The organism is Prochlorococcus marinus str. MIT 9211 (assembly GCF_000018585.1).
Classification (GTDB): Bacteria; Cyanobacteriota; Cyanobacteriia; order PCC-6307; family Cyanobiaceae; genus Prochlorococcus_D; species Prochlorococcus_D marinus_B.
Genome location: NC_009976.1, coordinates 513,211 through 565,635, shown reverse-complemented (window position 1 = coordinate 565,635; position 52,425 = coordinate 513,211). Strand labels below are relative to the sequence as shown.

The window sequence follows — 52,425 nt, the reverse complement described above, 5'->3', positions numbered from 1 at the left end:
TTTGGTGTTTTTAATGAATTGGGCTAACCAATATCACATCTGCCGAGACTTATATCTCTAGCTTGATCTCATTAGAGATAACAAAAAGGTAACACATCACCAATATTACGAGTCTGTATTGACAGCTACCAATTTACTTGATTAGTATAGATGTACTACTGCGATGAACATGGCTCCAGCTTCCTCACCCTACGCTGTATTCAAGGCGTCTGACTGGAGTCCTGCAGTAGTTTCCCCTGTCGACTATAGACAATGCCTAAAATTAGATGTCAAGAGAGCCTATGCAAGGAAACAAATCCAGAAAAAGAAAGTTGGGAATATCTCGCCGAAGATACGCTTAAAAGATCACGTTCAACTTGCATTTGCATGACGTGTATCCACTTCAAGTATTCATGCAATAAACATTGTCACACACTACTTGCATGTAACGCACACCAACGTCTTATTCCTCAAGGCTCACATCTAACTTGTAGATGCTCTTTATGGAATAGAAATAATTCAGACCAATACGACTTATGCACAGAGGCTTCTTAACACTATGACTAAGAACGATTTTGCCTTAAAAATTTCTCTCGCGATGCACAAGGACCCTTCAACCCCTTGCGAGTCTTTTCACGCATATCTCAATACCTACAAGTGTTTATCTCATTACTTCAAGGAGCTCTCGATTGAAGACATAGAAGGCATAGCTAGTCGCTATGGAGTGATGTCTTAACTTCTATTATGTCGTAGATTCAGTCTTCATTTGAATTGGGTACTCTATTTGTGGTAGAGATGGAATATAGGAATTAACTACCTAAATGTCTCAACTCACCATCAAAGTTTCAGCTAAAGCTGAGGCTATGATCGCCACTCTTCAGAAGGAGATCTTTAACCGTCGTCGCAAAAAAGTAACTGCACAAGGTGTAGTTGAAACTCTTGTTGAAAGCGGTGCCAAGTCTCAATCTGACAAGCGCTATGCAGCTTCTTGGAAGAACCTTATCAAGGACATCGAGAAAGCTGCCAAGTCTGCTGAAGTTCATGGCAACAAGCCCGCCAATGTATCTGCTGAAGAATGGGCTTTAATCGTCGCCCATCGCACACGTAAGGGGTCAGCTACTAAGAAAGCCACACCTAAGAAGCGTGCAGTAAAGAAAGCTGTGGTTAAAAAGTCTGCAGCAAAAAAAACAAGTCCAAGGAAAACTGTTTCTAAAAAGACAGTTGCCAAGAAAGTTGCGCCTTCAACAACCGCTAAGCCAAGAAAAGCTAAGCGTGCAAGAAGAGCAGCTAAGCCAGCAGCAGTATCTAAGTAGTCTCATTGTAATAATTGATGATCTGCTGAGCATTCTCTTCGGTTAGGCAACTAATTCTTGAAGTTGCCGGAATATCAAGAAAAGCACAGGTGGCAATTATGTCATCTGTGCTTTTCTCAATCTTCTCTGATAGTTCTAATACCCTTAACGATTTTGTCATTACGTAGCATTTACAATTGGGAATTTACGATCAGTTCCATTCTTTATTAGCCGAATTTGTTCTCAGCAAGAAATTTCGTTATGAGCTAGAAAGAATCACCGCTTTAAAATTTTGGAGTCCATGACAGAAAAAAAAGCACAAAAAGGCTTTCTTAAAAGATTTGGCAAATGGGCACCAATAATTGGAGGGGGCTGGATCTTGCTAAACATTGTTGCACCTTTGGCTTTATTGCGTATCCCAGCTGTCCAGGGATATCTCGTAGCATTAGAAAACAAACTTCCCTTTGATATCCCAGGTATTGGATAAATGCAAAGTGAAATCACTTGTTTTTTCTTACTTGGTATCGCAGCATTGCTTCTAAATGCTGGACTCTCCTCTCAAGTTCTTCCAATCTTTTGTCTAATTCTTCCATTGGCAATAAAACTCTTTATAAACTTTAAAAGAAGAGAAGAGCAGAAAGAAATTACTTGAGTCGACAACGAGGCTTCGACTAAGCAGTAGATTATAGTTAAAGTCTTGACAGTGATTAAAGAGCTTGTGGATAGAATTAGTACACGTGGAGTAGTTAAAGATATAAATCGTTTTATACTTACCTTTTTTTTCGCGACAACATTTTTTCTAGCTCCCGTTGTGATACTTGCCTCCACAGCAGAGTTATCTCCTACTGTCTCAGATATAAGCAAACAGTTTTCAGAAAAGTTCTGTGCATCTATTGGGAATGGAATTACTCCTGAAAAAGCTGGAGAGGTCGCCGCAACACAACTATCAAAAAACTTATTGTTCACACCAGCTATGAAAGAAATAATCTCTGCGCCAAAAGAAGAGTTAGCTGCATCTCTTTCCAAAAATATTTTTGATGGGTGCGGCAATGCTCTTGGGCCTACAAAAGAAAAAGTCAATGACTATATAGCTCAATTAACAAAAAAGATTCCAAAAGAAACTTCTGGCGGTCTGCAGATTCCACCAACCCGACAGAAGCCTACCAATAAAGCGCTTGCTAATTACTAATCCCCCCTACTCGCAGCTCTAATGTCGATATTTCCAAATTCACTAACCACTTTCCATTCTCTTCTAAGTTTGAGCTGATCAGCTGAATAATGATGGATAATTTTGCGGAGGGCATAAAGCCCTCCTAAAGCCATAAGGCTCCAAGCCCAACACCCACAGCCCTTGGCTTCTGCATAGGTATCTACTTCAAACACAACTGAATTAAAACCGTAAAAACCCCCAAGCATTTAAACCCTGGTGACTACCTAAACAATCAAAAAAAAGAAAATTTAATAGTAAATAGAAACCTGAAAAAGAATCTAAGTAAGTGCTTCTAACCACTAAGATTTTTGATTAGCATGTCTTACTAATCGACTAATTCGCAAGCAGCCCTAATTAGAAAGAAAAAAGCTTTTGAAGATAAGTTTGAGGAATCTTGGATAAACTTTCTTAAAGGAGAATGCTCAGGCATCCCAAAACCATAGTGTGAAGTGACAATTTGCCCCATGCCAACCAACCCGAGCGCTTTCTTATCACCGGCTACACAAACTTTTGCTCAATTCTCAAAACTAGCTAATTATTCGTTTATTAACTCACTCCAAGCAGATCCTCAGGCGACAACCGATGGCATCGATCACCACCCACGACAAGTGTTCTCCGGCCATTACGTGCCTGTAAACCCTACTGCAATTCCAGATCCTGAATACATCGCCCATAGCAAATCCTTATTTAACGAACTTGGGTTGAACCATGAGCTTGCTTTCGACAAACAATTTCGCAGTCTGTTCTCAGGCGACATAACTGTGGCGCAAGAGCCAATGCGACAGGTTGGATGGGCAACCGGTTATGCCCTGTCGATCTATGGAACAGAATATGTACAGCAATGCCCATTTGGAACCGGCAACGGCTATGGCGATGGACGAGCTATCTCCGTGTTTGAAGGTCTTTTCAAGGGCAGACGATGGGAAATGCAACTCAAAGGCGGAGGTCCCACCCCTTACTGCCGCGGCGCTGATGGACGTGCTGTCCTTCGTTCAAGCGTGCGTGAGTTTCTAGGGCAGGAATTCATGCAAGCCCTTGGAGTCCCGACCTCACGTTCTCTCACGCTTTATGTGTCCAAAACCGAGAAAGTGCGTAGGCCATGGTATTCCCAGGACTCTAGCTCCATCGATCCCGACATCGTTGTGGATAACCCTGTGGCTATTACAACACGAGTTGCTCCGTCTTTTCTTCGTGTCGGCCAGCTTGAATTATTTGCACGTCGTGCACGCAACGATGAGCACCAAGGAGCACTGAGTGAGCTCAAGATGATAGTTAAGCACCTAATCGATCGAAACTACCAACAGGAAATTGACCCGAACCTTTGTTTTGCTGAGCAAATTGTCGAACTGGCCCATTTGTTTAAAGGAAGGCTCATATCACTGGTAGCCAACTGGATTCGTGTCGGCTACTGCCAAGGCAATTTCAACAGTGACAACTGCGCAGCGGGTGGCTTTACCCTCGACTATGGCCCCTTCGGATTCTGTGAACTCTTCGATCCCAGATTTCAACCCTGGACCGGCGGTGGTGAACATTTCTCATTCTTCAACCAACCTGTTGCTGCCGAGGCAAATTATCATATGTTCTGGGCAGCCATCCGACCCTTGCTATCGACCAACACGGAAGCATTGAGAAGGTTAGATCAAGTCCGCGAAGGCTTTAGCGAGGCGATGAATCAAGAGATCGAGAAAATGTGGCTAAAAAAGCTGGGCCTAGCCAGCTATGACTCAACTCTAGTGGACGAACTATTGGAGCTTATGGTTCTCTCAAAAGTTGACTACACGATTTTTTTCAGAAAGTTGTCTCACATTCCAGAGCACCTCACACCCTTAAAAGAGAGTTTCTACTCGCCTAGCTCAGAGCAAATAGATGCACAGTGGCGTGGCTGGCTACAACGTTGGCGGGGGGGCATTAAGAGCTGTGGAGACCTAACCTTGACATCCACAGCTATGAAACTCATCAACCCAAAATACACTTGGCGTGAATGGCTTGTCGAACCCGCTTACACGAGGGCTGAAAGAGGAGACTACAGCCTTATCAAAGAACTACAGACTGTTTTTAGCAATCCCTACGACGATCAATGCTCGATTGTAGCGTCGAAGTACGATCGCCTAAAGCCTACGAAATTCTTTAACACTGGTGGGGTATCCCACTACAGTTGCTCATCCTGAGAAGGCAGCAAAAGCAACATTGAAAACTAGTCGAACATTTTTTTCACGAAAGAATAGATTCTCAGAACTATTTGATAAGGAACGACAAATTAGAAAGTTCGGCCTAAGAATTTCATAGTACTTAGCTAAAACTAATAATAATTCCCTTATCTTCTTGCACCCCAAGCAACCATATGACACCATCATGAACAGTTTATTAAATGCCAAGTGCTTGTTCTGACAGATCAGAGTCTCTCAGTAAATACTTTTGCCCAAATGCAAGGAACAATTTCAAATGCTATAGAGCTAATAAACAGCCCTATAAATGGCTTTGCTTGGGGTTGGCCAACAGTGAGCCTTATTGCGATTACTGGGATCGTACTTATGTTGGGGCTCGGATTTATGCCTCTACTGCGGCTTCCTTATGGATTTAAGATTTTGCTTAATAGCTCTACTAAAGACACACAAGAAGGAGAAATAAGTCCATTCCAAGCCTTAATGACATCACTTTCCGCGACAATCGGAACTGGAAATATTGCTGGTGTAGCTGCAGCAATTGCAATAGGCGGACCAGGCGCAATTTTTTGGATGTGGTTAATAGCAATTTTTGGAATTGCCACCAAATATGCTGAAGGGGTTTTAGCTGTTCACTATCGCGAAGTTGACTCTCTTGGGAACCACGTAGGTGGTCCGATGTATTACATAAAAAATGGCCTAGGTAGTAGATGGACTTGGTTAGGAGGATTATTTGCTCTTTTTGGCATGTTGGCAGGGTTTGGTATTGGGAATGGGGTTCAGTGCTTTGAAGTCTCAAGTGCTCTTGCATTAGCCGGTATTCCAAAGCTACTCACCGGAGTTGTCCTGGGAATTCTTGTTTTCTCTGTCATCGTTGGAGGTGTTAAACGTATAGCAAAAGCTGCTTCTGCCATAGTTCCATCTATGGCACTTTTATATGTATTGGCTTGTTTAATAATTATACTTAGCAATTTTTCAGAAGTCCCATCAGCCTTTTCAACAATATTTTCAAATGCCTTTACAGGCAAAGCTGCTGCTAGCGGAGCATTTACTCAAGTAATTCTAATGGGATTTAAAAGAGGTATTTTTTCAAATGAAGCCGGTCTAGGAAGCGCCCCAATTGCGCATGCCTCTGCTCAGACCAATGATCCTGTCAGACAAGGAACCATAGCAATGCTTGGAACTTTTATTGACACCATAATTATTTGTACAATGACTGCGCTAGTAATCATCACCACTGGTGCATATCAAACAGGAGAATCTGGAGCTGATCTTTCAATTACTGCATTTAATAGTGGGATTGCTGGTAGTGGATGGATTGTTCTCGTGGGTCTAGTTTTATTTGCATTCACAACTATTCTTGGGTGGAGCCTATATGGAGAACGTTGCACTGAATATCTTTTTGGGACTAAAGCAATACTTCCTTTTAGGTTAGTTTGGGTCTCTGTTGTAGTTATTGGCGCTGTTGCAGGAGATAGAGGGATCGTTTGGGCTGTTGCAGATACTTTAAATGGATTAATGGCTATCCCTAATTTAATAGCTCTTTTACTTCTTTCAAAAACCGTATTCAAACTTTCCCGTAACTACCATTTTAAAAGTCAATAAACTTCATTTCCCTTAAGCGAGTCAATATTATCAATGTCAAGCTTTTCGTAAGATGGTGGCTTACGAACTCAAATTATCTCAAATAGGACTAATGAAAAACATCGCCAAAACCAAGGAAAGTTTTAGGAAGTAATGCTGATGGCATTTATGCATTAATTAAATACACTGTAATTAGTAAGCAAAGAAAATTATGGAAAATACTGTTGATAAGATCACTTCTGCACAAGAGAGAGAAGCTATAGATGATTACTTTGAATGCACGTCTTTTTGTTCGGTTGATGAAAGCCTTAGTGATTGTCAAACCATATGTATGGAAAGGTTTCTCAAAGGAGAGTACTTTTAAAGTCTGAATCTAAGACCTAGTTCTCCAAAAGCATTATTTGGTACTTACCACTTCCTTCATTTGTTCTTTAGTAATGAGCTGAAGTTAATTTTTCATTCCCACAAATGATTATGTACGATCTTTCTATACCCCATGCTCTTCTATGGAGTCTAAATTAGTGATTTAATTAAATGAACTAAAACAAACCAACAATAGATCCAAGTAATTAGAGGCCTATTCCAACAACAATTCACAAAGGTACCCATTCAAAATGACCTTTGATTAATCCGAAAACCATCTATCAATAAAAACTATTATAGGTAAATGACTCCATTACTTGCCACATCACCACAAGCAAATCTTCTATGGGGTTTAGGTGGTGGGTTCATCTTGCTAGGAAGTTATTATTCTGGCCGTTTAGTCACTTACTTTTTTCCAAAGAACCCATTAATTAGAAAGGGTAAGACCGATGACTCGGGGAATAGATGAGATGGCCTCCTAACAAAACTTGGACTTCAACAAGAAAGCGTAAAGGCTATCGCCACTTTGAAGCGAAGCAATTTGGCGGAAAGGGATCTGAACGATGGATAGAGCTATGCCCTGTCCTACAAAAAGAGCTTCGGATCAAAGTTCCTATAGCTGAATTGAAAAATCAAGACGAATGGGTCAGCGGTTGGCAACAACTCCCTGAAGATGCATTCTCTAATAGCAACACAACTGAGACTTAGTAGAAAAGATCAACATCCCAAAAGCAAATCAATAGTGAGGGGGTGTGGATTCTTCTATAGGGAAATAAGCACGATCTTCTTGGCCTGCATTCTCTTCTCCTAATCTTTCTTCCACCTCGTCATAGGATTCATCATCAAAGTTCCTTGCGCCTCTATCCATTAGAATCAGAATTTAAAAAATATTTAAAATTTTAATGACTTATCTACTTTTTTAAGTGGTTTAAAGCCATCTCATTTTGGTCTAAAAATAAAGGCAAATACAACAGCCGCCCATCCAAAACGACCGTTCATTGATTCAAAAATTGTCTGTTCCCCAAAAGTATTATGAGCAAATGAAGCGCTTATTACTTCCCCTGATCCTTGGACTTTTATTACCGATGGTTGCTCAAGCCAGTGATAAGGACTTTAAGGTTAGAGATACTTGTGCTCGCCTTTCCATAAAGGAAATTAGTGGGAAAGAAGCAATGAAGCTATTGAACTTAAGCTTCCAGGGTATAGGCCAAGAACAATATCATTTTCGAGCAAAGTCATATTGCTTGAAGTACAAGCGAAATCTTTGACTTCATTATTTCAAGCACCTAATCCAAAAGATGCTAAAAATTCGTTAAAGGCAAATGAGAAATAAGAAATTCTTCCTTTTAATTCCTACCTGGCTTGCTGGCATCGCCCTCGCTAGTGCTATAGACGCTTCAGAGGCGATTTCTCATGGTGGTGGCCTCAACACTCAGGGTTGTCATGACAATCGTGAGACAGGTAACGGCCACTGTCATCGGAGCAGTTCTTCTCAGGGAGAAAGTAGTAATTCGATAATGAAGATTGAAGTAACTCCTTCGCAAAGCCAATCGAAGAAAGGAGTGGTGACTATTGCCAGTTGCTATGACGGTGATACTTGCACAACTACTGAAGGGGAGAAGATCAGACTTGCTTGTATAGATACACCAGAGCTTCGAGGCAGCAGGGCAAATCCAGAGGCTGCGAAGATTGCAAGAGATTTTTTAAATGACCTAGTCGCTGGAAATGAAGTGGAAATTCGCAGAATTACCAAGGACCGTTACAACCGAACTGTTGCTGAGTTATCAATAACTGGAATCAATGTCCAGCAATTGATGATTACCAAAGGCCATGCCACCATTTATAAAAGGTATGCTGATCCTTGTCCTTGGACAAATTAAGGAAGAAAGTAAGGCCAGCAGCAGGCTTCCTTTTGAGGGAAGAAAGACCTTTGTTGTCGACAATCAGAAGATAGATGCCTTCTTAAAGTCATAGAGAGATCATGAAGGCTTGGAATATATTTATAGGAGGTAGATATGTTTTACAGAGAAAGCTCTAGGAAGAACTCTTGCGTTTATAAAAGAAATAAGAAATTTCTCCTGTTAAAAGAAGAGCATCAAGAGCGATATGCCAAGGAGGATAAAGCTGATGTAGGAGTTTGAACATTTCTTAAAAACAGCCTTAGCCTGATCTTCGAAATCTCGCCTTGAGATCTTTAAAGAACTTCTTCCAGAAACTAATAACAGAATCAGGGATAGGTTTGTTTAGGGGCATTAGGAGGACCGGAACAAGTTAAAGAGAACCGAAACAAGCAAACTAATAGCAATGCAACTTACTATTGGGAAGTAAAAAGTTGAGTTTTCTCCCTTCAGAATTATGTCGCCTGGCAGTTGTCCTAAACCTAATTTCCTTAAATAAGGGTAGAGAACACCTATAGCGGCAATTCCAAGCCCGAGAGTGATTAGCAGTTTTTGCATTATTTATTTCCAAAAAATCTTTTGAACTGCCAAGCCAAATAGGCAGAGGTTCCAATGAACAAAAACAGTCCAATAGTTCCAACTGCTCTATTTGCTGCTTCTACTGTTGGCATCTCACCCATCATTGTCGCCTTTACTTTTAGTGAGTTACTGAGCCATTCATAATCGTGATATTGGTTTCACTAGAGTTAGCCCAGCGTAATTTACTTAACTCTTGATAGTCAGCTCTATTGTAAGCCTCTGAAGCTACTTCTTTAGATGGAAATTCAATAATCACAGCAAGGTGACCGCCTTTACCTTCAACTGTTTTTGCATCTAGATCTTTAGCAGCAACCTTCCCACCAATTGATTGAATCCAGGTAGTAAAGCCTTGTACATATTCCCCAAACCCTTCTGGATTAGTGACTGTTGTTGTAACGATCCAATACCCCTTAGACATGAAAATTTTCTATAAGAGTATTGACTATCTCATACTTGACCTGTCAAAGGGAAACACTTAAGTCAGTTTTAAAAGCTATGAATCTTTCTTCTTGAAAAACTTTTGGAATATCCAAACCAAGTAAATGGTTGAACCAACTAGCAACAACATTGGGAAAAGGGTATCCATAAGGCATATTAAGTCCTTTTAAGGATCGACAAGAATTTCAAGTCCACCTCACATTCCGATCAAAAGATAATTGAAGTTGCCGTAAAGGATTGCAGATAAGTTTGAACCTGACCCTTTGTTTAAGTTGCTAGGGATGTTGTTAGTAACTTCAAAACGTCTTGAAAGGATTTGCACAAATCTATCAAGGTTATACAGAGCAATGCCGGTGGTCTAGATAACTGGCACTTCTACTTTCGGCAAACCCAACATTATAGTAGTAGCAACCGATCTAAGTAGTAGAGACCGAATAGGAATCTTCGGTTTACATCCTTCTTGATTCGAACAAATCGGTGCAAAGTAGTTATGTACTTCGCAAAGGCCACCATGTATACGTCACTCTTTGACAGCTTCTTTTCTGATTCTTTCCTTGCTCCTCATCGAACTGTTTATGTCGTCTCTGATAGTCAACTAGAGGAACTTAAGAAAAGACAGCATCAAGAGGAGCTGGACAACCTCACTGAATCACGCAAGCGTCTTGAGGCCAACTATCAATCACGTATCAAAATCCTTGATGAACGTGAAACTGAAATAAAAGAAGAACTCAAAACACTGACTCCAGCGGAGAAAGAAGCAGTTAAAGCATAAATCTTACTAATTCTGGGTGATAGGGATCACTGAGGACAAGATGACAAGGGGCTGTGGTAGCCCCTTGTCTTTACCCCACGTTCAACTCTTTAAAGGGCCCGTAAGCAATAATGATGTTGGTTGATAGCCGATCCTCGATCGCATAAATAAGCCGCTCTTGAATGGGCGGTTTTTTATTTGCTGTTACCTCTTGAATCAAGAAAAGAATGAGCCTTGGACATTCTCCCCTTGCTTACTGTCAGCTTGATGAACTGCTTTTGCATACTGTTCAGAATAAGCACAGTTTTTACAACACTCATTCGGTTCAGGGATTTGATGCTGATTCATAAGAGCAACCATCTCATCAACTTTTTCTTCGATCCAATCACTATTCCAGTTATAAGGAACGAGATATTCGTCAAAGTTCATCGTCTTATGGAAGCCATCGTCATCTCTTTTGGCATTGCAGACCAAGAAGTAAGACGTTGGATGGACATCAAACCCCATACCTGAAAGCAGATAGGAATAGAAGTCCATTTGAATCTTATATCCATCGTGATATGGATCATCTAAATAGTCTTGCTTATCAACAACACCATTCTTTGCTTGAGATTTGTAGTCCACCACGATTAACTGCTTGGTTCTGGTGTCCTGCCATATATCGTCGACTCCTCCCGTCAAAATAATGCTGGTGCCTTTGTGTCTAAGCATCAATCCACGATGAAGAGAGTTCCTCCAGTTTTCAATTTCTGGATGATCAAAAGGAACAACATGTCCTAACCCATTAGCAGCAAATAAACGATGTGGTGTCTGAGTTTCTCGGCACTCATCAAATTCTTTTTTAAGTAGTAGGTCAGTGGTTTCATTAAGTGTCCAGCCAGGTGTTCCGGGAGGATCTAGACCCTTCACTCGATCGAGATAAAAACATCTTTTACACGTAAGGAAGTTAGAGAAGCGGCCTCTACTAATTTTAAAATCTGCGGTTTGATTAGGGGTATAAGAAGACGATTCTCTACTACGCACTCCAGTTGCTTTTACAGGTTCTTTCTTGCCGTTGCGTTTGAGGTCAATCATTTATTAATCGGTTCTTGTTGTCCCCATGTTTCCCATTTCTCTATCTTTTTTCATCTCTTCTTTGATCTTTTCGTAATAAGCAACTTCTTCAGGGTCTTCTGAGCCAAGACCATATCCCATAGTCGCTGCTATATAAATCTTGTGTTGCCTATGCGAACTCAAAGTCATTTAATTACCAATCCAAAACTTATAAATTGATAGAAAGGAACTTACAACCTAAGCACTTCCAAAGCATTCCTAACCGCTTCCCAAGAAGTCAAAAACTTTCTGGACACCTGTGACTTTGCCTTTATAAAACTCGGTGTAAGTGCATTGCTTACAACTGCAGTACTCAAAGCGTCTATTACCTACATCAAAAAATGAAGACCAAAAACCACCTGCTGTCCTGACTTGTCCAATTTCAAAATCCTTAGAACCACATTTTGGACACTCCAAATCAGTAGGAATTGACATTCTCTGTTCCCAAATTTAATTAAATATAAATCACTCAAACTTTACTTTGAGGGAGTTTCCTAATAGGCATAATGTGTTTTTTTGAGGAAGTGGTAAGCAGCGTATTCTTTACTTCTCCTTTTTAGCCACTCAATCAAGGTCTCTAGTTGAAGTAATTGAATTGTGATCCTCTAAGTATTCTGCTAACTGCATGAAATCAGTTCTTGGAGCACTTCTATTCGCAACGGATTTGAAAGCCAATTGAGGCGATGAAATTAATCCCTAGATTGATTAGAGAGACACTCTTTAAAACTTATTTCCTCAATGAAATCATTTGTGCCGAATGCAGCCTTTTGGCCTGAGCCCTTTTAACAGCCAAACGACTATTCAATTCAGCGGATGAGCATCTTTCTGGTTTAGAAGCTAAAAATAATTCAACCTGATGTAATTTTTTCTTTTTGGCATTTTGGGCTATTAAACGACTATTCAATTCAGCGGATGAGCATCTTTCTGGTTTAGAAGCTAAAACCAATTCTGCTTGGTGAAGCAATTCCCTTTTGCTGAGAGCCTTTCTAATTAAAGCAAGGTGATAATTCATGGCCGTTCTCAATAGAGGCAACCCCGTTCCCTGTTGCCCTAATATGCATTTCCCTAAGGAAAACGAACGTATACAAAGTGTAGCGGTTGATACAGATTGAAGAAATTCAAAAGAAATGAGATGAAACAAAAATGTATCTGTTGATACCATTTTGCGCCTGTCGAGGTAAGTCCTAATTAGGCCAAAAGTCAACCATCAGAAACCTTTTAAGCGAAAGAACAGCAAATAACGCTAGGCGGAATTGTTCTCTTTTTGTCCTCCTTAGTTTTTCAGCATTGCTGAGATCCCAGTCGGGGCGACAGGATTCGAACCTGCGACCTAGTGCTCCCAAAGGACGTGGTCGTAGAAGACGAGAATCGCTAAAAAGCATTGCTGGCAAAGGAATATCAGAAGTTATGCAAATCGATGTGAGACTCAATATTGCAAGAAATTAGAACATATTTAAAGAGATTAGAACTTTCTAGCGCCCCCTACAGCGCCCCATTAGCCACCTAGTCCTTTGGGAGAACAGGTCTGCTTTTAAGCATTCGGACGAACCACATTCAGGACTCTAAAAAGGACCCGTTAGCCTATTGGCCATAACAAATACATTTGCCACCTTTCCAGTTTGAGCATTTCTTCTTTTTGCATTTCTTTTTCTTCTTCTTGTCAGGCATAGATCTAGACTATTTCATAAAGAAGAATGGGAACACTGAGAGAGCTATCCCCGAAATAACTAAAAGGATTACGAAGGTATATCTAGGCTTGGGGTTTGACTCTTGATCACTCATGTTATTTATTTCCCTACAACACAGTGAAATCTTCTTTGTTCTCTTCTAAGGCCTTGAGTAGAACTGTTCTCCCATCGCCTTCCTTCCTTCTCGCATGCTTCCGCACTTTCCATTTTTATCTTTTAAAGCGCATTGTAAACTCCACCATTAGTTGCTTGAATAATCAACCAATGACTTTCAGCATTAGCGGCTGTAGGTAGTGCAAGCGCAGCGATTAGTGGAAGTAGTAAGCGTTTCATATTCATGGACAATTCATTGTATGGTTAGGGATTGCAATCATGCTCAAAACAATTATTAATGACCACCAAATAATTGCATTCAAAAGAAGGGATCGATGCTTTTGATATGGGATTATATCTTTTACTAAAAATATAGCTGTCCTATGAAGAGAATAAAAAAACAATGGGATTAAATATCTGAGATAGGAATAGATTTCTGGTTCTGTTGCATAAGCCTTTTGCGTTTCACACCAATCAAGGTCACCATAATTAAACAATCCATAAAAGTACAAGGGGATGAAGAGTCCAGCTAGATAAAAGAAAAACTTTTTAACGCGTTTTATCATCACCATTCTCCATTCCTTCTAGCACTGCAACCATATAATTTTTTTATAGGTCCATCATGGAAACAGGTTTTTACATTAGTTATAACGTCGTAAGAGAAACTTGGATATTTAGATAAATCATCAGAATTAGCTCTTATTAAGTTGTATTCATCGCCATCACAATTCCCATTTATTGGTGTGAACTTATAATTAGCTAATATTGGCAACAAAAATTTTGGATTTGGTTCTTTAATAACCTTCTTATACAGACATTCCTTGACTAGATTATCCAGAGTTTTCACAGCAGCTCCCCTTGCAGTTCTTGTGTCCATTGGTTTTGCAATCGAAAGCAGAATCCAGAGAAGAAAAGAGCCAGCTCCGCCAAAAATTAGAAATCTTTTCATAAACCTTCTTTATTTCATCTTTTCTAGCCGATCTAGCTCAGGCCTTCATGCAGCCTTAACCTGATTTTTCAAATCTCGCCTTAAGGTCTTTAAAGAACTTTTTCCAAAAGCTAATAACAGAGTCAGGAATAGGTTTATTGAGAGGCATGGCATAAAAAGCTTTTATAAGACTCTATTCTTGCTTGTATCCCTAGTTTAGAAAGTCTGCGCTAGCGAATTGCTGAGCCTCTCGATAACCCACATCCCCTGCACTCGAAAGGACCCAAGGTTTGAAGAGTTGCGATTGAATCTGTATTTGTAATACTAAATCAGCTACTTTCTCATTAATTAATGATGTCGAGAAGGAATTTTTTTAGGAACAAATCAATTTTTTCTTACCTTTCCTTTTTTATCTATTTTCCAGGAAGACTTTTCAGAGGTCTCATGGAATCGAGTTTCGGTTTCAGATCAAGGGAAGATTGGTTTTTTGCTGCTACTTTATACATAATCTCAATAATTCTCTTTGTTCCAACTATTTATTGGCTAGGCTTTATTCTTACAGTTCTTTGTTGGGTTTGGTGTTTATTTATTTGGTTCTTTTATAGATTACCTTTTGATAAAATGACAAAATCAATTGCTAGTTTTTTAGAGAAAAGAAACATTGAGTTAACCTATTCGGGTGAAAACGATCCATCCTCTATCTTAACACTTCCTACTATTTATAAAGTAATCATATTCTTTTGGTATTTTCTTGCTTTAGGTATAACTTTTATTATTGGAATGAGTCCACTTCTTCTAAAGTTTTTTTAGATATTTTATATGTGGAGCCTAGAAAAGTGGACCCACAATAATTAAGAAGATGCATAGCCGAACTACTTAACGCAAAAGTTTTTCACCAAGTATTTCCTTCTTCGCAATGTGGTTTAGATGAATCTCCGCATTTTTTTATCATATCTCCTGTAATTGAGAACCATGTTAATTCATCCCTCATTGGCTTTGCAGCTAATGAATAACAACTATGATTTTTAGCGATTGGTTCAGAGAAAGAAGAATCTTTAAAAAAAGAATATATGTCTTTTGGCCACTCTGAGTGATCTGGCATTTCAGGTAAACCAATATCAGCAAATGTAGGATTATTCTTACCCTCTGCTGCTAATAAAGCGCAATCTCTCATCGATACTGAAAGTACATTTTCACTCTTGCTGAATTAGCACTAATAGAGCAAAGCCCCTCGCCGATAAATGAAGGAATAGCAATCCCAACTGCAACTAGGCCTACTCCAGTAAGTCCAAGGCACCCACAACCTTTCAAACAACCGTTATATTCCCTTTTAGCTTTTGGCTCTTGGTTCATATCCCCTTTCTAGCTGATCTAGCTGAACTCTTCATGCAGTTAGCAAGCAGTAAGCGTTTCATTTATTTACCAGTAATACAAGCAAAACTTGTATAGCTTATTGATTTCTTTAAAACGGCGCCTTGCTCTTGGCACTGACTATTGACCATACAAGGCCAGCTTCTAATTATGACCCGACATGGAAATACTTAACTGAAATTGGCTTGAAGCAAATTAATCCTTAAATCACCAAGTTCAAAAGAACTAAGACATAAAGGCCTATTGCAATAATCTGGCGCCCCCTACAGCGCCCCTTTCTCACTTGAGATTCTTCTAAACCCAGTCGGGGCGACAGGATTCGAACCTGCGACCTAGTGCTCCCAAAGCACCCGCGCTACCAAACTGCGCCACGCCCCGTTTAAGAAAATTTTAATCGCCAAAACCTTATCTTAGAAACTAATCTAATAAGAAGTTCCCAAAACAAAATAGTACGCAAACCCAGTTTTTTCTATTAAAAGCATGGATGATAAGCCCAGACTTCTAAAAAAATGGCTAGATAAATTCTTGGTCATCAATCTGTTCGTGATAATTGGCGGTTCCTTTTTATTTCTAATTGGTGCTTTATCAAGCATTTACGGCATTCTTCTTCCTTATAAGATTTTTCAAGAGTTATGGTTTCCACTGTTCATTCCAGCCATAAGCTTATTCTTTACTGCAGTATTAGTTGAAGCTCTATTCAATCAAATCAACGCTCGTAAAGGATAACCTCAATTATAAAGCAGATCATTTTCAACACCGAACTCCTCAAATTGAAATGAACATCTCAAAAGGTTTGACTAGCGCTGGCTACAAAAATCTTTTCATCTTTTTTAAGGCAATTAGGCTTGATGGAACCTCCAAGCAAATATGAATGTGTATTGCACATGTAATAAATCACCCTAAAAGCTTAAAAAACTTCTGGAATGAGTTAAAAGATTCTTCTCATGAGATTAGTGGCTGCCAACAGATACCTTAAAGGCACCTGATTTAAAGGGGAAAACCATCTCATTGTCTGAATAAAATAAAAAGGCACTACAGATGGTCGTATAAAAGAACTTATGACGCTATTTATGGGGGCTTGTTTTTCTGGCTTACTTCCTTTAGAAAGAAGATTCCCCATCACCCAGGCCCCCGTCGATGAACGAGGGTCTTTTTTTTGCTTAATTTAGTCAAAGCTTTTACAGCTAAAATTCATCCAGTATCTACTAGCCGATCTAGAGATAGTCTTTATAAAAAATTCAAGACCTTTAAAATGAACTGAAAATTGTGTTGAAGAACTAAGAATTATTCTCTTGATTGCTTCAATAAAGAAACCAATTCCTCCGTAGAAAGACCAGGCTTATAGTCCCAAACCATCCCAAATTTCTCTCTCCAAGGCCCGAAAACCTTGTAAAGGGTCGAAGCACTGGACGCCTTACAAATAACTACTCCTGAGCCATCCTGAGGGGTATGTATCCAAGCCAAGCGCTCGTAGCCTTCAGGCAGCTCTTCCGCTTTACCGCTTTCTACATAATCAATCAGCGAATCCTCTGCAAAGGTCTGATCTTCAGAAGACTCAAACTGCCAAGTAACGACGTAAAGCTGCATTCAAAGCTTGGGTAACTTTTATTAATTAAAGATAAATGAAAAGTCTTTCAAAAGGAATTTCATTGCAATGACAAAAGTAAAATCAACTATTAACTAATCAAAAGGGAAAGCCTGTTAATCATCTAGCTGTTAGATATCCATGAGCGCACTTTTTTACCTACAGCGTTAAACCTAAGCGCCATTTCGCGTCCTGAGCTAACAAAGGTAAATCTCACAGCCTTCCCAGACTTAAACATTGCCTCTCCAATTGCTTTGACCCTAAGCAGTTCCGACTGATAAGCCCGATTTATAGCCCTCTCAGCATCGATATTGGCCAACTTAGCCTGCTTGGCTAACCGTTGAGTCTTGGACTTAGGGATGACAGTCAAGACGCTTTCAGGCTCTGTCCATCTCCATAGCCATGGAGTATCAGATTTATTACCTTGAGAAATTGCTGAGGACTTCTTATCCATTGAGATTTATCAACTTTTCTAAAGCCTAAAAGTTACTCTATAAATTTTCTTTTGACACTTAAAATACAAACACTTGAAATATGACAGCTATATTAATTTTTAATTAACATAGGGTTCTATGTTTAAGAAATCAAGAGATTTACCCCTGATAGCTTCCTGTGGGGTTATCGATTTAGGTTAGAAAACTGAATTTCCAGCCAAAGCCCAAAAAAATAGAGAGACATTGGCACTAATAGCAATACCAACTGAAACAGATTTCATGATGCAACTTGTTATCTCTATTCCAATCCAGCAGATGAATATATAATTAGGCGAGCTTTTGTCAGCTCACACACACAAAAAAAGTCATCGATATTAGTTCTTCAGGGTATATATCAAGCCCGCGCGGCAGTTCTCTAAAGCAACCTTAAGCTTTTCTCTCAGTCGAGGACTTAGCTCGTAACTAACCCCTAAATCATTAGGCATTAAAAGCTCATTATCTTCAGTGGCAAGTCTTACCCGAGCATCAAACCAAGAACCATATTTTGGCATTGATGCTCTACAAAAAATCTGATTTGATTTGGGATCAAACTTTCTTTCAATCAACCAATCATCGAATTTATCTAGAGTTGTAAACCTATTAAGACCTGCTTTAGAGAAAGGGACTCCAAAGAAAGGAAGAGATAAAAAAAACATTAACAGCTGTATGGATTCCTTCTTAAAAGGCATAGAACAGTTAGGTTTTGATATGGGTCGCCTGAGATTCGAACTCAGGACCAGCCGGTTAAAAGCCGGATGCTCTACCACTGAGCTAGCGACCCTTATGAATGAATGCCCTTAGGGGCCTGCATGAAATTATCACGTTACCTATTTGATAGGAAGGGTGCTCATTTTTTAGGCACCAAGTTTGAGTGACCACATAAAAAACCTTTCACGATGCTTTTTAGGAAATTTTTAAAAAGCGTAATTTAATTAAAAGGTTCAATTTTTTACATCTCTTATGTAAAATCCACTCGAAATCAATCCAACTCATGCTCAATCTAATAGTTGTAGTTCTTCCAATCCTTGCCGCAGTTACCTGGGTAGTATTCAATATCCAAAAACCTGCTAGAGAGCAACTGGCAAGACAATTTGATGAGAACAACAAAGCTTTCTAGGCAAGTAATTTTTAAGCTTCTAAAAACTTTTTCCCTTGAATCAGTCAGATTCAATAACTATTGTTGGCGCAGGCTTAGCAGGGTCTGAAGCTGCCTGGCAAGTAGCAAGGGCGGGTATTCATGTGGAGCTTTATGAGATGAGGCCCCTTAAAGCCTCACCTGCCCATCACACAGCAGATTTTGCTGAGCTTGTTTGCAGTAATAGTTTCGGGGCATTAAGTGCTGACCGTGCAGCAGGCTTGCTGCAAGAAGAACTCAGATACTTAAATTCCTTCGTAATCAATTCAGCAGACAAGCATTCCGTTCCTGCTGGTGGAGCATTGGCCGTTGATAGAAGTCGTTTTAGCGCAGATATCACTGAAAAGATTACCTCTCACCCTCTTATAACCGTCAAAAGAGTAGAGCTACAGAAGTTACCTTCAGAAGAACAGATAACGGTTATTGCTTCTGGGCCACTGACCAGTAAAAACCTTGCTGAAGATTTAAAAAACTTTACTGGAATTCAAGAATGCCATTTTTTTGATGCAGCTAGCCCAATCATTGCAGGAGAGAGTATCGATTTAAGGTTTGCTTTTAGAGGTAGTAGGTATGACAAAGGGGATGCTGACTACATCAATTGTCCAATGAATAAAAAGCAATACCTTTCATTTCGAGATGAGCTAATAAAAGCTGAACAGGCTGAACTAAAAGATTTTGAGAAAAGTTCTTCAAATTTCTTCGAAGGTTGTCTTCCCATAGAGGAGCTAGCCCGAAGAGGGGAGGACACAATGCGATATGGACCTCTGAAGCCAATAGGATTATGGGATCCTAGATGGGGTGACCTAAATAATCGAGAAATCCGTAGAGAGAAAAGAGCTTACGCTGTTGTACAGCTACGGCAAGAAGACAGAGAAGGCAAACTCTGGAATCTCGTTGGCTTTCAAACCAATCTCAAATGGGGTGAACAGAAACGAGTCCTAAGAATGATCCCTGGCCTTCAAAATGCAGACTTTGTTCGTTTTGGAGTAATGCATCGCAATACTTTTCTTGAATCACCAAAGCTATTAAACGCATCTCTTCAATTTAGAAAGCGTGCGAAATTGTTAGCCGCTGGGCAAATAACAGGTACCGAAGGATATGTAGCTGCTGTGGCAGGTGGATGGCTCGCTGGAACCAATGCCGCATTATTAGCAATGGGGCACAAGCCTATAATTTTCCCTAGAAATACGATGATTGGGGCTCTAACACATTTCATAAGTGACTGGGAGTTAAGAAGTGATTCAAATAGAAAGAACTCCTTTCAGCCAATGCCCCCCAATTTTGGGGTGCTTCCAAAACTAACTACGCAAATAAAAGAGAAGCGTGCACGATATGCTGCATATCGGGATAGAGCCTTGGATGAACTTAAAGCCTCAATTAGAAATCATACTTGCCTTGCTCAAGAACTTGGTATATCTAAACTACCGATCTATAGATCTTAGTAAAAGCCTACGTTCAATCAACTCAACAAAAAATATTGATTTGTCATGACCACCTATAACCAAAACAATCACTGGGATGTAATAGTAATTGGCTCTGGGATAGGAGGACTCGTTACTGCAACCCAACTAGCCGCAAAAGGTGTAAGAGTATTAGTTTTAGAGAGTTACACAATTCCTGGCGGCAGTAGTGGCGCGTTCTCTAGAAATGGCTACACATTTGATGTAGGGGCTTCAATGATTTTTGGTTTTGGGAAGGAGGGATATACAAATCTTTTAACTCGCGCGCTAGCAGATGTATCGGAGACATGCGATACGATCCCTGATCCAGCTCAACTTGCTTACCATCTTCCTGAAGGGCTCAATGTAGTAGTTGATAGAGATTATGAAAAATTTTTAACTGATTTAACTAGCCTTTTCCCTCATGAAGCCAAGGGGATAAGAAGGTTTTACAACGTCTGCTGGCAAGTATTCAATTGTCTTGATGCCATGCCACTACTGTCTATAGAGGACCCTGCCTATTTAACAAAGGTCTTTTTTAAGGCCCCTCTGGCATGCTTAGGCTTGGCACGATGGCTACCATTTAATGTAGGTGATGTTGCCAAACGTTATATTAAAGATAAAAGGCTCCTTAATTTTATTGACATCGAATGCTTCTGCTGGTCAGTTATGCCAGCCGAGCGTACACCCATGATTAACGCAGGAATGGTGTTTTCTGATCGACATGCTGGTGGAATTAACTATCCCAAAGGAGGCGTTGGAATTATTGCACAAAAGCTGGTAAAAGGCCTGGAAAAAAATGGTGGCAAGATTCTCTACAAATCTCGTGTCACCAAGATTCTGATAGAGAACAAAAAAGCTGTGGGAGTAGAAATCGCTTCAGGAGAGAAACTCTTTGCCAAGACAATTGTCTCGAATGCAACTCGATGGGATACCTTTGGAGGAGAAGGCGTTAAAGAGCCTTTAATAGACAAAGTTCATGAACCAAGTTCAGAGAAAAGATGGCGGAGTCGTTATAAGCCTTCACCTTCTTTCCTCTCGCTTCACCTTGGGGTCAGCAAATATTCCATCCCTAATAATTCCCATTGCCACCACTTGATCTTAAATGAATGGAATAAGATGGAGTCCGAACAAGGCGTTGTTTTTGTTTCAATCCCAACATTATTAGACCCCTCTCTTGCACCTGATGATCATCACATCATTCACGCATTCTCACCTTCTTCAATTGACGAGTGGAAACGACTAACTCCCTCGAACTATAGAAAAAAGAAAGAAGAAGATTCTAATCATCTAATTTCAAAGCTCGAAAACATCTTCCCTGAAATTTCCGGTAAAATTTCTCACAAGGAAGTTGGTACGCCCAGAAGTCATCGAAGGTTTCTAGGTAGACATAATGGAAGCTATGGGCCAATACCCTCAATGCGACTACCTGGACTATTGCCAATGCCTTTCAACACAACTGGGATAAAAGGTCTCTATTGCGTTGGCGACTCATGCTTTCCAGGGCAAGGACTAAATGCTGTTGCCTTCAGTGGGTTTGCTTGCGCTCATAAGATAGGTGCAAGGCTAGGAATTAACCCTTGGTCTCTTCCAGATTAATGATTCGGAAAGTCGCTAGAAATTAGCACTCAGGTAATAGAACCTAACTTAAGAAACAACGCAGATAACTTTCTTCATGATCAAAAGTGCTTACACGAGGAAAATTCTAAGAAATAGAAAATTTATTTTTTGTTCTCCAAAGTAATAGTCTTTTTGCTTGAATCATCTAAAAAGTTTCTTCCTAACACTTAGGCAGGCTTAATTTAATCAAACCTAAACCATTCTGGAATTGCGTCAAAAAAACCTGAATTAGAATGATTTTCGATTGCTTGTGCTCGTGAGCAGCAAGTCCTGCCTCCATCTTTATCCAACAAAATTGAATTGGCCCATTCCCAAATTAACTTTGAGGTATATTCCATGCCAACATTTTCCATAACGCGTAAATCTAAAGCCTCCTGAGAGGAAAGATCCTCCCAAACAGAAAGCAAAGGGTCATCAGTATTAACTAGAAATGTATGATCAAATTGTTGTTTTAATTTTTTTTCTAGTAATTGCAAACTAGAAAAATCAACTACAAACCCATGTGCGTCCAACGACTTTGCGCTAAACCAAAAAGTAAAGCTTCGGCTGTATCCATGAACAAATCGACAATGACCTGGATGCTTCCACTGTCTATGGCAACAAGGGAACCCTTCGAAATGCTTGCTGCAACTGAAGTTCGAAACCTGATTAGACATCTAATCCATATTTAAGGAGACTAAGAGAGGATTCAAGCTAAAAAAATCCTGCACAAGAATATGATGCAAATGAACCAAGATTTCATAAAAAAACTTCGTTTTAATGAAAACGGATTGATCCCAGCAATTGCTCAAGATTGGCTTGATGGTGCAATCTTAATGCTGGCTTGGATGAATAAAGACTCTTTAGAGAAAACGATTCAAACGGGCCAAGTACATTACTGGAGTCGCTCGAGGGAAAAACTTTGGCTAAAAGGTGAAACTAGTGGAAATATTCAATGGCTTAAAGCTATTCGATACGATTGTGATGCAGACGCAATACTCTTAACTATTGAGCAAGTTGGCTCAGGGGCATGTCATACAGGCGTAAGAAGCTGTTTTTTCCAAAACGAAAACACAAAGTCTGAACAAAGTCCGATCTCTTTACCACCACCCTCTGATGCTTGTACTGAGGTTTTTAAGGTAATTACCAAAAGAACCTCAAATCCAGAGGAAGGAAGCTATACCAATAGTCTGTTGAAAGCAGGTGACAATGGAATACTTAAAAAGATCGGAGAAGAAAGCGCTGAATTTGTAATGGCCTGCAAAGATAATGCACCTAACACAATCGCCAATGAAGCCGCAGATCTGATCTTTCATTTACAAGTTGCTCTTGCATACCACGAAGTTGATTGGAGAGATGTACTAGAGGTTCTGGCTCTTAGAAGAAGTAACAAGCAAAGAAAGTAATCACTGCTCTAGATTTCAAAGGAGAATCTTAGCCCCACTGTTACAACTCAATAGGTTCCAGGGTAGGAAGATACTTAAAACGAAGTTCCTAAATAAAGGAACTAAAACAGTAATATGCCCGAAAAATTAACTGGCCAAATGCAGGAAATTAGTTAAAACCAAAATATGAATTTGGAACTATTCATTACAACCTAGAAAAGTTAACATTTTCGACCTACATTTTAAGAATCAAGGAGGTACAAATCGTGAGTTCTTTAAGTGACTTTCTTGGAGAGATCGGTCGCCATCATCTATTAACCCCAGAAGAAGAACTCACGATGGGTAGGAAAGTCCAAGCAATGGTAGCTCTACTCGAAAAGAGCAAGCTTTCAGAAGGCAAAGGGGAAGCATGTGAATATACAGATTTAGAAAGAAGAACAATCAGGCAGGGAGAAAGGGCAAAGAATCAAATGATCACATCAAACCTCAGACTTGTAGTAAATCTTGCAAAAAGATATCAAGGGAAGGGGCTTGATCTACTTGATCTAATTCAAGAAGGTACCCTTGGTCTAACTAGGGCAGTAGAAAAATATGATCCTAAGCGAGGCCATAGATTTTCTACATATGCTTATTGGTGGATTAGACAGGGTCTAAACAGAGCACTTTCTACTCAAAGCAGAACTATAAGGATTCCTGTAAACATCAATGAAAAACTTACTAAGCTTCGTGCTGCAAAATCACAATTAATGCAAGCCAATGGCTTGACTCCCTCGTCAGAGATGCTTGCAAAAAAAATGCATCTTTCTAAAGAGGAAGTGGAAGAACTTCTGGAATGTGAGCTTCGAAGTATTACAGTCAGTTTGCAAGGAGTAGTTCAATCGAAATCTGATCCCTCAGAGTTAGGAGATGTGCTGCCTAGCGAGGAAATACCTCCTATGGAAGTAGCAGAGTTGGCAGAGCGAAATGATTCGGCATGGTCATTACTTAACAAAGCCAATCTGACCCCTAAAGAGAGAACAATTGTCAGCCTACGTTTTGGCCTTGATGGATCAAATGAATGGAGAACACTTGCAGAAGTCGCCAAGCACATGAACTGCAGCAGGGAATATTGCAGACAAGTTGTTCAAAGAGCACTAAGGAAACTTCGAAAAACAGGTATCCAAAGTGGCCTTGTTGAAGTAAACCAAGTGAACCAAGTGAACTAATAGTTTATGAAAACTCCAAATAAGCTTTTACTTAATGACCTTACTAATCTTGTGAAGCTTTTAGGAATCAATCTACTAAAGCCTTACCAGAAATAACTCAACAAAATATGCAACCAGACAACGAACAACCCCAAGAAATTTTTGAAGCAGAAGTAATTGATAGCTCAGTTATTGATGAAGGTGTCTTTAGGAAAGTTCTAGTGAGGGCTGGACGCGTTATCGCAAAACCAGCTTTAGAAGCTTTTGAGATGGTTTTGGATACATCTACACCTGCCCAAGCAAGAGTTTCCTTACTCGCAGCCCTCACTTATTTAATAATGCCAATCGATTTGATGCCAGATTTCATCCCTATCGCAGGGTTTAGTGATGATCTGGTTGCACTAACTGCTGTAATAAGTCTATGGAGTAAGCACATGACACCTCAAATAAAGAGTAGAGCCCGTCGAAAACTTGACACTTGGTTCCCACTTTAAAGATGTCTAAATGGACAAAAAAAATTGAAGACGATCTAACACTTTTAATCAAAGATTGGCTTAAGCAGCAAAATAAAACACAAAAAGATCTTCGTAAGAGTCTGAACGCAAGTTCAGAAAGGATGCCTGCTTTAATAGCAATTCTACAAAAAGAATACTCACAAGGCGGATTACCAAAACTTGTCTCTAGGCTTTGTACTATTGAAAATGATTGGGCAAGCAATAACGATATATCGGGTAAAGAACCAACAACTTCTGATCCTTTTGGGCAGCTAGACCTTCTATTAGAAGAGCTCAAAGAAGATTGTAGTAATTAAGATGAAATTCTTAATTTTGCTTAAACAAATTATTCTTAATTCCCTCCAAACCTTTGAAATCGTGGTTCTTATTTTACTGTTTTCATTGTCAATACTATTTCTTCCTAGTGGGAGTTTTGCTCTTAGTGAAATGGATGGAGAAAATCTCTTCATAAAACATTGTTCAGGCTGTCATATAAATGGTGGAAATATAATTCGTAGGAATAAAACCTTAAAGCTAAAAGACTTACAACGTAATGGGATAGATACTCCCGAGGCAATTTCTAAGATTGCACGTGAGGGTATTGGAATTATGAGCGGTTATGAAGAAGTTCTAGGAGAAGGAAGAGATGAGGTTTTGGCACATTGGATATGGAAACAATCTCAGAAAGCTTGGGTCCAGGGATAAACATCTATAGAAGTCCATATTCCCTCCTTCCAGTAAATATCACTTTCTAAAAGTTTCTTTACCTCTTCAAGTGTCTTAGCTTGAAAGATTCCAAATACATAACGAGTACATTTAGTGGGACCTAAGGTTATGAGTATCCCTTGATCCTTGAGTTTAGAAAGCCTATCTAGATGCTGATCACGAAAAGGTGCACGCTTTGCAATAGCATTTTCACAGTATGTTCCAAAAAGTACAAATTGCTCCATCAATTCAAAGATTAAAAATCCAATGAAACTTACTATTAATGATTGCACAATTGGCAGGCTAATTGCTATGTTATTTAGGTAGATCAATTTATTACTTAATTATGCTCACTGGTAGCGACCTACTCACTAAAGTCAAAGAACTTGGTGATGTCAGTAAATCAGATCTTGTTCGTGCATGTGGATATGTATCCAACAAGAAGGATGGTGGCGAGCGACTAAACTTCACTGCTTTTTACGAAGCTCTACTAGAAGCTAAAGGTGTAAGCCTAGGAGCAACTGGTGTGGCCGGTATTGGCAAAGGTGGTAGAAAGCTTAGTTATGTTGCAACTGTTCAAGGCAACGGCAATCTTTTAATTGGTAAAGCATATACAGCTTTACTAGATCTAAAGGCTGGAGATGAATTTGAAATCAAACTTGGCCGTAAGCAGATCAGACTTGTTCCAGCTGGTTCAGAAGATTCCGACGATTAATCAAATTCGTGTGACTTGTAATTTACGCAAGACCACATAATTTTAGAACTTTAAAGCTTAAGGCCCTGGAATGTATCTAGGGCTTTTTTATTGCCAAGTAAAAACCTGCTCTTCTTTTTTAAGTTTTAACATTAACCTGCTGCTTTACGCAGCTCACTACAAAAATTACCAGCATCATCAACTGCACATCCAGGAGCTGAATTTGAAATCCTTTTTACTAATGCGCTACCAACAATTGCTCCGTCGCCCCCCCAATTCTTAACTTGAGCAACATCTTTAGAGTCGGAAATTCCAAAACCAACAGCAACAGGACTTGGGCCAAATTCTTTTAATTGTTTAATAAGAGACTGAACACGATTTTCTAATCCAGAACGCTCTCCAGTAACACCAGTAACACTTACCAGATAAGTAAAACCATTGCTTTTGCTAAATATCCTCCTCATTCTTTCATGAGGTGTGGTAGGTGCAACTAAAAGAACCAAATCTAGCCCTTTTTCTGAAGCAATTGGAGACAATTTATCGGCTTCTTCCAATGGCAGATCAGGTACAACCAAACCTGCAGCTCCTGCAGCAGAAGCCTCATCACAAAAACGTTCCATACCGCGATTAAGCAAAGGATTGCTATAAGTAAAAAGCACTAAAGGAATAGTTAGTTTTCCCCTCAAACTATCCAACATTTCTAAAACTCGTCCTGGCGAAGTACCCGAAGAAAGTGCACGCGATGCTGCTAACTGAATTATTGGACCGTCTGCAAGTGGATCACTATATGGAATGCCCAATTCAATAATGTCAGCTCCTTTTTCCTGTAGCTTTAACAAAATTTCTGCCGATGTTTGTAAGTCTGGGTCACCAGCCATAACAAAAGGCATTAATGCAATACGTCCTTCTTTCTTTAACTTTGCAAAGCATTGGCTAATGCTTGAGTTTTTTACAGATTGATTACTCAAAAGATTTTCCTGCCCAGTGATTAATGAAGATTTCTATAAGAAAAGCAGAAAACTTTGAAAAAGCATCTGCTAAATCATTTTTTATCAATTTCAAGCTCATTGATTAAGCGAATCTTCTCTTCTTCAGACATTGAATCAAATTTCTCTTCAAGAGAAGTTTTGGTTAACTGTTCGTATGCCTTTCTATAACGTTTCCGTTGTTCCATAAAAGTCATTTTACCGCTAACCACTCGGTAGAAATATGAACCTATCCAAGCTATAATCAAACAAACAAGAACTGCTTCCGAGGCAATTCCTGCCTTTGATCCATCCAGCCCTAAAGCAAGAAATATTCCATAGCCAACTGCACCTATAAAGAATGCAATTAACCCAATCTGAATAACATTAGTGCGAGTCAATTGCTAAATCTCTCCTTGCCCACGAATTCTTAGGTTTAAAAAAGGAGCAAATAAAATCAAACCAAGGAAAAAAAAGGAAAACCAACCCATATAGGCACAATCTTTCAAATTTATTCATAAAGTTCCATCGTATATTCATCCAAAAGTAAAGAAATAATGGGATTACCACCAAGTATAAAAAGCCAATAATTCCGTATGCTCCCAATACAAGCAAGGAGTTGCTGGCAAATTGGCTGGCCATAACAAATAAAGACACTATGAGAAGATCTACTCTATAAATCTAATATCAAGTTAGAGGTTGTCACCCAACCTTCTCAAGGGAGCATGGCGGAATTGGTAGACGCAGCGGACTTAAAATCCGCAGGTCGTAAAAGGCTGTGGGGGTTCAAGTCCCCCTGCTCCCATCTCAAGTAAAGAAGAAAAGTACCGTTCTTGGATTCCTAGTTCTCTTTTGGAGAGCTTATGGACCAACTTAAGGATTCACCAGCATGAAATGGGACTAAGTATTCATTTTTTGAAAATGACGAGTTCAAGTTGAATCGAATTGGCACTATATGAGCATTCTTTTTTAAAGTTATTGAAGTTTGATTGAGAGGCAATCCATAAAAAGCAGGTCCAAATTCACTGGCAAAAGCTTCTAACTTCTCAATAGCACCTTCTTGCTCAAATACCTCCGCATAACTTTCTATCGCATTTAAAGCATTAAAGATGCCTGCACAACCACAAGAGCTCTCCTTTGAAGACCTCAAGTGGGGGGCAGAGTCTGTTCCCAAGAAAAAACAAGGCTCTCCACTTGTTACTGCACGACGTAAGGCAAGGCGATGCCGCTCCCTTTTTACTATTGGCAAGCAATAAAAGTCAGATCGAATACCACCTTGAAACATTGCATTTCGGTTTATATGTAAATGGTGAGGAGTTATTGTTGCCCCCAACTTTGCGCTACTTGTTTTTACATATTCAACAGCGTCTTCCGTTGTGATGTGTTCCAAGACAACAGTCAACCTGGGGAAACGCCTAAGTAAAGGGTCTAAACAACGTTCTATAAAAACAGCTTCTCTGTCAAAAATATCTATATCTGAATCAGTCACCTCCCCATGAATAAGTAGAGGGATTCCAACCCTCTCCATCATCTCTAACGTCGAATTAATCTTGCTTATATCACTAACGCCATGAGCAGCATTCGTTGTGGAATTTGCTGGATATAATTTTGCTGCAAAGAATACTCCTTCTTGGAAACCTTCTCTTAGAACATCTGGAGAAGTTTCATCCGTAAGATATGCCGTCATAAGAGGGGTAAAAGCATAATCCTTTGGTAATGCTTTAAGAATCCTTGATTTGTACTCAATCGCACTCTTAATACTTGTAATCGGTGGGGAGAGATTTGGCATCACAACAGCTCTCTTGAAAACTCTTGCACTAGGAACAACAACAGCATTTAAAAGCTCATCATCTCTAAGATGCAAGTGCCAATCATCCGGTTGGCGGAAAGTAATTTGATGTTGGGACAAATTCAAATCAGTCAGTCCCAAATGGGATCTGTAGATTAAATAGCATTACTCTAAAAATAACTTGAATATTTACTAAAGCGAACAGCTAAGTTAAATCCTTTTGAAAGTAGAGCTGAAACGCAAAAAACAACTATCAACTTTTAATCGCAATGTCCACATTCATGCAATCATCTCTAGAGATAATTACAGGGATAATCTTACTTTTTGGCGGCGGTGAGCTCTTTGTTCAAGGTGCTACTGCACTTGCATTGCTACTTGGGGTACCTCAATTGGTCATAGGGCTCACAGTTGTCTCACTGGGCACTAGCGCACCCGAGCTATTCGTAAGCATGGGATCAATTTTGAAGAATTCAGATGCAATTGCTGTAAGCAATGTTGTTGGAAGCAATATTTTTAACGTCTTAGTAGTACTTGGCAGCAGTGCGCTAATCATGCCATTAAAAGTCGAAAGTCGTCTTGTAAAAAGGGATGTTCCTCTGCTTCTTGCGATATCAACAGCAGTCTGGGGCATGGCATCTTCAGGTCAAATAACCTGGCAAGCAGGATTAGCTTTATTAGTCGCATTAGTTATTAACACAATATGGGAGATTCGCACTGCTAGAGAAGAACCTCTAGGCATCAAAGAAGCAGAGCCAGAAATAAACATTAATCATGTCTCAATTGGTTGGTCAAAAGCAATTATTAACATAATAAGTGGGATAGTTTTGCTGGCATTGGGGTCTAATCTATTGGTTTCAGGTGCAAAGTTTTTAGCAAGTTCCTATGGCTGGAGTGAAGCAATTATTGGGTTAACGATAGTTTCTGCAGGCACTTCAATGCCTGAATTGATAACATCATTAGTAGCATCTATTCGTGGGCAAACTGATCTGGCAATTGGAAATGTAGTTGGAAGTAGTTTACTGAATCAACTGCTTGTACTTGGAAGTTGTGCCCTATTCTCAGGATCGAAAGGGCTAAATGTTGAGGCAATATTAATAAACAGAGATTTCCCAATAATGGTGCTTACTGCGTTAGCTTGCATGCCAATATTCTGGACAAAAGGGAAAATAAGCAGGCGAGAAGGTGGGATCTTATTGGCTCTTTATATTGTATATTTAGCTGATCAAGTTCTTCCTCATACTCTTCCAACAATGCATAATGAATTCCGTTTTGTCGTAATATTCTTTATACTTCCAATAACCTTAATTGTAATTACTTTTAAAACAGTAAAGTACTGGTTAAGGTTTAGATAATTTTTATGCAGGTTTTAGCCGCCTATCTTAATTTAGATATAATTTGTATTTGGTAATTACTAACGCATAGTTACAAATTCTTCTGCAATAGTTGGGTGAAGAGCCATTGTTTGATCAAAATCAAGTTTTGTAGCGCCCATAGAGATAGCTATTGAAGCCATCTGAATAATCTCTGCAGAATGTTCCCCAGCCATTTGGCAGCCTAGAATTTTATCAGTTTTAACATCAACAACTAATTTTAGTAAGCATCTCCTCTCACTTTTCTGAAGTGACTGTGACATTGGTCTGAATTTCGAGCGGTATACCTGTACATTTCCTCCCCCAAACTTATCTAAAGCCTCATTTTCAGAAAGGCCAATAGAAGCAATCTCCGGCTTACTAAAAACTGCCTTAGGAATCAAGTTATATTTGACTTTTCGATGTGTACCAGAGAATAAATTATCTGCCAATACTCTACCTTCTTCAACAGCTACAGGAGTTAGTTGTACATGACCTGCGACATCTCCAATAGCAAATATATTCGCAATATTTGTAGCATTTCCTGAATCAACTTTAATTCTTTCAGCCTCTTGAACTATCCCTATCTTATCTAAGTTCAAACCATCTAAAAATGGTTTTCTGCCAGTAGCAAAAAGTACCCCTCCACAATCAATAGCTTCATTACATTGGAGCAACACTTTCAAATCTCCTTGGCATCCTTCCAAAGCAGACAAAGTTTTCTGAAACTGTAAATCTATTCCTTCTTTTCGCATATTCTCTTCTAAAAACAACGAAAGCTCTTGATCAAACCCCTTTAATAAAGTATTTCCTCTAACCAATTGGACCACCTCAACCCCTAAACCGTTCATAATGCATGAAAATTCGCATGCAATAAAACCTGCTCCGACGATTACAACTTTTTCAGGCCAATTTTTCTGTAAAAACATATCGTCACTTACCCATCCCAATGCAGCCCCTGGGATGTCTGGTCGCACAGGCCTTCCACCAACAGCAATTAAAATATTTCTTGCATGAATTTCTTTATTTTTTTTCGATTTATCAGAACTTATTACCGAGATAGATGTTGGGCTAGTTATGCTCCCCCATCCGGAAATGATTTCTACGCCAGACTTTTCAAGCAATTCTACATGGAGTCTATTTAAACGATCCACCTCTCTTCTGACATTATTCAACAAGACACTTGAATCTATGCTTGATCTTGAGATCTCAATACCAAAATAATGAGAATCTTTTAGGTATTCATCATATTGAGATCCATATACCAGCAATTTTTTGGGAACGCAGCCTCTTATTACACATGTGCCACCTACTCGATCTCCTTCAACAATTGCAACTCGAGCACCATGACTAGCTGCCCTCTTTGCAGCCGCCAGGCCTCCCGATCCTGCACCTAAAACAATTAAATCAAAAGTATCTTTCAAAAGATTCAATCCAATTACTCACTTCCTCAATTCTCCTACTGATTCATGAAAGAAAACATAAATGCCCTCACTTGGGAAGAACTTTCAAAATTCTCAACCAACGAATCTGATCTTACGAATGGCCCAAACACTCCTTATGCCTCAAAAAGGCTTTTTGGTCATAATGATGAAGATATCAAAGTAACTCTTTTCAGGGATTATCATGCTTGGTGTCCCTATTGCCAAAAAATTTGGTTATGGCTTGAGTGGAAAAAAATTCCTTACTTGGTCAAGAAAGCATCCATGCGATGCTATGGGCAAAAGGAGGAATGGTATTTAAAAAAAGTCCCATCGGGGATATTTCCAGCAATCGAAATAAATCAAAAGGTTGTCACCGAAAGTGATCGAATACTCCTATTACTGGAAAGTATTTTTGGCCCTTTAGGCATGCAAATGGAGCATCCCGAGATAATGGGTCTTAGAAGGCTAGAGCGAAGACTCTTTCAATCTTGGTGTAAGTGGCTTTGTAATCCCTCTTTTAACAACTATCAAGAGTCTAAAAGAGAAAAGCAATTCATACTTCTAGCAAAAGAAGTGGATGTGTACCTCTCTAAAAATAATAGTCCTTGGCTAAATCCTATAAAAACCGGCTCAGAAGAATCCCTACCAGGGAGTGTTGACGTAATTTTTATTCCTTACTTAGAGAGAATGAATGCATCACTTGCTTACTACAAAGGTCTAAATCTACGTAAGGAATTTCCACATATCAATCAATGGTTCAGAGCTCTAGAAAAGCTTGATACATATAGAGGGACTCAAGGAGATTTTCATACACACGCTCATGATCTTCCTCCTCAAATGGGAGGATGTTGGACCAATAAGAACCCAAAACAAGAAAAGTTCTCTAAAGACATAGATCTTGGCCACGGACTCGGAGATTATGAGACGTCCTTCCAAAATTCACAATCTATTTCTCCAGAAGAAATTGCTCTTGGAAGAGTTCTTAAGCATCGCGTACCTATAATGAAAGCGAATCCGATCGGTCCTTCATTATTAGATCAGCCGTTACGAGCAGCTCTAAGCACAATGATTACAGGTCAGCAATACGTCCCCAATAAAGGAACTGCCTTAGGGTTACGCTACCTAAGAGATAGGATCTCTGTACCTAGAGACATGCCATTACTTTCGGCTAGAAAGCTTCGACAAGCCCTAGAGGCAACCGCTATTCTAGATGGTCCAGAGCAAGGTCCAGCCATACCTATACGAAATCGTTTCGACCAAGACCCTTCACCCTTCCTTAAATAATAAGAATCTGTTCAGAATATTTATGTTCAAAAAATTCCAATTTACTAGATCTGAATACAAGCAGATCTCAACTCCGAGTTCAGAAAGCGATCTCTTCAAGGTCCAAGTCAAGACTCTTTTGCCTACTCAAATGTGTATAGGCCTCGCAGAGGTGATCAACAGGAAAAAAGACTTTTTGATTGATAACAAAAGGGAAATACTTGAATACCTTAAAACAAAGCCTGTTCCTTTAGTAAGCAATGGTAATGGCAATTTTTGGATGCTAGATCGACACCATCGACTAAGAGCACTACTGGAAGCAGACGAGCATGCAGAAGCTTATGGATACATAGTCACAGAGGTCAAAACGAACCAAGTATCTCATATGCTTGATTTTCTTGATGAGCAAGGCTGGCTATATCTTTATAACAGTAGGGGTTTAGGGCCTCACCCTACGAAATACCTTAAGGAAAATCTTCTCGAGCTAGAGGATGACCCTTACAGGAGCCTTGTGTGGAAGCTTAAACAAGAAGGAATAATAAAAGCAAAGCCTTTAATCCCTTATCATGAATTCAGATGGGCTGCCTGGCTAAGGAAACGGCCTCTGCCTCCTTTTAATTCAAGAAATCTAACTCCCGCACTAACAAAAGCTCGCAAATTTACAACTTCTCAAGCAGCCTCAAGCTTAGCTGGGTGGACAGGAGATAAAATTTAGCGTTTACGTCTAGAATCGATTTGCAATAAATCTTTTACCTTTTGAACTTGACTAGCAAGTTGCGGATCAGTAGATAACTTCTTTTCAATCTGTTCAATCGCATACATAACTGTTGTATGGTCCTTCCCCCCAAACACTTCTCCAATCCTCGGAAGACTGAGGTCTGTACCATGTCGCATTAAATACATACCTACTTGCCTCGCTTGACTGACTGGTCGACGTCTACTGGAACTGCACATTTCATCTGAGGTAACAGCAAAGACTTCAGAAACTTTTTCCATTACTTGCTTAGGAGTAACTTCAACGCCTTGACCATTAGGGTCTAACATTGGAGCTATTGACTCAACGGTCATTGGCAAGCCAGTAATAGAAGCAAAAGCGACAGCCCTAGTAAGAGCACCCTCAAGCTCCCGAATGTTTAAAGTAAATCTGCCGGCAATAAACTGAATTAAGTCTCGAGGCAATCTAACTCTGTCCTGTTCTGCTTTCTTCTGCAGAATTGCCATCCTTGTCTCTAAGTCTGGAGCCTGAACATCAGCAATCAAACCCATTGAGAATCTCGAAATTAAACGCTCTTGCAACCTAGGGATCTGATTTGGAGGTCTATCACTAGCTAAAACAATCTGAGTGCCAGATTCATGCAGAGCATTAAAAGTATGGAAAAACTCCTCTTGCGTATACTCTTTACCCTCAAGAAACTGAATATCATCAACAAGTATCAAATCAGCAGCTCTATATTTATCCCTAAATGACTGCATTCCATCTTGCCTAATTGCAACAATCAAATCATTAGTAAAAGTTTCAGTCGAAACATATGAGACTTTAGCGCCAGGGTCTATTTCAAGCCGGTAGTGACCTATTGCCTGCATCAAATGTGTTTTACCTAAACCAACACCACCACAAATAAAAAGAGGATTAAACTCCTTCGCTGGTGCTTCAGCTACAGACATTGCAGCAGCATGTGCTATACGACTATTAGGCCCAACTACAAACCTATTAAAAACATATCGAAGATTTAAGGCAGGCTTTGAATCTGTCTTTTTTGAATCACCAGGAGGATGAAAAGCTGGGATGGATATTCTTGGTGGTAAAGAGGCTTCGGATTTCTGAATATCATCTTTTACCTTAACGATGACTTTTACTGATTCGCCAATAACAGCTTCAGCTGCCTCTTCAATTGCTCTCGAATAGTTATTTGTCAACCATGCACTAGAAAAGTCATTTGCAGCGAGAAGAGTTAGTTCTCCTCTCTCAAAATTACAAAATGTAGTTGGGCTGATCCAAGTCTCGTAAGAAGGCTTACTTAAATTGCCCCTAAGAGACTGCTGAACTTTGACCCAGACCTCATTCCCCGTTAGCACTTTTACCCTCTGATTAGACGATGAATTTAAGCATTTATTTGTTAAAAGGGATTCTTTGTTCAGAAGATGAGATTTAAAAAGATGTTCTCAAAGGCACAAGACTTCTTATAAAGCTGCTTCCCCACTGAAAAATAGAAGGTGATGTACCAATGAATAGACTGACAGATTAGGCTGAATCTGCAATTAAGAATTAGTGCAGACCACCCAGAGAATCACCCCAAGTAGTACAAATCGATTGCATGGATGATTTTTTAATTCATTCGACCCACGTAAGGCCCTTTAGCGATGCCAAAACCAGTTCTTGTAATAATGACCAGATGGCATGCTCCATATCGCTGTAAGAGAAGGCTTGCGCAAGAAATAGGCGCCGAACAAGCTGCATTGATACAAAAAAAATTAACCATTCACACAATCTCTGTAGCCAAGACAATGCAGAAAAAAGGGTTTATAGATTTAAGATTGGCCATTGAAGGAATTGGATTCAACAAAATCAAACAAGTAAGTAAAGCCTTTGGCATAAAGGACGCATTACCACAAGGAGAAGGGAATTTGGGAGTAAAAATGAAGCGGCAAGTCCAAAAAATACAAAAAAGAAATGTGCGCAACAATAGGAATGGATTGGCAACAATAATTATAGGTACAGATTTACCTAGTCTTTGTGAACTAGATCTAATACAAGCTTTAAAGAAATTAGACAAGGCAGACATGGTTCTAGGACCTGCTCAAGATGGTGGATATTGGTTATTAGGCTTGGCCGGCAAATCAATTAACCCTTTAACAACCACCCCATTTGATGGTATTAAATGGGGTACAAGTTCAGTGCTAAAGCAAACAATAACCAAAGCGAAAAAGAAAGGGATATGTTATGAGTTAGTTAATTATAAAAATGATCTTGATCAAATTGAAGATCTTGAACCATGGCTGAAATTAAAAGATTCCCAAGACTCTCTATTGTTATACCCACCGTCAACGAATCTGAAAGGTTAGCCATACTTCTAGCAGATCTGTCTATATGTGATTATGAATGCGAATTAAATATTGTTGATGGTGGCAGTTCAGATCAAACCATTTCAATAGCTCAGCTATTTGGAGCAAAAGTCTTCCGCATGGGAAAGCCTAATCGAGGTGCTCAATTACATCAAGGAGCTTTATTTGCAAAAGGCGAATGGCTACTTTTTCTTCATGCAGATAGCAGAATGGAAAAAGATTGGTCAAAGAAAATGGCCAAAGTAATAGAAAAAACATCTTCCAAAAATTATGCATGGTTCTTTCAGTTTAGAGTCAATAAAAAATCCCCAATATTCAAAATATTAGAGCTCGCTGTTCTGCTAAGGAGCAATATATTTAAAGAGCCTTATGGCGACCAAGGACTACTCCTAAGCAAAGAACTTTATTTCAAACTAGGTGGTTATAAAGAAATACATATTATGGAAGATATCGATTTAATTCAGCGTATTTCTAGACTGAACAAACTTAAAGGGTTAAAAGCAAATCTCATAACTGATGCTCGTAGATGGGAAAAAGTTAGCATAATTAAAAACACAATTAGAAATGCATTGCTTAGATATCGATGGTCAAAAGGAGAAGACCCTGAAAAGCTATTTAATGAATACTATTCTATTAAATAGATCTTAAATATTGCCTAAAAATAGTGCCAATCGTTTTACTAATTTGAGTACCAGAATGCACATCGTTTTCCTTTGTATTCCAGCAACCATCCCTGACTTTTGTAGAAGCTAACAACACCAGGGTCTGCAAATAAAGTAACTCTACCAACACCCATTTTCTTCAGATTTTTTAGTATATAGCTCATCAATTCTTTACCTAAGCCAGCACCTTGGTATATAGGGTGTATCGCTACATCCCAAACAGTTGCATCAACGAAACCATCACCTGTGCATCGAGCAAAGCCAACTAGTCGAGGAAATCTTGAGTCATGCCGCCACAGACCTACTTTCAGCAAACTATTGTCCAAGGCTTTCTTAACTCTCCTAATTGGCCTCCGACTCCAACCAACCGATTGCAGCAATTGTTCAAGCTCAATTAAATCAAAAGCTCTTGACTGGCTAAAAATAAAAGCAGTCTCCTTATCCGATGACTTACATTCACAAAAATCTGATCCATATATCTTTTCCATTTCAACATCTTCAAATAAACTGTTATTACCCTCCGACGAGCCAAGTAGTTTTCTCCAGGAACTATTTCTAATAATCATTAGGTAAAAAACATATTGACTGGTTCAAAGTCTCGCGAGGCCCCTTTCCTGTAATTCGGCCAACTGTGCATAAAGACCTCCTTGAGAGCGCAATTGGACATGAGTGCCTTCTTCTATCAATTTCCCTTTTCGCATCACAAGAATACGGTCAGCTGATTCCACAGTCGCAAGGCGATGAGCAATTACCAATGCTGTTCTTCTATCAAGTAACCGTTCTAAATCCGTTTGCAAAGTTGCTTCGGTAGAAGGGTCCATAAATGCAGTGGCTTCATCCATAATCAAGACATCTGGATTGCGAATAGCGACCCTAGCAACAGACAATAGTTGCCTTTCCCCAGAAGAGAGATTCCCACCTCGTTCTCTTAACAAGGTATTTAATCCATTAGGCAATCGCTTTAACAAAGAGTTCAGACCGAGCTCACCACATATTGCCTTTAGTCTTTCATCATCTATAGAAGAGTCTAAGCGAAGATTATCCGAAACATTCCCACTAAATAAAAAAGTATCTTGAAGAACCACTCCAAGCTTTCTACGAAGTGTTTGCAAAGGAATTTCTCTGATATCAATACCGTCTATAAGTATTCGTCCTTTCTGTGGCTCATATAAACGACAAAGCAATCTAATTACTGTTGTTTTACCTGATCCAGTTGGACCAACCAAAGCAACGTGCTCTCCTTGAGCAATTGTAAAGCTCAGGTCACTAATGATTTGCTCATCTGACCTATATGCAAAGCTTACGTTATCAAAAACAACTTCCCCCTTTGCTAGAGGTTCTAAAGAGTTATCGTCTACCAAGGGAGAGACATTTCTGGCTCCATAGTCGACAATCTCTACCTGTTCTTCTAATAACTCCCCAATCCTTTCTACAGCTGTTAAACCTCCCTGAATCTGAGTAAACCTTTCGGCTAATTGACGTAAAGGTTCAAAAAGTCGTTGAGAATAAAGAATAAAGGTTGTAAGTGTACCTAAGCCCATTGATCCAAGTGTGACCAACCAGCCTCCTAGAACAATAACAAGTGCCACTACAACTAAAGAAACCCATTCAACGAATGCAGAAATACTGCTGTCATAAAAAATAGTGCCATTCACCGCTTTTCTATAAGCCATTCCAGTTTTGTTGAATGATTTCCCATTCAACAATTCCCGTCGAAACATCTGCACAACTTCAATACCTTGCAAATTTTCTTGAAAATCTGCATTTAATTGTGAGAGCTCTTCACGAACTTGATAGTTTGCCCTTCTGTATCTTTTTTGGAGCCATAGAATCAGCCAGATCACTGGTACTTGAGTAAGTAATAACAAAAGCCCAAGCTTTAAATCAATTAAAAGCATCGTTATTGCAATAACCAAAAGACTGACAACGTCAGCAATTACACCTACAGCGCCACTTCCAAAGACCTCTGATAAAGCATCAACATCGCTTGTAAGTCGTGTTAGTAATTTACCCACAGGCATTGAATCGTGATATCTCAACGACAAGGCCATCGCATGAGAAAACAAGTCAGCTCTGATACGGGCAGTTAATCTTTGACCAACCCTCTGAATGTTGTATGACTGATAGCCCTGAAGAGCTAAGCGCAAAAGAACAGATATCAATAGAGAACCAACTAAAAACCTTATAGAAGCTTTGATTGATAAACCATTGAGCAATGAGAGAGTGGGCTCACCTTTCAAGACACTTATTGCTTGACCAACCAAAAGAGGCTGAATCGCTCCTGCAAGTGCCACAGGGATCATGATCAGAAGGATTATTGAAAGACTTCTTCTGTCCTTCCGAAGATATGTACCAAGTCGCTTAAGTCTCTGGAAATCCTTAAAAAACATTATTTAAAGGGAATTGATTTGTCATTAGTGTTCATCGCCTCGACAACAGAACGAAGGTCACCAGAATCTAAACGTAGCGAGAGTGGATGCCCAATTAACCGAGCAGTTGAGTCAAAAAGATGATCAATTTCAATTAAGCCATTTTCACGCAATGTCCTTCCAGTAGCGACCAAATCAACAATCGCCTCTGCCATTCCAGTTAATGGCCCTAGTTCCACTGACCCAGTCAAATGGACCAACTCGACTGGTAAATCAATATCTTCAAAGAAGCGTCTAGCACAATTTGTAAATTTACTAGCAACTCGGCAATGGGCAGGCAAATCAGCGGCTGATCTGTAATGACTGGTTTCCTTGACTGCTACAGCCATATGACACTCCCCAAAGCTAAGGTCAACTAAATTAGCGACTGGCATCTGATGCTCACTCAACACATCAAATCCAACAACACCTAATTGTGCTTGACCGTAAGCAACATAAACAGGAACATCCCCATTTCGAACCAACAATGCTTTCGCACGGCCACATTCTGATGGCACCATCAATTGACGGTTACTTGGATCTAATACAGCAGAAAAATCTAAACCCGCCTTAGCGAATCTTGTCACAGAATCTTTGAGCAATGCTCCTTTGGCCAAAGCAACAGTAATCATGAACTCAAGTCGAACTTAAATGTCCTTTGGAAGATATGACACAAGAAAAAAAAGATTTCACAATCCATGCTCTTCCTGTGCTGAAGGACAACATTATCTGGATTTGGGAAGCAAGCGGTCAAGCTGTCGTAGTTGATCCAGCAGTGTCGGAACCAGTAAAAGAATTCCTTAGCCAAAATAATCTAGCCCTCAATTCAGTATTACAAACCCATCATCATGATGATCACATTGGTGGAACAAGAGATCTTATAAGTAATTGGCCATCAGCCTCAATCATTGCCTGCAAAACTGATTTAGAACGAATACCTTTTCAAACTCATTCAGTAACTGATCAAGAAGTTTTTACTCTATTTGGGTATTCAGTCAAAGTATTGGAAGTGCCTGGACATACAAGAGGACATGTTGCTTATTATCTATCTGATACCAACGCAGACAACAGAAACCCAGCTCTCTTCTGTGGCGATACATTATTTGCTGGGGGTTGCGGGAGATTATTTGAAGGCACTCCCCATGAAATGTTTAAGTCACTCAAGCTGCTGAATTCATTGCCATCAAATACAAAGATTTATTGTGCTCACGAATATACAGAATCAAATCTTCACTGGGCGAATCATCTATACCCTGAAGATTTGTTAATAAAAAAACGCCTGGAATACGTTTCATCCCAAAGAGCCAATGGACTCTTAAGCCTCCCTAGCACCATTGCTGAAGAAAGAAAAACAAACTTATTTTTTCGCGCAAGGACTCTTGAGCAGTTCTCTCAATTTCGAAAGCATAAAGATAATTGGATGAGTTGAAAGATAGCTTTAATGATTTAAATCAGTAATTTCCTATGACACTTCCTTCAAAAAGAGCAGTCGAGACAAAATTTGCCCCTTCTCCTGTAGGTCCCTATAGCCAAGCAGTCATTGCGGGAGGATGGCTTTTTTGCTCTGGACAAATTGGATTAGACGCTTCTACTGGGTTAATAGTTGGAGAAGGGGATATCGAAGCAGAAACCCGCCAGGTTATAAAAAATCTATTGGCTGTTCTTCACGCATCAAATGCCAAGGCATCCCAAGTAATAAAGACCAATATTTATCTAATTAACTTAAAAGACTTTGAGTTAGTAAACAAAATTTACGCAGAGGTATTTAGTCAAGAAATTAGCCCTGCAAGGGCTTGTGTTGAGGTATCAGGACTCCCGAAAGGGGCATTAGTGGAAATCGATTGCGTTGCGTGGTTAGGTTGAAATCCAATGAAAAACCAATAATTATGAGAGGTTAAGTTTGCAAGTCGGCCACTCGATTGTCTAAATTAAATCTTGAACTGCGACAAGTTATGTCCGCAGCAAAGCTGACAATTGGTGAACTTGAAGCAGGGTACCCCCTCTACTGCAAGGCCTTAAGGCGCCTTCTAATTCAAGGAAGAACTGACCAAGAGATTCAAAGGACTGTCTGTTGGGGGCACCTTGAAACACTCAACCGGTGCCTACCAGGACGCTACAAAGCTCCTGCTTATTTAATGGCCTTGATCAAAAGGGATATTGAGGAACCAAAAAATTAAAGTCTTTAGAATCAACTATTTTATTGGCAGATTTGATCTATTTTTGAGGCAAGTTTCTTGTCATCATTACTAATTTCATCTGTTTCACCTTCATTACCAGAAGCCAAAGTCAAATTTACATAGGTTTTTCCAAAACTAATGTCAGGATAACGTTTTAGAGATTCGCAAAGCTTACCTAACTCATCTAAGAAATTCCTAGTTGCCTCATAACTTTCAAACTCAAATCGCCTTTCTAATCGAACAGGGCGAGTCCTTTCTTTCCATTGATGCATAAGTGGACCAAGCATTTACTTATATGAAGCTATAACAATCTGCCTATATTGAACAAAAAAGTCGTTTTATCGAAAAAGCTATAGCAAGCTTTTGTTATGAGCGACGAGAAGCTCCGCTTGATTTAAGTGCCGGCTCAACTTCTATGTGAGGCCTAGCAATAATGTGAGCAGCAACAAGTCCATCACCTACTCTTTCACAAGCGTCAGCACCTGCACGTACTGAAGCATTTACAGCTCCTGTTTCACCTCGAACCATCACTGTCACATAACCTCCTCCCACATATTCTCTGGCCACCAAACTTACCTCAGCTGCTTTGGTCATTGCATCTGCCGCCTCAATAGCAGGGACCATTCCACGTGTTTCTATCATTCCCAAAGCAATTCCTTGAATAGAAGAGGAGCTTCCTGGAAAGGATTTTAGAGAATCTTTGGAAGATCCACTTAGTCCTCCTGAAGATTTTGAAGGCTTAGACTTCGATGCTGTTTTGTTACTTGTACTACTTGCTGAAGTTACTTGCCGTGTACCAGGATTAGACCCTGCACTTTTCGAAGAATTACTCTTAGTAGTAGCCGGTTCTGGTACAACGTCAACTATTTGATTCGCTGGATCTAAAGAGCTTTGTGTTTTTGCTGTCCTAGGATTACGACGTGGAGAAGTGTTAGCCATTTAATTAAGAGAAAGTGTGATTTGAAAAGGAATTTCCATAGCCCTTGGACTAACCGTCAGGACTCCAAAAATCAATAATGCCTCCTATCGTAAGATCTGTTTGGGTTGCAGGGTTTGGGCAAGCAAATCTCGCTGCTGAACCACTTGCAGTGAACACCCAATTACCTTCACGAGCACCAACCGGATCAACCGCAACAAACTGCTTGCCTTTATTATTCCGAAGAATTCGTAAATTCATATGACCCAATCCCTCAACTCGTTGAGTACAAACCAAACGCCCCATAACTTGCATGATTTCCATTAACTTGTAGACCCAGCGGTAGGTTCCCAGTGATCAATAATCCCGACAATTGTCAAATCACTTGGATAGGACTTACTTCCAGCAGCCTCTCTTGCTGCAGAACTCCCGACGCAAATAACCCAGTCATCTGGCTTACACCCAACAGCATCTACAGCTACTTTCCTAGAAGTGCCATCTAAAACAACCTGTAAATGCTTATGCTCAAAACCAGGTATGCGATTGGTTGAAACAAGTGGTTTTAAAACCTTACAAATCAACATGTCAATGTGCCTCCTGAAGTGTAGGTTTAAGAGAAGACCCTACAACCTCTGCAGGCCCTTTTTTATCTCGGTCACGAATAGTAAGGCAAGTATGCAAAAGGCCATCATCTACTAGAGCTCGATAGCGGAAAGTTATAGCATTGTCTACCCTTTTACAATCTTGCAATGCCCTGTCTCGGGCTCCAGGTACTTTCCCCGAATAATCAAATCTAATAACTACTGGGATAGGAAGATCTCTAGAGACATTTAATCCCTTAAAAATCTTGATGCCTACATCCAAATCCGGTGCCCCCTCTTCAACAGTATCAAGATGTGAAAAGTAGGTAAGGTTACGAAGATGTACTTCTTTAAAACCAATACCTACACCAATAAAACGTTCTGCATGACCTGAATCTGGATAGGGTCCGTTATGAAGGTGAGATACGTAATCAAGTTGAGAGATATTGTTCTCTATTAATCTAGAGATGAAACTAACCATGCCAGGTGCTATATCTCCAGGAGCACTTCTCTTAACTGTATCGATAATCTTTAGTCGAGCTTGATCAATTGAAAGGTGCTTTGTCTCCTCATAAATATTGGCAACAGAAACCCATTGGTCAAGAACAATCTTTTTAGTTGTATCTGGAACATGAATACGTATTGAATCTGTATCTGTATCAAGCCCTATCAACAATATTTCAACTGAAGCCCCACAGCAGAAACTATTTTCAACTGACTCTTGAAAGTCAAGCAAACGTTGAAGGCCTGCTTTTGCTGCTTCTTCATCATTACTACCATGGGCCGCACAACCTTGATGGGAAGGATCAAGTGAACTAAAGTGGTAAATAACTACTTTTAAGTAACATGTGGATTCATTCGTAAAATTTGGTACCCCTTCTCTATAACGTTTGTGTTCTGTTTTAACCCAACGATTCACAGTGTTTTCTATATCAAATAAAGCACCTGCATGGGACCTTCTCCTAACTGAACTAAAAGGAATGCGTAAGGCATAAGCAATTGAATGAGCCAGTCTGCCATCAGCGCATGGAGTGACATCTAATAAATGGAAGCCACATTCTAAAAGAAAGTCTTGAAATGCTTTTGCCTCATTACTATCTTCTGAGCCATTTAAAGGGTCAGAATTAAAAAACTGATTACTTAGATGTTGATGAGATTGAAATACACACCAAGCGAACAAAGCCCTCATATCGAGAGGGCGAACCCAAGCCTTGTCCAAAATATGCTTTGGAAGTTGAAAGCCTAATTCTTGGCTTGCGAGTTGTTGTGCACAGTCAACAAAATCTTGTTCATGCTGAAGAGCTGAAACCTTCTGAAGAAATGGAACAATCTTGTCAAATCTTCCTTTGACTTGGATTTCATAATCTTGAAGTTTTTTGTTAGCAGAAAGGTTAGTAAGCGGATGAACCTCAGAATTATTTATTTGAAAAGTTTTTGATTCTGATGGTGACTGATCAATAGTCATATAACGCTTACTAGGAGCCGTAGGGCTTAGTAAGCGTGTTTTATTTTTGGCCGAATTTCGATAGGCCATAAACTACCTACCCCCTTGCTCCACCTGAAAAAGTAACAAGTTGTCCTTCTCTTGTGTTTCCACTAGAACCTGTAATTAAAAAGTCTGGTTTTGATATTTCCTCATTTCTTTTTAAATCTGAAGCAGGCATGGCATTCATTGCTCCGGGTCGAGATGGATTTCTTCGCCTAGCAGAAGCACCCTCAGTCCCTGTAACTCTGTCACCTCTGGCCCAATCATCTCCAGTAATATTCAAACCGGCAGATTGTCCTTCACCTGTAATCCTAGATGTAGGACGTGATCCATTTTCTTCACCACTTTGAGTGTCTGCTGAAGGTATCGATTGTTTTTGACGCTCATTTCTATCAAATCTAAATTGCTCTGTGCCAGTCACTTTATTAAAGGCCATATCAAAAGGGCCTGTAATATTTGCACCTTTCTCATAACTAGTCCCAGTTACACCAGAAATATCTTCACGGGCTAATTGGGCTGCTCTTGCTGGTGACTTAACACTAAATTTTGTACCTATAGAGGATTCAGAATTTTCGTGATACTCATGGCTACCTGAAGGGATGTTTTGGCCACAAGCTTCTACAAGCTGATCAGCACCAACATAAGGAGTACCAGTCAAAGCTTCACAAGCTCCTTTGTCCGCTCCAGTCATTACTCCACCCACTCCAGGTTGTATCCCAGTCATAGGAGCTCCAGGGGTACCTAATCTCCTTGGGGTTCTCTGTTTGATCTCATCTATCGAACTTGCACTGCACAATTGTCCTGCATCTTCTACCCCTGCATAAGGAGTACCTGTGACTGACTTACAAGTTCCAGGCTCATCTCCAGTGACAAGAGCTGAACGTCCTGTCATGGTTCCACTAACAGACTGAGATTTATTAGTAACACTTAAACCAACTTTCCCTGCTTCTGGCTGGGGCCTTGAACTACAGAAAGAGTCAAACTGCTGTGAACCTACATACTCATCTCCAGTGACATGCCTGCAACTGCCTGGCTCATCCCCAGTAACAGATGATGCCCTACCAACAGCTGTACCAGTAACACTAGAGCCGCTAAGTGTATTTAAAGAGCTTACTTTTGTAGCTGATCTACCATCAGGCAAAGGATCGGCTCCAAGGTACTGATCTCCAGTTAGGTTTTTGTCTGTACCAGCCTCATTACCTGTAACTTTTTCTGAACGACCAACCATTACACCGCTAACTTTTCGACCATCCTGAGTAATACTTTGACCAACCTTACGAGGTGAAGCTTCAACACCACCGCAATAAGCAGTGGATTGATTAGCAGAAATATATTCAGTACCTGTCAAAGCCTTACAAGTTCCTGGCTCATCACCTGTTACTTTTTCTGATCTGCCAACTTCGTTACCAGTAACTCTATTACCATGAGATGTATTAGTTACAGCAACCTTAGAAGGCTGATTATAAGAAGGTGGAGCCTCACAAAAGGTATTTATTGTATCTGCACCAAGGTATTGGGTTCCTGTTATAGAACGACAGGTGCTTGCCTCATTACCAGTAGTCTTTATTGATCTATTGGCTTGCGTACCAGTAACAACCTGTCCAGATACTGTCTGACTAGAACCAACCTTCCAATGAGCATCTGCAGCGGCAGCTTGCTTGGAACCATTTTTATTAGGGCCACATGGTCTTGTAGCACTTGATCGCTGCTTACCAGTAGCACCACTCTTACTACGTAACTCTCTTACACGCTGAGATATATCACGACTACTTAAGTCCGGATTCCCTTGGCGAGCAACAGCAGCCGCAGTCGTAGGCTGTTTGGAAGCAGATTTACCATGTTTAGATAACGCTTCACGTCTTGCTAAGACAAGTGCTCTGCTTGAGTTTTGAATAGCTTTTCGCTTGGTTAATAGTTTACGACTGGAAGCCTTAGAGCTAATGGTTATATTTCTGGGTCTTTCAGCAGAAGAACTTAAAGCTTTCTCTGCTGCACAAGGTTCACAACAAGCATTTACTTCCTGATTGGATGCACCTTCAGGAGAACGTGTAGTGGCGTTTTTTTCAACATCAATTCTTGTTCGATCTTTGCTCTTATCTGCAGACTTACCTCGAAGAGAAAGCGCTTCTCTACGAGCGAGTACAAGTTCTCGGCTAGGATTGGCAATACGTTTAAGGTTACGATTTGTCGAATGGCTACCAGACTGAGCTGTAGAGAAAGAGGAAGTCGAATGAACCTTGTTAATGACAGCATTAGAGTTCTTTACCGATGTATCGGTCCTTGTAGAACCAACATCATCAGCTGTCCTAACGCGATTAGGACTAGATGCACTTAATGAAGAGGCCTTTTTACCTCCTGTACTGAGAGCCTTACGGCGCTCAAGTGCTAATTCTCGACTTGATTGTTTTGCCATGTCCGCCCTTTAGAAAAATCGTAAGGAATGAAGAATGGAATCTCCACTAAGGAAACTAGATAGCCTCGAAAGAATCGAGGCTAAAAGAAAATAGGTAACTGAGAATCAGCGACCTTCGAAAACCACGAAGCAAGTGCCCTGACTTTGGGTATAAGCGTCGTAACCAACCATTCGAACATGGTGGTCAGGGTATGCGCGATGACAAGCTTCTAGCTCACTAACTACAACATTCAAATCCTTCTCTCCAAAGAAAGGTAACTTCCAATAAGACCAGTAGGTCTGCATAGAGCCACTTGGATGAACGTGTTCAATGACAGGGCTCCAGCCCTGAGCAATGATGTAAGCAATTTGGTCGTAAATTTCGTCCTGGGTCATCGGCGGTAAGAAGCCGAATGTTTCCAGGGTGGCAACTGTCTGATAGTCACCAACTGTGCTCTGGAAAGGCATGATGAACGTTGATTAGGGAATGTTTTGGGGCCGAAAATTCATCGGCTGCTTATCTGTTTGAGGATTGGAGAAGGCCAAGAAGCCTTCTCCTCTTCTTTTCTATTGAACGTCTAACTTGTCAACCGTATCGAACTCAAACTTGATCTCTTTCCAGGTCTCAAGGGCTATAGCCAACTCAGGGCTATGCTTCGCTGCTTCCATCAAGATGTCACGGCTTTCTTTCTCAATCTCTCTACCGGCATTACGTGCTTTAACACAAGCCTCAAGAGCAACTCGGTTAGCAGCCGCGCCAGCAGCAGATCCCCATGGATGTCCATGAGTACCACCACCAAACTGGAGACAAGAGTCGTCGCCAAAAATAGCTAACAGCGCTGGCATATGCCAAACGTGTATACCGCCTGAAGCAACGGCAAATACACCTGGCATAGAGCCCCAATCCTGATCGAAGAAGTTGCCTCGAGTCCTATCTTCAGGGACAAAGGATTCACGTAGGTTATCTATATAGCCAAGAGTGGTCTGGCGATCACCTTCTAGTTTTCCAACAACAGTTCCTGTATGAAGCTGATCTCCACCAGATAGTCGCAAGCACTTAGCCAATACACGGAAGTGAATACCATGCTTTGGATGACGGTCAATCACCGCATGCATTGCCCTGTGGATATGGAGAAGCATGCCATTCTTTCTACACCAGTTGGCTAGTCCTGTATTAGCAGTAAAGCCACCTGTTATGTAGTCATGCATGATTATGGGCATGTCGAGTTCTTTTGCAAACTCAGCACGCTCATACATCTCCTCAGGAGTAGTCGCTGTGCAGTTAAGATAATGACCTTTAACTTCACCAGTTTCTTGTTGAGCCAGCTTGACAGCTTCAGCTACAAATTCGAAACGCTCTCTCCATCTCTGGAAAGGTTGTGAGTTTATGTTCTCATCATCTTTAGTAAGGTCCAAGCCACCACGAAGACACTCATAAACTACTCGGCCATAATTCTTTCCAGAAAGACCAAGTTTTGGCTTAATTGTGCAACCAAGTAAGGGACGACCATACTTATTTAAACGGTCTCTTTCAACAACGATTCCATTAGGAGGACCACCACAGGTCTTAATGAAAGCCATTGGGAAACGAATATCTTCTAAACGAAGATGGCGTAAAGCTTTAAAACCAAATACGTTTCCAACCAAAGAGGTTAGAACGTTTGTAATGGATCCTTCTTCAAAAAGATCGAGAGGATAAGCTATAAACGCATAAAAAGACTCCTTGTCTCCAGGTACATCTTCAATGCGATAACAACGACCCTTGTAAAATTCGAGGTCGGTCAACAACTCAGACCACACAGTGGACCAAGTACCTGTTGATGATTCGGCAGCAACAGCAGCTGCTACTTCCTCTCTAGGGACTCCTTCTTGGCCAGTGCATTTAAAGCAAGCCAAAAGGTCTGTGTCTAGGGGTACGTATTCCGGAGTCCAGTAGGTGTCTCTGTACTCCTTAACCCCAGCGTCATACTTCTTACTCATGAGAAAACTCCGTTAGGTCGATATAAAAGGTTTGAAGTTGCACTTTTAGTAAAAGAAAGCGCAATTAACTTCAGTCTTTTTGACCAAGGAAGTTGCCATTGCCTAATGCAGGCTCAACTTCTCTATGAGGGCGAGCAATAATGTGCGCAGCAACAAGTCCGTCTCCTACGCGTTCACATGCATCAGCTCCTGCACGAACAGCAGCATTAACTGCACCAGTTTCTCCACGAACTAAAACTGTTACATAACCGCCGCCCACAAATTCACGACCAATAAGGCGCACTTCAGCAGCCTTAGTCATTGCGTCAGCAGCTTCGATAGCTGGTACAAGGCCGCGGGTCTCGATCATGCCGAGTGCGATGCCCATGGTTTCGTTAGCCATTGCCTAAACTGAGATAAAGGGATGGAATGTTCAACAGAGACAATGACTGCAGGGACCCGCTAAAGTCAAGAGCATTTCATCGAAAACATGATTACCTTATTTGCTTGCACTGATAAGCTCAGCTTATGACCCCTGGCATGACTGATTTAAAGGGCTATAGGTTTTTCAGTTAGCACCCCAAAACATTTAATTGTTTTATTCGCTCATAGTGTTTATTTTCTCAATCCGAGGCAGGTCCCTAGGTATTGCCAAGGGATGGAATGTTCAGCCCAACCTGCCTCCGATAACTTCTTAAAAACCTAATCTCAAAAGACCTTCCAAATTGAAATCTTATTTTAATTTTGACTAGACCAATTTTAACTATTGCAAGCAGCAACCCCAAGAAGGTTGCAGAGATAGAAGCAATGCTAGGTCCTCTTCCTATAGAAGTACATAAACAACCTCAAGATATGAATGTAGAGGAAACAGGAGAAACTTATTTCGAGAATGCCCTACTAAAAGGGACTGCAACTGCAAGAGAAACCAATAGCTGGACAATTGCAGATGACTCTGGATTGGAAGTTGATGCACTTAATGGCGCACCAGGTATTTACTCTGCTCGATTCGCTCAATCCAATGAAGAGAAGCTTAAGAAAATCCTCAATCAATTAGGGGACACCCCTTATCGAAGCGCTAGGTTCTGCAGCGCAATGGTTCTATGCAACCCAGAAGGCAACCTTATTAGTAATTCAGAGGGGATATGCTGGGGAGAACTACTTAAACACCCCGCCTACCCTAATGGTGAGTTTGAATCAATCTTTTGGGTAAGAGAAGCGAAATGTACTTATGGAGAATTAAGTAAAGAGCAATTAACGAAACTTGGTAGCAGAGGGAAAGCTGCAAGAGCTTTAGCACCTCATCTTTTGCAAGAGTTCAATCTTACCTCTTAAAAGTCCTTATTTATCTGGTCAATTGACCTCATAGCAGCAGCAGCCGCTTCTTCAACATCACCTTCTCTACCAGCAAGAGTTAACCGACCAAAAGCTCCTACGCCCTTTACATCAACAACAGTTATATTTGATGCCTTCTCAGCCTCATTTGCTGCCATTAATACATATCCCGCAGGTTCAGTTTCAAGAATAAACATACTCATTCCCGACTGAATCATTGATCCACGCCGGTTTTGTCGATTAATTAAAACTGCATGATCAGGTGTTATTGCCCTAATTACCTCAGTCCAACTTACTTGGGGCTTAGTACGTCTACCAACACTGCTACCAATAGCATCTAATACAACATCGCCAGAATGCAAGACTGTACTTTGATCACGGTGATAAAGAGCTAGTGATCCAAACGCTCTCTCAACCACCATCTGACCAAGCCTGACATTACTAGCTTTAAGTGCGATATCAGTAACTCTATGCACTGCCATTCCAGGAGAAACCTCCATCCAGAGACAAGCATCTCCTGGAATCGGAAGGAAACCTTGGCTGACAGTACCCATATAAGCCGCCAATTGAGGTTGTAAAGAATCTAAAAAAACATATGTCCTCAATTCGATTTGCTGGACATGACTTGCCTGCCTAGAAACTAGTGACTTCTCTGAATCAGTAGTAATTACACAACTAGCTCCTGATGACTGAGATTCAACCTCAGATCCAGTGACCAAAGCCCCCCCTGAGAGTCGTCGGTCACGTTTCTCAAAACTAGTGAGTCCGTTCATGGCGCAGATAATACCGGAAAGTTGGTCTTTTTAACTAATTAAAAAAATCTTGCGCACTGAAAATGAGCCGATAAGTTCAGGTGAGAAACCTAGGTACAAGGATGACTTCTTCCCAGAAAAGCACTTCTGCGTCACAAGCCATACCAAGCGATCTAAAGCCTGAACAGGCTCTTGGGTTAGTGGGATTAGGACTAATGCAGAAAATGTCTCATGGAGGAACTTCAAAATTAAGATTAGTAGAAGATAATGAAGAAAGATTTGATGTCCATGCATTAAGGCAACGTCTTGAGTTGATTGCCTTAGCAATACAAACTGGGGCGCCGTTAAGCACTAGCGAAGTAAGCCATCTCCTTGGTGCAAAACCTGGCTCAGCCAAAACAGAGCGAGGAGGATTAGTCGCCAAGAAAATCAGTAGGAATGTTTGGAAACTTTCTCAAGTGGACAAAGAATCTTCTTACTGGAGGAATTAAAGAAAGTTCTAATAATCGAAATACGGTATGAAATTAATTCAGAGTTAAAGAAAAAATAGAACCAAAGAATGCTAAGAAAATGCAACAAAACATATATTCAATCCCGAATTTTTTGCTTTTCTAATTGCATCTTTCTATTAATAGGCCCAATCTGAATATAGAGCTGATATTTACTTATGAGCGGCGCATCGCTGCTAAAGGAAACAGGGCCTAGAGAAGTCTTCTGTGGACTTACATCCATTGTTTGGCTTCATCGAAGAATGCCCGATGCCTTTTTTCTTGTTGTTGGATCAAGAACATGTGCGCACTTAATTCAAAGTGCTGCTGGCGTCATGATCTTTGCAGAGCCACGTTTTGGAACTGCCATCCTCGAAGAGAGAGATCTGGCTGGATTAGCAGATGCTCATGAGGAACTTGACCGAGTAGTAAAAAATCTTCTAACAAGGCGTCCAGAAATTCGAACTTTATTTCTTGTTGGCTCGTGCCCTAGTGAAGTGATCAAAATTGATCTAGCAAGGGCTGCTGAAAGACTTAATTCTCAATTCAATGGAAAAGTAACCATCCTCAATTATTCAGGAAGTGGAATTGAGACAACTTTCACTCAAGGAGAAGATGGTGCTCTTAAAGCTTTTGTCCCATTAATGCCATCTAGCGATAAAAAACAATTGCTATTAGTTGGCACATTGGCAAATGCAGTTGAAGATCGTTTAATCACAATATTCAAAAGACTAGGCATAGAGAACGTTGATAGTTTCCCGCCTAGACAATCCACGGAGTTACCTTCGATTGGGCCAGAAACGAAAGTTCTACTAACTCAGCCATATTTAACAGATACTGCAAGGGTCCTGAAAGACAGAGGTGCTGAAATACTTCCAGCACCTTTCCCACTAGGAGTTGAAGGCAGCAGACTTTGGATAGAAGCAGCCGCTAAATCTTTTAATGTTGACCAATCATTAGTTACTTCAACATTAGAACCTTTAATTTTACGTGCTCGAAAAGCCCTTAAGCCCTATATAGAAAAACTGACTGGAAAAAAACTCTTTCTTTTACCTGAATCACAATTAGAGATACCACTTGCACGTTTTCTACATATGGAATGTGGAATGGAACTTCTAGAGATTGGGACCCCTTATTTAAATAGGGACATGATGAAACCTGAGCTAGATCTTCTCCCTGATAAAACTCGAATTGTTGAAGGACAACACGTAGAAAAGCAGCTTGATCGTGTTCGTAAAAACCAACCAGACCTTGTTGTATGTGGGATGGGGCTTGCTAATCCACTCGAAGCAGAAGGC

At 40.2% G+C, this 52,425-nt stretch carries 71 protein-coding genes, 3 tRNA genes and 1 pseudogene (1 of these 75 only partly in view); 35 read left to right on the top strand and 40 right to left on the bottom strand.

Going from position 1 to position 52,425, the window contains the following annotated elements; translation table 11 throughout:
- Window positions 1–169 precede the first annotated feature (169 nt).
- The 3 genes from P9211_RS09495 (at window position 170) to P9211_RS03090 (ending at window position 1,292) form a co-directional block, all read left to right on the top strand.
- Entirely contained in the window at window positions 170–370 is a 201-nt protein-coding gene (locus P9211_RS09495) for a hypothetical protein (RefSeq protein ID WP_143703371.1), read from the top strand.
- 168 nt (window positions 371–538) lie between these two features.
- Window positions 539–715 carry a hypothetical protein gene (locus tag P9211_RS09700; protein WP_012195174.1) on the top strand — a complete coding sequence of 59 codons (177 nt, stop codon included), beginning with the start codon at window positions 539–541 and terminating at the stop codon, window positions 713–715.
- 85 nt (window positions 716–800) lie between these two features.
- Window positions 801–1,292 (top strand): hypothetical protein, encoded by a 492-nt coding sequence (locus tag P9211_RS03090; protein WP_012195173.1) that lies wholly within the window; start codon window positions 801–803, stop codon window positions 1,290–1,292.
- Here P9211_RS03090 and P9211_RS09485 read toward each other — a convergent pair.
- Window positions 1,285–1,452, bottom strand: coding sequence for a translation initiation factor IF-2 N-terminal domain-containing protein (locus P9211_RS09485; protein WP_012195172.1), 168 nt, complete (start codon window positions 1,450–1,452; stop codon window positions 1,285–1,287). The two genes, P9211_RS03090 and P9211_RS09485, sit on opposite strands and share 8 nt — an antisense overlap.
- A 120-nt stretch (window positions 1,453–1,572) precedes the next feature.
- Here P9211_RS09485 and P9211_RS03085 point away from each other — a divergent pair, with 120 nt between their 5' ends.
- From P9211_RS03085 to P9211_RS03080, 3 genes are read left to right on the top strand one after another with little or no spacing between them, the layout of a single operon-like run.
- Window positions 1,573–1,758, top strand: a complete 186-nt coding sequence (locus tag P9211_RS03085; RefSeq protein WP_012195171.1) for a hypothetical protein — start codon at window positions 1,573–1,575, stop codon at window positions 1,756–1,758.
- Window positions 1,759–1,923 carry a hypothetical protein gene (locus tag P9211_RS09695; protein WP_012195170.1) on the top strand — a complete coding sequence of 55 codons (165 nt, stop codon included), beginning with the start codon at window positions 1,759–1,761 and terminating at the stop codon, window positions 1,921–1,923.
- A gap of 51 nt (window positions 1,924–1,974) precedes the next feature.
- Window positions 1,975–2,460 carry a hypothetical protein gene (locus P9211_RS03080; protein ID WP_225866214.1) on the top strand — a complete coding sequence of 162 codons (486 nt, stop codon included), beginning with the start codon at window positions 1,975–1,977 and terminating at the stop codon, window positions 2,458–2,460.
- Here P9211_RS03080 and P9211_RS03075 read toward each other — a convergent pair.
- Window positions 2,457–2,687, bottom strand: a complete 231-nt coding sequence (locus P9211_RS03075) for a hypothetical protein (RefSeq protein WP_012195168.1) — start codon at window positions 2,685–2,687, stop codon at window positions 2,457–2,459. The genes P9211_RS03080 and P9211_RS03075 overlap by 4 nt on opposite strands.
- Window positions 2,688–2,945: 258 nt before the next feature.
- On the opposite strand from P9211_RS03075, the gene P9211_RS03070 reads away from it, so the two are divergent.
- The 4 genes from P9211_RS03070 (at window position 2,946) to P9211_RS03055 (ending at window position 7,298) form a co-directional block, all read left to right on the top strand.
- The gene (locus P9211_RS03070) at window positions 2,946–4,649 is read left to right on the top strand and encodes a protein adenylyltransferase SelO (RefSeq protein WP_012195167.1); all 1,704 of its coding nucleotides are present in this window, start codon (window positions 2,946–2,948) and stop codon (window positions 4,647–4,649) included.
- Between the two features lie 255 nt (window positions 4,650–4,904).
- Entirely contained in the window at window positions 4,905–6,248 is a 1,344-nt protein-coding gene (locus P9211_RS03060) for an alanine/glycine:cation symporter family protein (protein WP_012195166.1), read from the top strand.
- A 190-nt stretch (window positions 6,249–6,438) separates the two neighbouring features.
- The gene (locus P9211_RS09690; RefSeq protein WP_012195165.1) at window positions 6,439–6,591 is read left to right on the top strand and encodes a hypothetical protein; all 153 of its coding nucleotides are present in this window, start codon (window positions 6,439–6,441) and stop codon (window positions 6,589–6,591) included.
- Window positions 6,592–7,055: 464 nt separating this feature from the next.
- Window positions 7,056–7,298 carry a TIGR02450 family Trp-rich protein gene (locus P9211_RS03055; RefSeq protein WP_012195163.1) on the top strand — a complete coding sequence of 81 codons (243 nt, stop codon included), beginning with the start codon at window positions 7,056–7,058 and terminating at the stop codon, window positions 7,296–7,298.
- Window positions 7,299–7,326: 28 nt separating this feature from the next.
- On the opposite strand, the gene P9211_RS09945 is transcribed toward P9211_RS03055, so the two are convergent.
- Entirely contained in the window at window positions 7,327–7,458 is a 132-nt protein-coding gene (locus P9211_RS09945; RefSeq protein WP_012195162.1) for a hypothetical protein, read from the bottom strand.
- A 172-nt stretch (window positions 7,459–7,630) separates the two neighbouring features.
- Between P9211_RS09945 and P9211_RS03050 the strand changes: the two genes are divergently transcribed.
- Window positions 7,631–7,858 (top strand): hypothetical protein, encoded by a 228-nt coding sequence (locus tag P9211_RS03050; protein WP_041391064.1) that lies wholly within the window; start codon window positions 7,631–7,633, stop codon window positions 7,856–7,858.
- A gap of 54 nt (window positions 7,859–7,912) precedes the next feature.
- Window positions 7,913–8,470, top strand: coding sequence for a thermonuclease family protein (locus tag P9211_RS03045; RefSeq protein ID WP_012195160.1), 558 nt, complete (start codon window positions 7,913–7,915; stop codon window positions 8,468–8,470).
- 372 nt (window positions 8,471–8,842) lie between these two features.
- On the opposite strand, the gene P9211_RS03040 is transcribed toward P9211_RS03045, so the two are convergent.
- On the bottom strand, window positions 8,843–9,046 hold the full coding sequence (locus tag P9211_RS03040; protein WP_012195159.1) for a DUF2905 domain-containing protein: 204 nt from the start codon (window positions 9,044–9,046) through the stop codon (window positions 8,843–8,845).
- A gap of 139 nt (window positions 9,047–9,185) precedes the next feature.
- Window positions 9,186–9,485, bottom strand: a complete 300-nt coding sequence (locus P9211_RS03035; protein ID WP_012195157.1) for a DUF1330 domain-containing protein — start codon at window positions 9,483–9,485, stop codon at window positions 9,186–9,188.
- 531 nt (window positions 9,486–10,016) lie between these two features.
- Between P9211_RS03035 and P9211_RS03030 the strand changes: the two genes are divergently transcribed.
- On the top strand, window positions 10,017–10,277 hold the full coding sequence (locus P9211_RS03030) for a hypothetical protein (RefSeq protein WP_041391062.1): 261 nt from the start codon (window positions 10,017–10,019) through the stop codon (window positions 10,275–10,277).
- A 195-nt stretch (window positions 10,278–10,472) separates the two neighbouring features.
- Here P9211_RS03030 and P9211_RS03025 read toward each other — a convergent pair whose 3' ends face one another.
- The 7 genes from P9211_RS03025 to P9211_RS03000 form a co-directional block, all read right to left on the bottom strand.
- Window positions 10,473–11,330, bottom strand: a complete 858-nt coding sequence (locus P9211_RS03025; protein ID WP_012195154.1) for a PD-(D/E)XK nuclease family protein — start codon at window positions 11,328–11,330, stop codon at window positions 10,473–10,475.
- 3 nt (window positions 11,331–11,333) lie between these two features.
- Window positions 11,334–11,498, bottom strand: coding sequence for a hypothetical protein (locus P9211_RS09685; RefSeq protein ID WP_012195153.1), 165 nt, complete (start codon window positions 11,496–11,498; stop codon window positions 11,334–11,336).
- Window positions 11,499–11,567: 69 nt separating this feature from the next.
- Window positions 11,568–11,783 carry a zinc ribbon domain-containing protein gene (locus P9211_RS03020; RefSeq protein WP_012195152.1) on the bottom strand — a complete coding sequence of 72 codons (216 nt, stop codon included), beginning with the start codon at window positions 11,781–11,783 and terminating at the stop codon, window positions 11,568–11,570.
- A gap of 292 nt (window positions 11,784–12,075) precedes the next feature.
- Window positions 12,076–12,510: a hypothetical protein gene (locus tag P9211_RS03015; protein WP_143703329.1), complete on the bottom strand. Its 435-nt coding sequence runs from the start codon at window positions 12,508–12,510 to the stop codon at window positions 12,076–12,078.
- A 22-nt stretch (window positions 12,511–12,532) separates the two neighbouring features.
- On the bottom strand, window positions 12,533–12,778 hold the full coding sequence (locus P9211_RS03010; RefSeq protein ID WP_041391059.1) for a hypothetical protein: 246 nt from the start codon (window positions 12,776–12,778) through the stop codon (window positions 12,533–12,535).
- A gap of 474 nt (window positions 12,779–13,252) precedes the next feature.
- Window positions 13,253–13,375, bottom strand: coding sequence for a hypothetical protein (locus P9211_RS09940; protein WP_263969735.1), 123 nt, complete (start codon window positions 13,373–13,375; stop codon window positions 13,253–13,255).
- A 319-nt stretch (window positions 13,376–13,694) separates the two neighbouring features.
- Window positions 13,695–14,078, bottom strand: coding sequence for a hypothetical protein (locus P9211_RS03000; RefSeq protein ID WP_012195147.1), 384 nt, complete (start codon window positions 14,076–14,078; stop codon window positions 13,695–13,697).
- Between the two features lie 423 nt (window positions 14,079–14,501).
- Between P9211_RS03000 and P9211_RS09540 the strand changes: the two genes are divergently transcribed.
- Window positions 14,502–14,867, top strand: a complete 366-nt coding sequence (locus P9211_RS09540; RefSeq protein ID WP_041391056.1) for a hypothetical protein — start codon at window positions 14,502–14,504, stop codon at window positions 14,865–14,867.
- Between the two features lie 82 nt (window positions 14,868–14,949).
- Here the strand turns inward: P9211_RS09540 and P9211_RS02990 are convergent, their stop codons facing one another.
- From P9211_RS02990 to P9211_RS02955, 7 genes are all read right to left on the bottom strand, one after another.
- A complete protein-coding gene (locus tag P9211_RS02990) occupies window positions 14,950–15,231 on the bottom strand; it encodes a hypothetical protein (RefSeq protein ID WP_012195145.1) in 282 nt (93 codons plus the stop codon).
- A complete protein-coding gene (locus tag P9211_RS02985; RefSeq protein ID WP_012195144.1) occupies window positions 15,228–15,410 on the bottom strand; it encodes a hypothetical protein in 183 nt (60 codons plus the stop codon). Before P9211_RS02985 ends, P9211_RS02990 begins: the two co-directional genes overlap by 4 nt.
- Before the next feature lie 322 nt (window positions 15,411–15,732).
- A tRNA-Pro gene (locus P9211_RS02980) sits at window positions 15,733–15,806 on the bottom strand.
- A gap of 906 nt (window positions 15,807–16,712) precedes the next feature.
- A complete protein-coding gene (locus P9211_RS02970) occupies window positions 16,713–17,015 on the bottom strand; it encodes a DUF3303 domain-containing protein (RefSeq protein ID WP_012195142.1) in 303 nt (100 codons plus the stop codon).
- 122 nt (window positions 17,016–17,137) lie between these two features.
- A complete protein-coding gene (locus tag P9211_RS02965; RefSeq protein ID WP_012195141.1) occupies window positions 17,138–17,467 on the bottom strand; it encodes a hypothetical protein in 330 nt (109 codons plus the stop codon).
- A 354-nt stretch (window positions 17,468–17,821) separates the two neighbouring features.
- Window positions 17,822–18,142, bottom strand: coding sequence for a hypothetical protein (locus P9211_RS02960; protein ID WP_049750849.1), 321 nt, complete (start codon window positions 18,140–18,142; stop codon window positions 17,822–17,824).
- Window positions 18,143–18,195: 53 nt separating this feature from the next.
- Window positions 18,196–18,267 (bottom strand) — tRNA-Lys (locus tag P9211_RS02955).
- 210 nt (window positions 18,268–18,477) lie between these two features.
- On the opposite strand from P9211_RS02955, the gene P9211_RS02950 reads away from it, so the two are divergent.
- From P9211_RS02950 to crtH, 3 genes are read left to right on the top strand one after another with little or no spacing between them, the layout of a single operon-like run.
- Window positions 18,478–18,603, top strand: a complete 126-nt coding sequence (locus P9211_RS02950) for a photosystem II protein Y (protein WP_012195139.1) — start codon at window positions 18,478–18,480, stop codon at window positions 18,601–18,603.
- 35 nt (window positions 18,604–18,638) lie between these two features.
- The gene (gene trmFO / locus P9211_RS02945) at window positions 18,639–20,063 is read left to right on the top strand and encodes an FADH(2)-oxidizing methylenetetrahydrofolate--tRNA-(uracil(54)-C(5))-methyltransferase TrmFO (RefSeq protein ID WP_012195138.1); all 1,425 of its coding nucleotides are present in this window, start codon (window positions 18,639–18,641) and stop codon (window positions 20,061–20,063) included.
- Window positions 20,064–20,108: 45 nt separating this feature from the next.
- Window positions 20,109–21,659: a carotenoid isomerase gene (crtH, locus tag P9211_RS02940; protein WP_012195137.1), complete on the top strand. Its 1,551-nt coding sequence runs from the start codon at window positions 20,109–20,111 to the stop codon at window positions 21,657–21,659.
- 203 nt (window positions 21,660–21,862) lie between these two features.
- Here crtH and P9211_RS02935 read toward each other — a convergent pair whose 3' ends face one another.
- Window positions 21,863–22,336, bottom strand: a complete 474-nt coding sequence (locus P9211_RS02935) for a 6-carboxytetrahydropterin synthase (protein WP_012195136.1) — start codon at window positions 22,334–22,336, stop codon at window positions 21,863–21,865.
- Window positions 22,337–22,396: 60 nt separating this feature from the next.
- Between P9211_RS02935 and hisIE the strand changes: the two genes are divergently transcribed.
- The 5 genes from hisIE to P9211_RS02910 all read left to right on the top strand — a co-directional run bounded on the left by hisIE (window position 22,397) and on the right by P9211_RS02910 (window position 25,427).
- Complete coding sequence (gene hisIE, locus P9211_RS02930; protein ID WP_012195135.1) at window positions 22,397–23,065, top strand: bifunctional phosphoribosyl-AMP cyclohydrolase/phosphoribosyl-ATP diphosphatase HisIE; 669 nt, start codon at window positions 22,397–22,399, stop codon at window positions 23,063–23,065.
- Window positions 23,066–23,307: 242 nt separating this feature from the next.
- Window positions 23,308–24,249 carry a sigma-70 family RNA polymerase sigma factor gene (locus P9211_RS02925; RefSeq protein WP_041391052.1) on the top strand — a complete coding sequence of 314 codons (942 nt, stop codon included), beginning with the start codon at window positions 23,308–23,310 and terminating at the stop codon, window positions 24,247–24,249.
- A gap of 107 nt (window positions 24,250–24,356) precedes the next feature.
- On the top strand, window positions 24,357–24,722 hold the full coding sequence (locus P9211_RS02920; protein ID WP_012195133.1) for a YkvA family protein: 366 nt from the start codon (window positions 24,357–24,359) through the stop codon (window positions 24,720–24,722).
- 2 nt (window positions 24,723–24,724) lie between these two features.
- Window positions 24,725–25,039, top strand: coding sequence for a hypothetical protein (locus P9211_RS02915; protein ID WP_012195132.1), 315 nt, complete (start codon window positions 24,725–24,727; stop codon window positions 25,037–25,039).
- Window positions 25,040–25,124: 85 nt separating this feature from the next.
- Window positions 25,125–25,427, top strand: a complete 303-nt coding sequence (locus tag P9211_RS02910; RefSeq protein WP_430270479.1) for a c-type cytochrome — start codon at window positions 25,125–25,127, stop codon at window positions 25,425–25,427.
- Here P9211_RS02910 and P9211_RS02905 read toward each other — a convergent pair.
- Window positions 25,403–25,672: a YciI family protein gene (locus P9211_RS02905; protein WP_012195130.1), complete on the bottom strand. Its 270-nt coding sequence runs from the start codon at window positions 25,670–25,672 to the stop codon at window positions 25,403–25,405. The two genes, P9211_RS02910 and P9211_RS02905, sit on opposite strands and share 25 nt — an antisense overlap.
- A 101-nt stretch (window positions 25,673–25,773) precedes the next feature.
- On the opposite strand from P9211_RS02905, the gene P9211_RS02900 reads away from it, so the two are divergent.
- Complete coding sequence (locus P9211_RS02900) at window positions 25,774–26,142, top strand: AbrB family transcriptional regulator (RefSeq protein ID WP_012195129.1); 369 nt, start codon at window positions 25,774–25,776, stop codon at window positions 26,140–26,142.
- Window positions 26,143–26,273: 131 nt separating this feature from the next.
- On the opposite strand, the gene trpA is transcribed toward P9211_RS02900, so the two are convergent.
- The 3 genes and pseudogenes from trpA to ndhL form a co-directional block, all read right to left on the bottom strand.
- Window positions 26,274–27,089 carry a tryptophan synthase subunit alpha gene (gene trpA, locus P9211_RS02895; protein ID WP_012195128.1) on the bottom strand — a complete coding sequence of 272 codons (816 nt, stop codon included), beginning with the start codon at window positions 27,087–27,089 and terminating at the stop codon, window positions 26,274–26,276.
- A 74-nt stretch (window positions 27,090–27,163) separates the two neighbouring features.
- Window positions 27,164–27,487, bottom strand: coding sequence for a DUF3007 family protein (locus tag P9211_RS02890; RefSeq protein ID WP_012195127.1), 324 nt, complete (start codon window positions 27,485–27,487; stop codon window positions 27,164–27,166).
- A 27-nt stretch (window positions 27,488–27,514) separates the two neighbouring features.
- Window positions 27,515–27,728, bottom strand: a pseudogene (gene ndhL, locus P9211_RS02885) (NAD(P)H-quinone oxidoreductase subunit L); the annotation flags it as partial.
- Between the two features lie 77 nt (window positions 27,729–27,805).
- Here ndhL and P9211_RS02880 point away from each other — a divergent pair.
- A tRNA-Leu gene (locus P9211_RS02880) sits at window positions 27,806–27,891 on the top strand.
- Between the two features lie 36 nt (window positions 27,892–27,927).
- Here P9211_RS02880 and pyrC read toward each other — a convergent pair.
- Window positions 27,928–29,001, bottom strand: a complete 1,074-nt coding sequence (pyrC, locus tag P9211_RS02875) for a dihydroorotase (protein ID WP_012195126.1) — start codon at window positions 28,999–29,001, stop codon at window positions 27,928–27,930.
- Window positions 29,002–29,144: 143 nt separating this feature from the next.
- On the opposite strand from pyrC, the gene P9211_RS02870 reads away from it, so the two are divergent.
- On the top strand, window positions 29,145–30,227 hold the full coding sequence (locus P9211_RS02870; protein WP_012195125.1) for a calcium/sodium antiporter: 1,083 nt from the start codon (window positions 29,145–29,147) through the stop codon (window positions 30,225–30,227).
- Between the two features lie 59 nt (window positions 30,228–30,286).
- Here P9211_RS02870 and gorA read toward each other — a convergent pair whose 3' ends face one another.
- Window positions 30,287–31,648: a glutathione-disulfide reductase gene (gene gorA / locus P9211_RS02865; RefSeq protein WP_041391445.1), complete on the bottom strand. Its 1,362-nt coding sequence runs from the start codon at window positions 31,646–31,648 to the stop codon at window positions 30,287–30,289.
- 45 nt (window positions 31,649–31,693) lie between these two features.
- On the opposite strand from gorA, the gene P9211_RS02860 reads away from it, so the two are divergent.
- Together P9211_RS02860 and P9211_RS02855 are read left to right on the top strand one after the other, a co-directional pair.
- Entirely contained in the window at window positions 31,694–32,932 is a 1,239-nt protein-coding gene (locus P9211_RS02860; RefSeq protein WP_012195123.1) for a glutathione S-transferase family protein, read from the top strand.
- Window positions 32,933–32,954: 22 nt separating this feature from the next.
- Complete coding sequence (locus tag P9211_RS02855) at window positions 32,955–33,626, top strand: ParB-like protein (RefSeq protein WP_041391050.1); 672 nt, start codon at window positions 32,955–32,957, stop codon at window positions 33,624–33,626.
- On the opposite strand, the gene dnaA is transcribed toward P9211_RS02855, so the two are convergent.
- Entirely contained in the window at window positions 33,623–34,987 is a 1,365-nt protein-coding gene (dnaA, locus tag P9211_RS02850; RefSeq protein WP_012195121.1) for a chromosomal replication initiator protein DnaA, read from the bottom strand. The genes P9211_RS02855 and dnaA overlap by 4 nt on opposite strands.
- Window positions 34,988–35,272: 285 nt before the next feature.
- Between dnaA and P9211_RS02845 the strand changes: the two genes are divergently transcribed.
- Entirely contained in the window at window positions 35,273–35,974 is a 702-nt protein-coding gene (locus P9211_RS02845; protein WP_012195120.1) for a TIGR04282 family arsenosugar biosynthesis glycosyltransferase, read from the top strand.
- Entirely contained in the window at window positions 35,905–36,615 is a 711-nt protein-coding gene (locus P9211_RS02840; protein WP_012195119.1) for a TIGR04283 family arsenosugar biosynthesis glycosyltransferase, read from the top strand. The genes P9211_RS02845 and P9211_RS02840 overlap by 70 nt, the downstream gene beginning before the upstream one ends.
- A gap of 38 nt (window positions 36,616–36,653) precedes the next feature.
- Here P9211_RS02840 and P9211_RS02835 read toward each other — a convergent pair whose 3' ends face one another.
- The 3 genes from P9211_RS02835 to hisG are packed head-to-tail and all read right to left on the bottom strand — an operon-like array spanning window position 36,654 to window position 39,676.
- On the bottom strand, window positions 36,654–37,202 hold the full coding sequence (locus tag P9211_RS02835; protein ID WP_012195118.1) for a GNAT family N-acetyltransferase: 549 nt from the start codon (window positions 37,200–37,202) through the stop codon (window positions 36,654–36,656).
- 24 nt (window positions 37,203–37,226) lie between these two features.
- Window positions 37,227–39,026, bottom strand: coding sequence for an ABC transporter ATP-binding protein (locus P9211_RS02830; RefSeq protein WP_012195117.1), 1,800 nt, complete (start codon window positions 39,024–39,026; stop codon window positions 37,227–37,229).
- Window positions 39,026–39,676, bottom strand: a complete 651-nt coding sequence (hisG, locus tag P9211_RS02825; RefSeq protein ID WP_012195116.1) for an ATP phosphoribosyltransferase — start codon at window positions 39,674–39,676, stop codon at window positions 39,026–39,028. The genes P9211_RS02830 and hisG overlap by 1 nt, the downstream gene beginning before the upstream one ends.
- A 35-nt stretch (window positions 39,677–39,711) precedes the next feature.
- Here hisG and gloB point away from each other — a divergent pair, with 35 nt between their 5' ends.
- The 3 genes from gloB to P9211_RS02810 all read left to right on the top strand — a co-directional run bounded on the left by gloB (window position 39,712) and on the right by P9211_RS02810 (window position 41,221).
- On the top strand, window positions 39,712–40,473 hold the full coding sequence (gloB, locus tag P9211_RS02820; RefSeq protein ID WP_012195115.1) for a hydroxyacylglutathione hydrolase: 762 nt from the start codon (window positions 39,712–39,714) through the stop codon (window positions 40,471–40,473).
- Window positions 40,474–40,508: 35 nt separating this feature from the next.
- Entirely contained in the window at window positions 40,509–40,907 is a 399-nt protein-coding gene (locus tag P9211_RS02815) for a Rid family detoxifying hydrolase (RefSeq protein ID WP_012195114.1), read from the top strand.
- A gap of 89 nt (window positions 40,908–40,996) precedes the next feature.
- Entirely contained in the window at window positions 40,997–41,221 is a 225-nt protein-coding gene (locus P9211_RS02810) for a DUF3136 domain-containing protein (protein ID WP_012195113.1), read from the top strand.
- 20 nt (window positions 41,222–41,241) lie between these two features.
- Here P9211_RS02810 and P9211_RS02805 read toward each other — a convergent pair whose 3' ends face one another.
- From P9211_RS02805 to P9211_RS02765, 9 genes are all read right to left on the bottom strand, one after another.
- Complete coding sequence (locus tag P9211_RS02805; protein WP_012195112.1) at window positions 41,242–41,508, bottom strand: 4a-hydroxytetrahydrobiopterin dehydratase; 267 nt, start codon at window positions 41,506–41,508, stop codon at window positions 41,242–41,244.
- A 79-nt stretch (window positions 41,509–41,587) separates the two neighbouring features.
- Window positions 41,588–42,160 carry a BMC domain-containing protein gene (locus P9211_RS09995; RefSeq protein WP_012195111.1) on the bottom strand — a complete coding sequence of 191 codons (573 nt, stop codon included), beginning with the start codon at window positions 42,158–42,160 and terminating at the stop codon, window positions 41,588–41,590.
- 49 nt (window positions 42,161–42,209) lie between these two features.
- On the bottom strand, window positions 42,210–42,461 hold the full coding sequence (locus P9211_RS02795) for a carboxysome peptide B (protein ID WP_012195110.1): 252 nt from the start codon (window positions 42,459–42,461) through the stop codon (window positions 42,210–42,212).
- Entirely contained in the window at window positions 42,461–42,721 is a 261-nt protein-coding gene (locus P9211_RS02790; protein WP_012195109.1) for a carboxysome peptide A, read from the bottom strand. Before P9211_RS02790 ends, P9211_RS02795 begins: the two co-directional genes overlap by 1 nt.
- A 1-nt stretch (window position 42,722) precedes the next feature.
- Window positions 42,723–44,252, bottom strand: a complete 1,530-nt coding sequence (locus P9211_RS02785; RefSeq protein ID WP_012195108.1) for a carboxysome shell carbonic anhydrase — start codon at window positions 44,250–44,252, stop codon at window positions 42,723–42,725.
- A 7-nt stretch (window positions 44,253–44,259) separates the two neighbouring features.
- Window positions 44,260–46,617 carry a carboxysome assembly protein CsoS2 gene (gene csoS2, locus P9211_RS02780; RefSeq protein WP_012195107.1) on the bottom strand — a complete coding sequence of 786 codons (2,358 nt, stop codon included), beginning with the start codon at window positions 46,615–46,617 and terminating at the stop codon, window positions 44,260–44,262.
- Between the two features lie 105 nt (window positions 46,618–46,722).
- A complete protein-coding gene (locus tag P9211_RS02775) occupies window positions 46,723–47,064 on the bottom strand; it encodes a ribulose bisphosphate carboxylase small subunit (RefSeq protein ID WP_012195106.1) in 342 nt (113 codons plus the stop codon).
- Window positions 47,065–47,163: 99 nt separating this feature from the next.
- Window positions 47,164–48,576, bottom strand: a complete 1,413-nt coding sequence (locus P9211_RS02770) for a form I ribulose bisphosphate carboxylase large subunit (RefSeq protein ID WP_012195105.1) — start codon at window positions 48,574–48,576, stop codon at window positions 47,164–47,166.
- A gap of 70 nt (window positions 48,577–48,646) precedes the next feature.
- The gene (locus P9211_RS02765) at window positions 48,647–48,958 is read right to left on the bottom strand and encodes a BMC domain-containing protein (RefSeq protein ID WP_006169870.1); all 312 of its coding nucleotides are present in this window, start codon (window positions 48,956–48,958) and stop codon (window positions 48,647–48,649) included.
- A gap of 341 nt (window positions 48,959–49,299) precedes the next feature.
- Here P9211_RS02765 and P9211_RS02760 point away from each other — a divergent pair, with 341 nt between their 5' ends.
- A complete protein-coding gene (locus P9211_RS02760) occupies window positions 49,300–49,887 on the top strand; it encodes a non-canonical purine NTP pyrophosphatase (protein ID WP_012195104.1) in 588 nt (195 codons plus the stop codon).
- Here the strand turns inward: P9211_RS02760 and P9211_RS02755 are convergent.
- Complete coding sequence (locus tag P9211_RS02755; RefSeq protein WP_012195103.1) at window positions 49,884–50,660, bottom strand: hypothetical protein; 777 nt, start codon at window positions 50,658–50,660, stop codon at window positions 49,884–49,886. The genes P9211_RS02760 and P9211_RS02755 overlap by 4 nt on opposite strands.
- 101 nt (window positions 50,661–50,761) lie before the next feature.
- Here P9211_RS02755 and P9211_RS02750 point away from each other — a divergent pair, with 101 nt between their 5' ends.
- Complete coding sequence (locus tag P9211_RS02750) at window positions 50,762–51,130, top strand: hypothetical protein (protein WP_012195102.1); 369 nt, start codon at window positions 50,762–50,764, stop codon at window positions 51,128–51,130.
- 176 nt (window positions 51,131–51,306) lie between these two features.
- A protein-coding gene (locus P9211_RS02745; RefSeq protein WP_012195101.1) for a ferredoxin:protochlorophyllide reductase (ATP-dependent) subunit N crosses the window boundary here: on the top strand, window positions 51,307–52,425 show its 5' portion. 138 nt of this gene lie beyond the right edge of the window; the window shows 1,119 of its 1,257 coding nt (coding positions 1–1,119); the start codon lies at window positions 51,307–51,309; its stop codon lies off the right edge, out of view.

Bases quoted from the DNA above. Each gene is read 5' to 3' on its own strand.
- P9211_RS02860 (WP_012195123.1), top strand. From the start codon at position 31,694: ATGAAAGAAAACATAAATGCCCTCACTTGGGAAGAACTTTCAAAATTC.
- P9211_RS09540 (WP_041391056.1), top strand. From the start codon at position 14,502: ATGGAATCGAGTTTCGGTTTCAGATCAAGGGAAGATTGGTTTTTTGCT.
- P9211_RS02870 (WP_012195125.1), top strand. From the start codon at position 29,145: ATGTCCACATTCATGCAATCATCTCTAGAGATAATTACAGGGATAATC.
- P9211_RS09690 (WP_012195165.1), top strand. From the start codon at position 6,439: ATGGAAAATACTGTTGATAAGATCACTTCTGCACAAGAGAGAGAAGCT.
- P9211_RS02845 (WP_012195120.1), top strand. From the start codon at position 35,273: ATGCCAAAACCAGTTCTTGTAATAATGACCAGATGGCATGCTCCATAT.
- P9211_RS03025 (WP_012195154.1), bottom strand. From the start codon at position 11,330: ATGATTGACCTCAAACGCAACGGCAAGAAAGAACCTGTAAAAGCAACT.
- P9211_RS03035 (WP_012195157.1), bottom strand. From the start codon at position 9,485: ATGTCTAAGGGGTATTGGATCGTTACAACAACAGTCACTAATCCAGAA.
- P9211_RS03085 (WP_012195171.1), top strand. From the start codon at position 1,573: ATGACAGAAAAAAAAGCACAAAAAGGCTTTCTTAAAAGATTTGGCAAA.
- P9211_RS02835 (WP_012195118.1), bottom strand. From the start codon at position 37,202: ATGATTATTAGAAATAGTTCCTGGAGAAAACTACTTGGCTCGTCGGAG.
- gloB (WP_012195115.1), top strand. From the start codon at position 39,712: ATGACACAAGAAAAAAAAGATTTCACAATCCATGCTCTTCCTGTGCTG.
- P9211_RS02770 (WP_012195105.1), bottom strand. From the start codon at position 48,576: ATGAGTAAGAAGTATGACGCTGGGGTTAAGGAGTACAGAGACACCTAC.
- P9211_RS09995 (WP_012195111.1), bottom strand. From the start codon at position 42,160: ATGGCTAACACTTCTCCACGTCGTAATCCTAGGACAGCAAAAACACAA.
- P9211_RS02960 (WP_049750849.1), bottom strand. From the start codon at position 18,142: ATGTTTTTTTTATCTCTTCCTTTCTTTGGAGTCCCTTTCTCTAAAGCA.
- P9211_RS03015 (WP_143703329.1), bottom strand. From the start codon at position 12,510: ATGGTATCAACAGATACATTTTTGTTTCATCTCATTTCTTTTGAATTT.
- P9211_RS02920 (WP_012195133.1), top strand. From the start codon at position 24,357: ATGCAACCAGACAACGAACAACCCCAAGAAATTTTTGAAGCAGAAGTA.
- P9211_RS02810 (WP_012195113.1), top strand. From the start codon at position 40,997: ATGTCCGCAGCAAAGCTGACAATTGGTGAACTTGAAGCAGGGTACCCC.
- P9211_RS03090 (WP_012195173.1), top strand. From the start codon at position 801: ATGTCTCAACTCACCATCAAAGTTTCAGCTAAAGCTGAGGCTATGATC.
- P9211_RS09695 (WP_012195170.1), top strand. From the start codon at position 1,759: ATGCAAAGTGAAATCACTTGTTTTTTCTTACTTGGTATCGCAGCATTG.
- P9211_RS03070 (WP_012195167.1), top strand. From the start codon at position 2,946: ATGCCAACCAACCCGAGCGCTTTCTTATCACCGGCTACACAAACTTTT.
- P9211_RS02905 (WP_012195130.1), bottom strand. From the start codon at position 25,672: ATGGAGCAATTTGTACTTTTTGGAACATACTGTGAAAATGCTATTGCA.
- P9211_RS02900 (WP_012195129.1), top strand. From the start codon at position 25,774: ATGCTCACTGGTAGCGACCTACTCACTAAAGTCAAAGAACTTGGTGAT.
- P9211_RS09940 (WP_263969735.1), bottom strand. From the start codon at position 13,375: ATGAATATGAAACGCTTACTACTTCCACTAATCGCTGCGCTTGCACTA.
- hisIE (WP_012195135.1), top strand. From the start codon at position 22,397: ATGATGCAAATGAACCAAGATTTCATAAAAAAACTTCGTTTTAATGAA.
- P9211_RS09685 (WP_012195153.1), bottom strand. From the start codon at position 11,498: ATGACTTTGAGTTCGCATAGGCAACACAAGATTTATATAGCAGCGACT.
- P9211_RS02840 (WP_012195119.1), top strand. From the start codon at position 35,905: ATGGCTGAAATTAAAAGATTCCCAAGACTCTCTATTGTTATACCCACC.
- P9211_RS03045 (WP_012195160.1), top strand. From the start codon at position 7,913: ATGAGAAATAAGAAATTCTTCCTTTTAATTCCTACCTGGCTTGCTGGC.
- P9211_RS02970 (WP_012195142.1), bottom strand. From the start codon at position 17,015: ATGCAGCTTTACGTCGTTACTTGGCAGTTTGAGTCTTCTGAAGATCAG.
- P9211_RS02785 (WP_012195108.1), bottom strand. From the start codon at position 44,252: ATGGCCTATCGAAATTCGGCCAAAAATAAAACACGCTTACTAAGCCCT.
- P9211_RS03040 (WP_012195159.1), bottom strand. From the start codon at position 9,046: ATGCAAAAACTGCTAATCACTCTCGGGCTTGGAATTGCCGCTATAGGT.
- P9211_RS03055 (WP_012195163.1), top strand. From the start codon at position 7,056: ATGAGATGGCCTCCTAACAAAACTTGGACTTCAACAAGAAAGCGTAAA.
- P9211_RS03060 (WP_012195166.1), top strand. From the start codon at position 4,905: ATGCAAGGAACAATTTCAAATGCTATAGAGCTAATAAACAGCCCTATA.
- P9211_RS02815 (WP_012195114.1), top strand. From the start codon at position 40,509: ATGACACTTCCTTCAAAAAGAGCAGTCGAGACAAAATTTGCCCCTTCT.
- P9211_RS02990 (WP_012195145.1), bottom strand. From the start codon at position 15,231: ATGAGAGATTGCGCTTTATTAGCAGCAGAGGGTAAGAATAATCCTACA.
- P9211_RS02855 (WP_041391050.1), top strand. From the start codon at position 32,955: ATGTTCAAAAAATTCCAATTTACTAGATCTGAATACAAGCAGATCTCA.
- crtH (WP_012195137.1), top strand. From the start codon at position 20,109: ATGACCACCTATAACCAAAACAATCACTGGGATGTAATAGTAATTGGC.
- P9211_RS02775 (WP_012195106.1), bottom strand. From the start codon at position 47,064: ATGCCTTTCCAGAGCACAGTTGGTGACTATCAGACAGTTGCCACCCTG.
- P9211_RS02795 (WP_012195110.1), bottom strand. From the start codon at position 42,461: ATGGAAATCATGCAAGTTATGGGGCGTTTGGTTTGTACTCAACGAGTT.
- P9211_RS02950 (WP_012195139.1), top strand. From the start codon at position 18,478: ATGCTCAATCTAATAGTTGTAGTTCTTCCAATCCTTGCCGCAGTTACC.
- P9211_RS02750 (WP_012195102.1), top strand. From the start codon at position 50,762: ATGACTTCTTCCCAGAAAAGCACTTCTGCGTCACAAGCCATACCAAGC.
- P9211_RS03020 (WP_012195152.1), bottom strand. From the start codon at position 11,783: ATGTCAATTCCTACTGATTTGGAGTGTCCAAAATGTGGTTCTAAGGAT.
- P9211_RS09495 (WP_143703371.1), top strand. From the start codon at position 170: ATGGCTCCAGCTTCCTCACCCTACGCTGTATTCAAGGCGTCTGACTGG.
- P9211_RS02915 (WP_012195132.1), top strand. From the start codon at position 24,725: ATGTCTAAATGGACAAAAAAAATTGAAGACGATCTAACACTTTTAATC.
- P9211_RS02935 (WP_012195136.1), bottom strand. From the start codon at position 22,336: ATGTCTAATCAGGTTTCGAACTTCAGTTGCAGCAAGCATTTCGAAGGG.
- P9211_RS09485 (WP_012195172.1), bottom strand. From the start codon at position 1,452: ATGACAAAATCGTTAAGGGTATTAGAACTATCAGAGAAGATTGAGAAA.
- P9211_RS09945 (WP_012195162.1), bottom strand. From the start codon at position 7,458: ATGGATAGAGGCGCAAGGAACTTTGATGATGAATCCTATGACGAGGTG.
- P9211_RS03030 (WP_041391062.1), top strand. From the start codon at position 10,017: ATGTATACGTCACTCTTTGACAGCTTCTTTTCTGATTCTTTCCTTGCT.
- P9211_RS02765 (WP_006169870.1), bottom strand. From the start codon at position 48,958: ATGGCTAACGAAACCATGGGCATCGCACTCGGCATGATCGAGACCCGC.
- P9211_RS03000 (WP_012195147.1), bottom strand. From the start codon at position 14,078: ATGAAAAGATTTCTAATTTTTGGCGGAGCTGGCTCTTTTCTTCTCTGG.
- P9211_RS02965 (WP_012195141.1), bottom strand. From the start codon at position 17,467: ATGGATAAGAAGTCCTCAGCAATTTCTCAAGGTAATAAATCTGATACT.
- P9211_RS09700 (WP_012195174.1), top strand. From the start codon at position 539: ATGACTAAGAACGATTTTGCCTTAAAAATTTCTCTCGCGATGCACAAG.
- hisG (WP_012195116.1), bottom strand. From the start codon at position 39,676: ATGATTACTGTTGCTTTGGCCAAAGGAGCATTGCTCAAAGATTCTGTG.
- P9211_RS02830 (WP_012195117.1), bottom strand. From the start codon at position 39,026: ATGTTTTTTAAGGATTTCCAGAGACTTAAGCGACTTGGTACATATCTT.
- P9211_RS02790 (WP_012195109.1), bottom strand. From the start codon at position 42,721: ATGTTGATTTGTAAGGTTTTAAAACCACTTGTTTCAACCAATCGCATA.
- P9211_RS03050 (WP_041391064.1), top strand. From the start codon at position 7,631: ATGAAGCGCTTATTACTTCCCCTGATCCTTGGACTTTTATTACCGATG.
- csoS2 (WP_012195107.1), bottom strand. From the start codon at position 46,617: ATGGCAAAACAATCAAGTCGAGAATTAGCACTTGAGCGCCGTAAGGCT.
- P9211_RS02755 (WP_012195103.1), bottom strand. From the start codon at position 50,660: ATGAACGGACTCACTAGTTTTGAGAAACGTGACCGACGACTCTCAGGG.
- P9211_RS02985 (WP_012195144.1), bottom strand. From the start codon at position 15,410: ATGAACCAAGAGCCAAAAGCTAAAAGGGAATATAACGGTTGTTTGAAA.
- P9211_RS02805 (WP_012195112.1), bottom strand. From the start codon at position 41,508: ATGCTTGGTCCACTTATGCATCAATGGAAAGAAAGGACTCGCCCTGTT.
- P9211_RS03075 (WP_012195168.1), bottom strand. From the start codon at position 2,687: ATGCTTGGGGGTTTTTACGGTTTTAATTCAGTTGTGTTTGAAGTAGAT.